At 45.5% G+C, this 50,599-nt stretch carries 48 protein-coding genes and 1 pseudogene; 21 read left to right on the forward strand and 28 right to left on the reverse strand.

The features are described 5' to 3' along the window. The first annotated feature begins 345 nt into the window (after positions 1–345). Together scpB and QUA44_RS23145 are read left to right on the forward strand one after the other, a co-directional pair. Complete coding sequence (scpB, locus tag QUA44_RS23140) at positions 346–861, forward strand: SMC-Scp complex subunit ScpB (protein WP_006635908.1); 516 nt, start codon at positions 346–348, stop codon at positions 859–861. A gap of 42 nt (positions 862–903) precedes the next feature. Then, positions 904–1,251, forward strand: a complete 348-nt coding sequence (locus QUA44_RS23145) for a DUF760 domain-containing protein (RefSeq protein ID WP_333254795.1) — start codon at positions 904–906, stop codon at positions 1,249–1,251. A 306-nt stretch (positions 1,252–1,557) separates the two neighbouring features. Here QUA44_RS23145 and QUA44_RS23150 read toward each other — a convergent pair whose 3' ends face one another. After that, positions 1,558–2,778, reverse strand: a complete 1,221-nt coding sequence (locus QUA44_RS23150; protein WP_333254793.1) for an HhoA/HhoB/HtrA family serine endopeptidase — start codon at positions 2,776–2,778, stop codon at positions 1,558–1,560. Positions 2,779–3,095: 317 nt separating this feature from the next. Here QUA44_RS23150 and QUA44_RS23155 point away from each other — a divergent pair, with 317 nt between their 5' ends. Together QUA44_RS23155 and QUA44_RS23160 are read left to right on the forward strand one after the other, a co-directional pair. Further along, entirely contained in the window at positions 3,096–4,010 is a 915-nt protein-coding gene (locus QUA44_RS23155; protein ID WP_333254791.1) for a M23 family metallopeptidase, read from the forward strand. 69 nt (positions 4,011–4,079) lie between these two features. Next, a complete protein-coding gene (locus QUA44_RS23160; RefSeq protein WP_333254789.1) occupies positions 4,080–4,385 on the forward strand; it encodes a hypothetical protein in 306 nt (101 codons plus the stop codon). A 343-nt stretch (positions 4,386–4,728) separates the two neighbouring features. Here QUA44_RS23160 and QUA44_RS23165 read toward each other — a convergent pair whose 3' ends face one another. The 7 genes from QUA44_RS23165 to purS all read right to left on the reverse strand — a co-directional run bounded on the left by QUA44_RS23165 (position 4,729) and on the right by purS (position 11,450). Then, entirely contained in the window at positions 4,729–5,076 is a 348-nt protein-coding gene (locus tag QUA44_RS23165) for a type II toxin-antitoxin system PemK/MazF family toxin (RefSeq protein ID WP_333254788.1), read from the reverse strand. Continuing rightward, positions 5,073–5,303: a hypothetical protein gene (locus QUA44_RS23170; protein WP_333309948.1), complete on the reverse strand. Its 231-nt coding sequence runs from the start codon at positions 5,301–5,303 to the stop codon at positions 5,073–5,075. The genes QUA44_RS23165 and QUA44_RS23170 overlap by 4 nt, the downstream gene beginning before the upstream one ends. A 31-nt stretch (positions 5,304–5,334) precedes the next feature. After that, a complete protein-coding gene (locus QUA44_RS23175; RefSeq protein ID WP_333254785.1) occupies positions 5,335–5,475 on the reverse strand; it encodes a hypothetical protein in 141 nt (46 codons plus the stop codon). A 91-nt stretch (positions 5,476–5,566) separates the two neighbouring features. Then, positions 5,567–7,903: a beta-propeller domain-containing protein gene (locus tag QUA44_RS23180; protein WP_333254783.1), complete on the reverse strand. Its 2,337-nt coding sequence runs from the start codon at positions 7,901–7,903 to the stop codon at positions 5,567–5,569. Beyond that, entirely contained in the window at positions 7,896–9,941 is a 2,046-nt protein-coding gene (locus tag QUA44_RS23185; RefSeq protein ID WP_333254781.1) for an ATP-binding protein, read from the reverse strand. The genes QUA44_RS23180 and QUA44_RS23185 overlap by 8 nt, the downstream gene beginning before the upstream one ends. Positions 9,942–10,172: 231 nt before the next feature. Then, on the reverse strand, positions 10,173–10,874 hold the full coding sequence (purQ, locus tag QUA44_RS23190; RefSeq protein ID WP_333254779.1) for a phosphoribosylformylglycinamidine synthase subunit PurQ: 702 nt from the start codon (positions 10,872–10,874) through the stop codon (positions 10,173–10,175). Positions 10,875–11,165: 291 nt separating this feature from the next. Next, complete coding sequence (gene purS / locus QUA44_RS23195) at positions 11,166–11,450, reverse strand: phosphoribosylformylglycinamidine synthase subunit PurS (RefSeq protein ID WP_333254777.1); 285 nt, start codon at positions 11,448–11,450, stop codon at positions 11,166–11,168. A 143-nt stretch (positions 11,451–11,593) separates the two neighbouring features. Between purS and QUA44_RS23200 the strand changes: the two genes are divergently transcribed. Then, a complete protein-coding gene (locus QUA44_RS23200) occupies positions 11,594–11,986 on the forward strand; it encodes a Fur family transcriptional regulator (protein WP_172184862.1) in 393 nt (130 codons plus the stop codon). Positions 11,987–12,266: 280 nt separating this feature from the next. Here QUA44_RS23200 and QUA44_RS23205 read toward each other — a convergent pair whose 3' ends face one another. The 3 genes from QUA44_RS23205 to QUA44_RS23215 form a co-directional block, all read right to left on the reverse strand. Then, the gene (locus QUA44_RS23205) at positions 12,267–14,477 is read right to left on the reverse strand and encodes a peptidase domain-containing ABC transporter (protein WP_333254775.1); all 2,211 of its coding nucleotides are present in this window, start codon (positions 14,475–14,477) and stop codon (positions 12,267–12,269) included. Positions 14,478–14,611: 134 nt separating this feature from the next. Continuing rightward, the gene (locus QUA44_RS23210) at positions 14,612–14,785 is read right to left on the reverse strand and encodes a hypothetical protein (protein ID WP_333254774.1); all 174 of its coding nucleotides are present in this window, start codon (positions 14,783–14,785) and stop codon (positions 14,612–14,614) included. Positions 14,786–14,957: 172 nt separating this feature from the next. Continuing rightward, positions 14,958–15,185, reverse strand: a complete 228-nt coding sequence (locus tag QUA44_RS23215; protein ID WP_333254772.1) for a secretion protein HlyD — start codon at positions 15,183–15,185, stop codon at positions 14,958–14,960. A gap of 79 nt (positions 15,186–15,264) precedes the next feature. On the opposite strand from QUA44_RS23215, the gene QUA44_RS23220 reads away from it, so the two are divergent. Both QUA44_RS23220 and QUA44_RS23225 read left to right on the forward strand, forming a co-directional pair. After that, entirely contained in the window at positions 15,265–15,402 is a 138-nt protein-coding gene (locus QUA44_RS23220) for a hypothetical protein (RefSeq protein WP_333254770.1), read from the forward strand. Between the two features lie 152 nt (positions 15,403–15,554). Then, positions 15,555–16,670, forward strand: coding sequence for an HlyD family efflux transporter periplasmic adaptor subunit (locus tag QUA44_RS23225; RefSeq protein ID WP_333254768.1), 1,116 nt, complete (start codon positions 15,555–15,557; stop codon positions 16,668–16,670). 88 nt (positions 16,671–16,758) lie between these two features. Here QUA44_RS23225 and QUA44_RS23230 read toward each other — a convergent pair whose 3' ends face one another. Together QUA44_RS23230 and QUA44_RS23235 are read right to left on the reverse strand one after the other, a co-directional pair. Continuing rightward, positions 16,759–16,914 carry a type II toxin-antitoxin system PemK/MazF family toxin gene (locus QUA44_RS23230; protein WP_333254766.1) on the reverse strand — a complete coding sequence of 52 codons (156 nt, stop codon included), beginning with the start codon at positions 16,912–16,914 and terminating at the stop codon, positions 16,759–16,761. Then, positions 16,911–17,162 (reverse strand): hypothetical protein, encoded by a 252-nt coding sequence (locus QUA44_RS23235; protein ID WP_333254764.1) that lies wholly within the window; start codon positions 17,160–17,162, stop codon positions 16,911–16,913. Before QUA44_RS23235 ends, QUA44_RS23230 begins: the two co-directional genes overlap by 4 nt. A 244-nt stretch (positions 17,163–17,406) precedes the next feature. On the opposite strand from QUA44_RS23235, the gene QUA44_RS23240 reads away from it, so the two are divergent. The 8 genes from QUA44_RS23240 (at position 17,407) to QUA44_RS23275 (ending at position 27,794) form a co-directional block, all read left to right on the forward strand. Beyond that, a complete protein-coding gene (locus QUA44_RS23240) occupies positions 17,407–20,637 on the forward strand; it encodes a CHAT domain-containing protein (protein WP_333254762.1) in 3,231 nt (1,076 codons plus the stop codon). Between the two features lie 136 nt (positions 20,638–20,773). After that, the gene (locus QUA44_RS23245) at positions 20,774–21,091 is read left to right on the forward strand and encodes a hypothetical protein (protein ID WP_333254760.1); all 318 of its coding nucleotides are present in this window, start codon (positions 20,774–20,776) and stop codon (positions 21,089–21,091) included. A 16-nt stretch (positions 21,092–21,107) separates the two neighbouring features. Then, entirely contained in the window at positions 21,108–22,511 is a 1,404-nt protein-coding gene (locus QUA44_RS23250) for a hypothetical protein (protein ID WP_333254758.1), read from the forward strand. Positions 22,512–22,747: 236 nt separating this feature from the next. After that, a complete protein-coding gene (trpS, locus tag QUA44_RS23255) occupies positions 22,748–23,758 on the forward strand; it encodes a tryptophan--tRNA ligase (protein ID WP_333254756.1) in 1,011 nt (336 codons plus the stop codon). A gap of 183 nt (positions 23,759–23,941) precedes the next feature. Then, on the forward strand, positions 23,942–24,832 hold the full coding sequence (locus QUA44_RS23260) for a methylenetetrahydrofolate reductase (protein ID WP_333254754.1): 891 nt from the start codon (positions 23,942–23,944) through the stop codon (positions 24,830–24,832). Positions 24,833–24,873: 41 nt separating this feature from the next. Next, positions 24,874–25,473: a Uma2 family endonuclease gene (locus QUA44_RS23265; protein ID WP_333254752.1), complete on the forward strand. Its 600-nt coding sequence runs from the start codon at positions 24,874–24,876 to the stop codon at positions 25,471–25,473. A 79-nt stretch (positions 25,474–25,552) separates the two neighbouring features. Next, entirely contained in the window at positions 25,553–26,149 is a 597-nt protein-coding gene (locus QUA44_RS23270; RefSeq protein ID WP_333254750.1) for a Uma2 family endonuclease, read from the forward strand. Further along, positions 26,142–27,794, forward strand: coding sequence for a mucoidy inhibitor MuiA family protein (locus QUA44_RS23275; RefSeq protein WP_333254748.1), 1,653 nt, complete (start codon positions 26,142–26,144; stop codon positions 27,792–27,794). The genes QUA44_RS23270 and QUA44_RS23275 overlap by 8 nt, the downstream gene beginning before the upstream one ends. A 252-nt stretch (positions 27,795–28,046) precedes the next feature. Here QUA44_RS23275 and QUA44_RS23280 read toward each other — a convergent pair whose 3' ends face one another. From QUA44_RS23280 to ebsA, 10 genes are all read right to left on the reverse strand, one after another. After that, the gene (locus QUA44_RS23280; RefSeq protein WP_333254746.1) at positions 28,047–29,417 is read right to left on the reverse strand and encodes a diguanylate cyclase domain-containing protein; all 1,371 of its coding nucleotides are present in this window, start codon (positions 29,415–29,417) and stop codon (positions 28,047–28,049) included. Next, positions 29,407–32,016, reverse strand: coding sequence for an ATP-binding protein (locus tag QUA44_RS23285; protein WP_333254744.1), 2,610 nt, complete (start codon positions 32,014–32,016; stop codon positions 29,407–29,409). The genes QUA44_RS23280 and QUA44_RS23285 overlap by 11 nt, the downstream gene beginning before the upstream one ends. A 50-nt stretch (positions 32,017–32,066) precedes the next feature. After that, entirely contained in the window at positions 32,067–33,056 is a 990-nt protein-coding gene (locus QUA44_RS23290; RefSeq protein WP_333254741.1) for an ABC transporter substrate-binding protein, read from the reverse strand. Further along, a complete protein-coding gene (locus QUA44_RS23295; protein WP_333254738.1) occupies positions 33,049–33,468 on the reverse strand; it encodes a histidine kinase dimerization/phospho-acceptor domain-containing protein in 420 nt (139 codons plus the stop codon). Before QUA44_RS23295 ends, QUA44_RS23290 begins: the two co-directional genes overlap by 8 nt. Before the next feature lie 305 nt (positions 33,469–33,773). After that, complete coding sequence (locus tag QUA44_RS23300) at positions 33,774–34,265, reverse strand: YajQ family cyclic di-GMP-binding protein (RefSeq protein ID WP_265238175.1); 492 nt, start codon at positions 34,263–34,265, stop codon at positions 33,774–33,776. Positions 34,266–34,475: 210 nt separating this feature from the next. Next, positions 34,476–34,892: an MAPEG family protein gene (locus QUA44_RS23305; RefSeq protein ID WP_333254798.1), complete on the reverse strand. Its 417-nt coding sequence runs from the start codon at positions 34,890–34,892 to the stop codon at positions 34,476–34,478. 15 nt (positions 34,893–34,907) lie between these two features. Beyond that, the gene (locus tag QUA44_RS23310) at positions 34,908–35,411 is read right to left on the reverse strand and encodes a DNA recombination-mediator protein A (protein ID WP_193974988.1); all 504 of its coding nucleotides are present in this window, start codon (positions 35,409–35,411) and stop codon (positions 34,908–34,910) included. Between the two features lie 278 nt (positions 35,412–35,689). Continuing rightward, complete coding sequence (locus QUA44_RS23315) at positions 35,690–36,787, reverse strand: phosphotransacetylase family protein (RefSeq protein ID WP_333254735.1); 1,098 nt, start codon at positions 36,785–36,787, stop codon at positions 35,690–35,692. Positions 36,788–37,372: 585 nt separating this feature from the next. Continuing rightward, positions 37,373–37,540 carry a hypothetical protein gene (locus tag QUA44_RS23320; RefSeq protein WP_333254733.1) on the reverse strand — a complete coding sequence of 56 codons (168 nt, stop codon included), beginning with the start codon at positions 37,538–37,540 and terminating at the stop codon, positions 37,373–37,375. 613 nt (positions 37,541–38,153) lie between these two features. Further along, a complete protein-coding gene (ebsA, locus tag QUA44_RS23325; protein WP_006634686.1) occupies positions 38,154–38,528 on the reverse strand; it encodes a type IV pilus biogenesis protein EbsA in 375 nt (124 codons plus the stop codon). Positions 38,529–38,774: 246 nt separating this feature from the next. Here ebsA and QUA44_RS23330 point away from each other — a divergent pair, with 246 nt between their 5' ends. From QUA44_RS23330 to QUA44_RS23340, 3 genes are all read left to right on the forward strand, one after another. Further along, positions 38,775–40,298, forward strand: a complete 1,524-nt coding sequence (locus QUA44_RS23330; protein ID WP_333254730.1) for a glycosyltransferase family 2 protein — start codon at positions 38,775–38,777, stop codon at positions 40,296–40,298. Positions 40,299–40,796: 498 nt separating this feature from the next. Next, positions 40,797–42,005 carry a succinate--CoA ligase subunit beta gene (locus tag QUA44_RS23335; RefSeq protein ID WP_333254729.1) on the forward strand — a complete coding sequence of 403 codons (1,209 nt, stop codon included), beginning with the start codon at positions 40,797–40,799 and terminating at the stop codon, positions 42,003–42,005. Positions 42,006–42,088: 83 nt separating this feature from the next. Beyond that, positions 42,089–42,985: a CoA-binding protein gene (locus tag QUA44_RS23340; RefSeq protein ID WP_333254727.1), complete on the forward strand. Its 897-nt coding sequence runs from the start codon at positions 42,089–42,091 to the stop codon at positions 42,983–42,985. 143 nt (positions 42,986–43,128) lie between these two features. On the opposite strand, the gene QUA44_RS23345 is transcribed toward QUA44_RS23340, so the two are convergent. After that, the gene (locus QUA44_RS23345) at positions 43,129–43,830 is read right to left on the reverse strand and encodes an alpha/beta hydrolase (RefSeq protein ID WP_333309951.1); all 702 of its coding nucleotides are present in this window, start codon (positions 43,828–43,830) and stop codon (positions 43,129–43,131) included. A 288-nt stretch (positions 43,831–44,118) separates the two neighbouring features. On the opposite strand from QUA44_RS23345, the gene hpsL reads away from it, so the two are divergent. Continuing rightward, positions 44,119–45,783: a hormogonium polysaccharide biosynthesis protein HpsL gene (gene hpsL / locus QUA44_RS23350; RefSeq protein ID WP_333254723.1), complete on the forward strand. Its 1,665-nt coding sequence runs from the start codon at positions 44,119–44,121 to the stop codon at positions 45,781–45,783. A 141-nt stretch (positions 45,784–45,924) separates the two neighbouring features. Here the strand turns inward: hpsL and QUA44_RS23355 are convergent, their stop codons facing one another. The 4 genes from QUA44_RS23355 to QUA44_RS23370 form a co-directional block, all read right to left on the reverse strand. Then, positions 45,925–47,016, reverse strand: coding sequence for a hypothetical protein (locus QUA44_RS23355; protein WP_333254721.1), 1,092 nt, complete (start codon positions 47,014–47,016; stop codon positions 45,925–45,927). A 339-nt stretch (positions 47,017–47,355) separates the two neighbouring features. Then, positions 47,356–47,802, reverse strand: coding sequence for a hypothetical protein (locus QUA44_RS23360; protein ID WP_333254719.1), 447 nt, complete (start codon positions 47,800–47,802; stop codon positions 47,356–47,358). Continuing rightward, positions 47,799–48,671, reverse strand: a complete 873-nt coding sequence (locus QUA44_RS23365; protein WP_333254717.1) for a ParA family protein — start codon at positions 48,669–48,671, stop codon at positions 47,799–47,801. Before QUA44_RS23365 ends, QUA44_RS23360 begins: the two co-directional genes overlap by 4 nt. 373 nt (positions 48,672–49,044) lie before the next feature. After that, positions 49,045–49,257, reverse strand: coding sequence for a hypothetical protein (locus QUA44_RS23370; protein ID WP_333254714.1), 213 nt, complete (start codon positions 49,255–49,257; stop codon positions 49,045–49,047). A 182-nt stretch (positions 49,258–49,439) separates the two neighbouring features. On the opposite strand from QUA44_RS23370, the pseudogene QUA44_RS23375 reads away from it, so the two are divergent. Both QUA44_RS23375 and QUA44_RS23380 read left to right on the forward strand, forming a co-directional pair. Next, positions 49,440–49,777: pseudogene (locus QUA44_RS23375) on the forward strand (hypothetical protein); the annotation flags it as partial. A 225-nt stretch (positions 49,778–50,002) separates the two neighbouring features. Further along, positions 50,003–50,599, forward strand: a 597-nt coding sequence (locus tag QUA44_RS23380; RefSeq protein WP_333309954.1) for an NACHT domain-containing protein, incomplete at its 3' end; no start/stop codon positions are given.

The raw sequence follows: 50,599 nt of genomic DNA on the forward strand, positions 1-50,599 counted from the left end.
TTAATTACATAAAGACTTCTTGCTAGGTAAGGCTTTCACGCGAAATATTGTGTAATTAATTTTGCACGACTACTTAAATGCTGTTTTCTGAGTTTTTCAGCAAGCCCTATATATTTCTGCGTCTCGGACTGATATAAAAAAAGAAAATTGAAAGTTTTGGTTTTGTTCCTCAACCTAACCTACACTATTAATAATTTGTGTAAGGGGAATGTTTATTACTAACTCTCATTATTCACGACACGGAAGTTACGGAAATACGGATAACTGTTGTTTTCCTGAGTCCTTCTTCTTTCTTGCTTCTTCCTTCTTCTTTCAACGTCCCAATTCCTCGTTACTAATTCCCAAATGACTCGCTTAGCCACAACAATAGAAGCCATACTTTACTTAAAAGGTCAGCCGGTCTCAATAGCAGAAATTGCCGAGATTGCCAAGTGCGATCGAGCCGAAGCCGAAGACGCCATCATCGAACTCATGTCTGACTCGTCCCACCGCGACAGTGCATTAGAAGTCGTCGAAACCCCCACAGGATACAGCCTGCAACTCAGAGAAGAGTTTGCCAGTTTAATGCAAACTTTAATACCTCCAGAATTAGGTGTTGGAGCTTTGCGGACGCTAGCGGCGATCGCCCTCAAAGGCGGCATCGCTCAGCCAGATTTAGTTAACTTGCGAGGTTCAGGAGCTTACCAACAAGTGCAGGAACTTGTAGAAATGGGTTTCGTCCGCAAACGGCGGCCGGCTGAGGGGCGGTCGTATTGGTTACAAGTTACCGAGAAATTTCATCGGTACTTTCAAGTAGACCAACTCCCAAAACAATTGCAAATTGACTTTCAGGCAAATTTGTACCCAAGCAATGACGAGTAGTTTGAAGTAGAATGTAACCAGCCAGAAATTAAGAATCGCCAAATGGTTTTTCACCCTGACTTTGACACATCCAATGCCCAACAAACCGCAGTCAATCCACTGCTGAAGTACCTCCAACACCAATCCCCGGAGGTTCTAGCCCGAGTCGCCAAGTCCGTCAGCCCCGACATCAGAGAAATAATCTCTCATAACGTTCAAGGACTTGTCGGCGTTTTGCCTTCAGAAAATTTTAACGTCGAAATTACCACTGACCGCGAAAACTTAGCAGGTTTGCTAGCTTCAGCGATGATGACAGGCTATTTTTTGAGGCAAATGGAGCAGAGGATGCACCTAGAAGAAAATTTAGCAAGCACCAGCTCGATTCAAACAAACTCGCCCAAAGACAAGTAAAAAGATCAACGGGTTGGGGAAGCCAGAAAGATGAAAGTTGTTCAGAAAAATCCATAATCCTGAATCCTGGAGGCACAGGGAATTAAGAAACCGGGCTGTTAACCGGGTATCCCTCGCCCTACACCGAGGATTTTGGTAAAAAACCCCGGTTGCTGCGTCCAAGACTATAAAGCATCAGATTTATCTTTCATCCTCCACCGTTTGCAAATAAATACCAGTGTCACAAAAGAATGCAACTGTAGGTAAGATCGAAATCCTTATGCAGTAAGTCATTCCCCATTCTTTAATCGAACCTCGAAAATGGTATTACCCACCGGCTGCGCTACCCGATAGGGGAAAAGCACCCGGACGTACTTTAATATTCTGAACTTGACCCAAACGGTTAATTTCCAGTTCGAGTTCTTTGCCCACAACAGTGTTTTCCACCCGTTCTTGCACGTCCCCGGGAGTGTTAACCGCAATTCCGTCAACTTTTTGAATGACATCTCCGGCGCGCAAGTCGGCTTTTTGGGCGGGGGAATTTTCCACGACTCGCGTCACGGCTACGCCTTGATCGAGGGTAATTTTATTATTATCGAGCTGTTTGTTGAGTTCTGCCTTGGTGGCGGCAGTCAAGCTGACCATTTGAATGCCGAGATAGGGATGTTCGGCTCTACCTTTGGCGAATAACTGATCGGAAATTCGTTTGGCGGTTTCGATCGGAATTGCAAATCCCAAGCCCTGAGCGTCGGCGCGGATAGCGGTATTGATGCCAATTACTTCGCCTTGGTCATTGAGCAGGGGGCCGCCTGAATTGCCGGGGTTGATGGCGGCGTCGGTTTGGATGAAGCGGACTCGCTTGTCGGGGATGCCGACTTGAGAACTCGATCGACCCGTAGCGCTGATAATGCCCACAGTCACGGTATTGTCGAGACCTAAAGGATTGCCGATCGCGATCGCCCACTGTCCCGGTACAATATTGTCCGATCGACCCAAAGCCACCTGCGGCAGTTCCTTAGCATTAATCTTAACCACAGCGACATCCGTCAGCGGATCGACTCCCTGCACCTTACCCTCAAACTCGCGGCCGTCTTTGAGCGTCACCTTGACAGTATCCGTCCCGGAGACAACGTGAGCATTAGTAACGATGCGGCCGTCAGAAGTGAGAATAAACCCGGAACCCGTACCTCTCTTGGTTCGTTCTTCCGGCTGCGGCAAATTCTCCCCAAAAAACCGACGAAACAAAGGATTTTTGAATGCTTCGGGGACTTGATTCGCCACCTTGCTCGATGCGTCAATCCGCACTACAGCCGGGCCGACTTTTTCGGCTGCTTCAGCAATAAAATTGGGATTGCTGCGATCGACCGCCCGATTTTCCAGAACTGGAGGAGAGGGATAGGGGGGGATTTGCTGGCGCACTACTGGCAAAACCAATCCGGTTTCCAGATTGTTTGAGCCTTGCAGATAGCGATTCCCCAACCATCCCATACCTCCGCCGATTGACAGCAAAGTCACATAAAGGGTCGTTTGCTTAAAAGATAAACTCATTTAATAACTCCCGCTAGATACCTCATCCCCGCAGACACGTTCGCAATCAAGCATTTTTGTCTTGGCGACGGGAAGGAAGCGGGGCGGGGCGTACCGCTTCCTCAAGAACATAGCTGTTAACAGGCAGGCGCTGATGGGCATCACAGGCAATTTTGCCGGATTTGCCAAGAGCGACTCACTCAAACTAATAATTCTCATCCTAACTTGGCTTAGCCTGGGATTTACAGTCTGGGGGGTGGCTAGAGCTTGTAAATATGAAGCTTCACAGGATTTAAAAATTGTCAACTGTCCCCAATGAATACTTTTTTATATAGATAATGAGGTTTAAACGCTTATTTCCGCTGATTTCTGCACTAATTTGGTCGATCGCACCCGTTGGGAAAACGGCGGCAAATACCGAAATCCCACCTGCAAATCTTCCTTTAGGTACACCTGTAGAAAACCCCGACCCCGCCCGCGATTGCCCCAGTCCGGCTATGTCTCGGTTGCGCCGCCACACTGTGGCCCAGGGCGAAACAATAGAAAGCATCGCGCGGCAGTACAATGTGAGTCCTGCGGCGCTGATCGGGATAAATCCGATGTTGCGGGGCGGTGGAGTATCTGCTGGAAGTGCGATCGTCATTCCTCCGTACAGTGGCATCGAGGTAGAAGTGCCTGCGGGCTGGAATTGGCAAAAACTGGCAGAAGCTTACAAAGTGCCCGCAGATTTGCTCTTTGAGGCGAATGGGTGCAGGCCTTTGGGGAAAACGGTGTTTGTGCCTGCGGTGAACAGGTCGATCGGGCCTTCTATCAATCCCGATGCAACGCCATCGGTGCAAGGATTTCCGCTGCCCGCCCCTGCAGTGGAAGCTTTGCGTTACGGGTGGCAATTGCATCCGGCGCGGCGCGAATTTTTTTTCCACAGCGGCGTAGATTTTTTGGCGTCGGAGGGTACGCAGGTTTTGGCCGCAGGCGAGGGGACAGTCGCCTTTGCCGGGCCGCAGGGGGATTACGGGAATTTAGTGGTGGTGAACCATGAAGCGGGGAAGCAAACGCGCTACGCTCATTTGAAAGATATTGCGGTAAAAGTCGGTCAAAAAGTGCTGTCTGGAGAAGTTTTGGGAACTGTCGGGACCACGGGAAAACGGGACATTCCGCCATCTCATTTGCATTTTGAAGTTCGCTACAATTCGGGTTTGGGTTGGGTTGCTGAAGACCCGCTGCTTTATTTGCAAGCGACTATTAAAAAATAGGATTGTTAGTGTGCTGGGGGGGTGACAAGCCGCCCGAAATCCAGAGGGGGGTAAGGATTGAGCTGTGTTGTGGTAAAAAAAGATAGGCAGCAGAATTATTACACGATTGCCTATTCCAAAAAATATGTTACCAACATTTTACCAGACTCACTTACAAAAACAACTGACGCAAAGCCCGTTTATTTTACTCACAATCTTTTTGAACCTGATAAAATCCGAGAAACAAGTAACGATCGCACTAATCGGGTTTCCATTAATCACTTATTGGTGAACAACTTATTGCCCGATCGCACATTTCTCTCAAATTCGATCGCCCATAAACAAAAAACCCGATCGCACATTTCTCTCAAATTCGATCGCCCTGAAACCGACTGAAAATTTGTCTGCTTTGTGACACAGCCCGCCGGGGGTTGAAACCCCCGTCTCATAGCTAAAGTCGGTTGAAACCGACTGAAAATTCGCATGAAACCGATACACATCAACTAACTCTTCAGTCCTCTTTCAGAGGACTTTCGCTATGAGACAGGGGTTTCAACCCCTGGCGGACTCGGCAACGAACCAACTAGCCCCTGGCGCGGACTAACTAACGGACTAACAAATCAAATTCGATCGCCCATCAACCCAAAAACCCGATCGCCCATCCACAAAAACCGATCGCCCCTTTCCCTAAAAGTCGATCCAAATACTATCTCTGGAAAATAAAAATTGCTCGCTCTTTTTAAGGCAAGTAACCCAAGGTAAATAATATGATATTTTCTAAGTGTACCAGTATCTCTGGATTGACTTCACCAATCTTATTTCGCAATCTTGTTTTATCCAAAACTCGCAGTTGATGGCACAAAGCAACAGAATCTTGAGTCAATCCTCCCTCACCGCCGGGAATCAAAACACAGGAAGGAAGAGATGCACGGCGCAGATTTGTGGTGAGAGGAATACTGATAACAGTAGTTGTGTATCTCGAAATTGTATCGTTTTGAAAAATAATTGTGGGACGCACGCCTGCTTGTTCGGAACCTTGTGTGGGATCGAGGTTGGCAATCCAGATTTCACCTCGTCTGATTGTCATGCCAAATCCTCATGTTTGAGGAGTTCTGAATATTCGCTGATTCCGAGTTCCGCCAGTTGTCGGTCTTCTTCGGCAAATTCGCTGTAGAGTGCAGCTAAGTTAGTTTCGTCGATCGCAGGAATAGTCACTAATCTGGCACGGAATTTCAGGAAGCTAATAAATTCAAATACTTGTTGGAGTTGTTCTCGATCAAACTTTTCTAATTCTTGTTGGATTAACTCTCTCATGACATTCATTTTTGTTGTCAAGTTTTCTGTATTATAGCCCGATCGCCCATAAACCCAAAAACCCGATCGCTCCAATCAACACAAAAACCCGATCGCACATTTCTCTCAAATCCGATCGCCCGATCAACAAAAAACCCGATCGCCCAATAAACCCAAAAACCCGATCGCCCATCCACCAAAAACCCGGCGGTTGAAAACCCGGCGGTTAGAAACCGCCGAGGATTTCAAATTAGATCGCCCGAATCGACCCAAAAATCCAATTATCACCCGCCGCTAACTCCCTCCAATCGCAGGAAATGCACCCGGCCCGATCGATCGCCCGCTACAACTGTCAGTCCATCAGGGGCGATCGCACAGCAAGTAAACGCACCATCGCCGCTGAAACTAGCAACCTCATTGCCACTAAGCAGATCCCAGATTTTCACGGTTTTATCGTCTGAAGCTGAAATTGCGAGTTGGCCGTCAGATGCGATCGCTACTCCCCATACGCAGTCAGTATGACCTGTGAGAATTCTCAGTTCCCTGCCGTTGTTTATGTCCCAGATTTTTAGGGTTCGATCGTTTGAAGCGGAAATCGCTGTATTACTGTCTGGTGCGATCGCTACTCCCAATACCTCGCTAGTATGACCGGTGAGAGTTTTCAGTTCCCTGCCGCTGTTTATGTCCCAGATTTTGAGGGTGTTATCGTCTGAAGCCGAAATCGCTGTCTTGCCGTCGGGTGCGATCGCGACTGCATTTACCGACTCAGTATGACCCGTCATAGTTCTCAATTTCCTTCCATTGTAGATGTCCCAGATTTTGAGGGTGTAATCCCTTGAAGCCGAAATCGCTGTCTTGCTGTCTGGTGCGATTGTGACTGCATTTACCGGCTTAGTATGACCGGTCATAGTTCTCAGTTCCTTGCCACTGTTTGTGTCCCAGATTTTGAGGGTTTTATCCCAGGAACCGGAAATTGCTCGCTTGCCGTCGGGTGCGATCGCGACTGCATATACCAAGTTAGTATGACCGATGAGAGCTTTCAGTTCCCTACCGGTGTCTGTGTCCCAGATTTTGAGGGTTTTATCCCTTGAAGCCGAAATCACTGTCTTGCCGTCGGGTGAGATCGCGACTGCATTTACCTCCCGAATATTACCAGCGATAGTTCTCAATTCCCTGTCGCTGTCAATGTCCCAGATTTTAAGGGTTCGATCGTTTGAAGCGGAAATTGCTCGCTTGCCGTCGGGTGCGATCGCGACTGCTGTTACCGCATAAGTATGACCGGTGAGAGTTCTCAATTCTCTTCCATTGTCGATGTCCCAGATTTTGAGAGTGCGATCCCTTGAAGCGGAAATCACTCGTTTGCCGTCGGGTGCGATCGCAACGGCAAATACTACAACAATATGACCGGTGAGAGTTCTCAATTCCCTGCCACTGTCGATGTCCCAGATTTTCAGGGTTTTATCCCATGAAGCCGAAATTGCTCGTTTCCCATCTGGTGCGATCGCAACTGATAATACCGACCTAAAATGACCGATGATAGTTCTCAATTCTGTGCCACTGTCGATGTCCCAAATTTTCAGGGTTCTATCCCCATCCCAGATTTTCTTATCGCCTGAAGCCGAAATCGCTCGTTTGCCGTCGGGTGCGATCGCGACTGCTGTTACCGCATAAGTATGACCGATGAGAGTTCTGAGTTCAGTGCCACTGTCGATGTCCCAGATTTTCAGGGTTTTATCCTTTGAAGCCGAAATTGCTCGTTTGCCGTCTGGTGCGATCGCTACTCCCCATACCTCGCCAGTATGACCGGTGAGAGTTCTGAGTTCTGTGCCACTATCGATGTCCCAGATTTTCAGGGTTTTATCGTCTGAAGCCGAAATCACTCGTTTGCCGTCTGGTGCGATCGCTACTCCCCATACCTCACCAGTATGACCGATGAGAGTTCTGAGTTCCGTGCCACTGTCGATGTCCCAGATTTTCAGGGTTTTATCCCCTGAAGCCGAAATCACTCGTTTGCCGTCTGGTGCGATCGCGACTGCTTTTACCCCGTCAGTATGACCGGCAAGCGTCTGCAGCGCACCCTCATTTGCCCTTTCCAGATTAGCCTTCAAAGGCCGCAGCCAAGGAGTATTTTTCGACTGCTTTGCTTGTTCTAGCATGGCTTGAATGTCATCAGGAGATGAGATTTTTTCCGTCACTTTTTTGACAGGTTTACGGGGGGAAAATCTAGAAATTAATGGTAAATACTCCCAAAAATACTTAGATTCATCTATAATCATAGTTATTTCATCAGGTAGCAACCTCCCCAACAAATGCCCTGCTAATTGCGTTTTATCCCTCTCCAAAACGTGCGCCGACTTCCGAATTGCCCCTTGAATCAACCGCAAAGTTTCAGTTTGCTCCGGCGATAGCAAAACATCAGAAACTATCGCCAAATCGTAATCCTCAATTAACGCTTGAACCCCCAACGCATCCAACTTCGCCTCAATAAAATCAAAATCCGTCAACAACTGATGCAGCCGTTCCCCTTGAACACTCTGGGCCAAATGCCCCGGCAGAGTTTCCAAAGCATAAAGCCGCTTTTGCGGCGACATTTTCCCCAACCGTTCTTTAAACTTACTCATCGCCGTACAAATCCTTCCACAAATTATCAGAAATCGCCGTTTCGATATCCCGCAGTGACACCCCAGCTTTCTGCACCACATCTTTGCGGTGGAGAAATCTTTGGAAACTCGCGTGATAGATACTGTAATCAGGCGGAGTGTCGCCGCTACGGCGCAGAAACTGTTCCCAATCATCCAGAACTTCCTGCAAATCTAAAGCATCTTCCTCAGCAAAATCCGCCAAAATATCGCAGGAAACCGGCTTGCGAGTTTTGGTCAACAAATAAATCACCTTCAACTTCCGGCGGCGCAATTCTTTATCTCTCACCGCCATTTCCATCCGCGCCCAGTGCTTCTCATAATATCCTTCCAACTCCCTCGGCAAATCTTGCAAATTCACATCGCTGTACTTGCCGCTGTCGATATCATTCAGCACGTAGCGCAGGTACATAAAATTATTCTGGCTTTTTTCCGCCACCGCCGCCACAAACTGTTCTCGCTGCAAATTTTGACGGTTAATCCAACTCTGAATTGACGCGCTGTTGCTAGTGCGTTTGTCAATATAAAGCTTGACATCCGCCAAACTTTCTGCACTGTACTGCATCAAATCAAAAACCTGATGATTTGGCAAAGGCAGCCTTTTCGGCTGCTTCGAGACAATAAAATAAACATTATCCGGCAAAGCATCTGGCAAATAGAGGACATTGCTGCCACGCCCCTGATCGCTCATATCGACTTCATCGAGGGCATCCACAACAAAAACTAACTTTTTTCCGCCCAATTTAGCACTTACTTCCCCCAACAATCGACTGAGAAAATTGCCATCTGTAGTTGCATTTTCTGGCAATTTTGGGTAATCCAGTTTAAAGGCTTGAATTAACTGAGTGCAGGCATTTTCCAGAAATTGCTTTGCCTTTACAGTGCCTTGAGATTGCGAGTTAAAATGGACAACACAGCGGCGCTTCAGCAGCAGCACTAACTTGGCCATAATTGAACTTTTCCCGACTCCCGGATCGGCTTCTAAAACAAAATATCCTTTGGGATTTTTCTGCAAGAATTCGATAATTGCTTCAAAGACAAATTGGCGGCCTGTAAAGTCTTGAGTGCGGTCTTGAATAATCGTTTCGCACTCGTAGGGAAGCGGCAATCGGGGTGCGGAAGTATCAACAAATCGTTCCAGCAAATTCTGAACTTGCCCCAAATCGGATCGGATGCCAATTTCTATGGATTCCAATTTCCCCATCACTTGACAAATCTGCTGCCCAGTTGCCACGGCCTCCAATTTGTCCAGAATTTCCCCATTCTGCAGCCCCAAATCTTTGAGTTCTGCCAAAGCAATTTGGTGGAGATTCAACAGCATCGCCGCAAACTTTTCTCCTCCCTTCGCCGCATCCAGTTTCAGCACTTCGCGGTACGCTTTCGGGAAAGTTGCGTACAGCTTGTCCGCCACAAATTCCACAATTTCCGCATCGAAGGATTTGCCCTCGCTGGCCGCGAATTCGTTGAGGAAAGTTGCCCAATCTGCCGTTGTCAATCCGGTAACTCGATCGAACTCCTCGGCATCCGCAGAAAAAATCTTGGTTAACTGGTCTTCGGAAATGTTTAAACCCCTTGACAAATCGGCTGTATTCGTGTTAATATCCAGCCAGTATTCAGGAGTCTTCTCTGCTAATTGACTGAGTGCTGTTTCTGGATAAGGCAATTTTTTGGTTTCGGCGATCGCAATTAGGCGATCGGACTTCGCAACCTCTCTCAAAATATAGCCGATCGCCTCACCCGCCGCCTTAATCAAATCGTGATTATCGAGAATCCTCGGATTTTTGCTCAACCCTTTCGTCATCCGATTTGCCAGTTCATCAGCGGCCATAGTCTCAGCGAGACTACCAGCAATCGCTGCTAAAATAGAAACTCCCCCAAGTGCGATCGGGCCGCCCATCATACCCGCTGCTGCTTGAGTTGCCGGATTGGCGATCGCGCTTGAAATAAGTTGACCAACAGCCATCACCGCACTGTATCCAATTACCCTAATTTTAGTATTAGCTAAATCAATTAACGGCATAAAATAAACATTCCTCTTTTAAATAGTTGGTAGTAATTATATCTTGCACGCTTGCGTTTAGTCCGTCGGGGGTTTAAACCCCCGCCTCATAGCGAAAGTCGGTTTCAACCGACTGAAAAGTTACTTGATGTCAAAAGGTTTTTAGTCCTCATTGCGAGAACTTGCGCTAGGATACAGGGGTTTTAAACCCTGGCGGTTATTGCAACAAATGCAATAACTCAAATATTGCAACTACAAAACAGCAGCAACACTTGCCATCAACAACCCTTGAAACAATTTCACCCCATCAGTTTCGCCCAACATCGGATCGGATGCCCGTTCTGGATGCGGCATCATTCCTAACACATTGCCCGCCCGATTGCAAATGCCGGCAATATTATTTAACGAACCGTTCGGATTGCCAGCATCGCTAATTTTGCCCGCCTCTGTGCAGTAGCGAAATAGCACTTGATCGTGTTCTTCTAGTTCTGCTAAAGTATCCGCATCAGCATAATAGTTGCCTTCACCGTGGGCGATCGGCAAATCGATGATTTCACCCAAAGTATAAGCCGCAGTCCAAGGAGTATTACCGCGTTCGACTTTCAAAGAAGCGCGATCGCAAATAAAATTCAATCCCGCATTCCGCACCAGCGCCCCCGGCAACAAACCAGCTTCAGTCAACACCTGAAAACCGTTGCAGATGCCGAGTACAAGCTTTCCTTGTTTCGCGTGTTCCGCAGTAGCCCGCATCGCCGGAGAAAAACGGGCGATCGCGCCGCACCGCAAATAATCTCCGTAACTGAAACCGCCGGGAATTACAATGATGTCAATATCCGAAATATCGGTATCTTCGTGCCAAATCATCCGCGTCGGTTGGTGCAGTAACCCTTGAGTTACCCACACCACATCGCGATCGCAATTTGAGCCCGGAAAAACAATAACTCCAAATTTCATAAGCTGAAGGAAGAAGGAAGAAGGAAGTTCGGCAACGGATTATGTAACGGATGTAACGGATGTCAGGAAGAAGGAAGAGGTATCAACTTAAGACTAAAATCTTATGTTTCTCTCCCTTGTATCTAAGTCTCGATCCCCCTAAATCCCCCTTAAGAAGGGGAGTAGGGGTTGACTTTGAGTGTTCCGAGTTCCCGCGTTTTTAACAGAGACTTTGAATGCTCTTGTCCCCCCCTTATTAAGGGGGGTTAGGGGGGATCTCCGGGTTTAAAAACACCCTAGGGACGATCGCATTTATGTCGCCGCTGTCTCCACAGCAACAGGAATTTCAGTCAAATCAAAGCGATAATTTTCAACCACTGGATTCGCCAAAAGTTGGTCGCAAACGCGATCGAGTTGTTCGCGGGCCTGGGACTCACCAGCAGCAGTCAGCGTCAATTCAACGTACTTCCCGATTCGCACACGCTCAACATTGTCGTATCCCATGTGTTGCAAGCCAGACTGTACGGCAGTGCCGGCGGGATCTAAAACAGAAGGGCGGAGGGTAACATAGATTTGGGCAAGATATTTCTGAGTCACGGGAATGTTGCGGTAGGTGATGTGAAAGTTAGCCCCATTGTATTCTACAACCGAGCTGCGCGCCGATCGCCATTTGGTTCGCCCAAGTAAGATAGCCTAGAAACAGGGACAGATTTGACTCCAGCAGATTCGAGAAAAAAATTATGAGAACCAACCACACCCGCAGTCAGGAGCGTATTTTAAACTTGCTCAAAGTCCTGAATCGATCGCTCTCAGCGCAAGATATCTACTTAGAACTGCGTAACAGCGACCAAAGCATGGGCTTAGCAACAGTTTACCGCTCCCTCGACGGTTTAAAGCGAGAGGGGTTCGTTCACGTCAGAACCCTCGCTAGTGGCGAGTCTCTCTACGGTGCCGCCCACCAAGACCAACACCACCTAACTTGTCTGGAATGTGGCGCGTCAATTACGATCGACGAATGCCCTGTCCACCATTTAGAAAGCCAACTGCAACAATCTCATTCTTTCAAGATTTATTATCACACTTTGGAGTTTTTCGGATTGTGCGATCGATGTACTTTGGCTCAAGAATCTTAGAAAAGTTATTAGTCATGAGTGATATCAATTCCGGTTACACTCATCATAAATGTTGACTGTAGAAGGAGGGGTCGAAAAACTGCATGGTTGAGTGTTAACTGTTAACTCGATTTTATGATTCCGATGCAACCGCAAACGATATAGCAATCCTCGGATCATTTGTGAATTTATTACTTTCTCCCCGCGGGTTCGGGGAGAGTTGGGGTGGGGTGCAAAAGTGAGATGCTCCCGGTGTTGTTTGTGTAGCGACAGATTTCAACCTGTTGTTTTATTAACTCGCTCAAGGATGCAAAAACTCTAAATGATCTCCGGGAATCGATCGCAATTTTGCAGCAGATCCTTGCAGTTTCAACCTACCGCGTTCTAACATGATAATCCAATCGGCGCGATCGATCACTCGCGGCCTGTGACTGATGAAAATCGTGGTTTTCCCCTGCCGATACATCAACAATTGTTCTAAAACTTCCGCTTCGCTTGCGGGGTCAAGCCCTGCGGTCGATTCGTCTAAAATCAATACGGGCGGGTTATTGAGAATGGCACGGGCGATCGCCAATCTTTGTCTTTGTCCGCCAGAAATATTCGCTCCAAACTCCCCTAAAACAGTTTGATATTTATCCGGCAATTGGCTGATAAATTCATCCGCCCCCGCAATTTTGCAGACTTTAACAATCTGTTCAAAGCTGATATCTGGACTGCCCAAACGAAAATTTTCGAGAATCGATCTGCTCCAAAAATGTGCTTCTTGAGGAACCAATACTACCTGCTGTCTGAGACTGTCGAGAGACAAATCCTGCAAGTTGTAACCGCCAATTCTAATATTACCAGATTGCAGCGGATACAGACCAGCAATTACTTTAGCTAGCGTACTTTTTCCGCAGCCAGAATAGCCGATCAAAGCAATTGCTTGACCGCCGGGAAACGTAACGGAAAAATTTTCCAGCAAGTCAAGTCGGCCGGGGTAGTGAAAATTAACACTCTTGCAAACAATACCGTCGCGGTTCTGAATTGTTACAAAAGGTTTATTCGTATCGTCTTTAGTTTCGGGTTCAGCATCGATGACTTCCGACAGCCGTTGAGTAGCTGTCTGCACGCGAGTCATCTCATCAGTAAATCCTACTAGCGAGTTCACCCAAGTAGTAACGTTTTGATTCATGCTAATAAACGCTAGCAACTGACCTATACTCAATACCTTGTCAATCACCAAACCGCTACCAAGCCACAGCAGAGTAATGCTGCCAGCAGAGGCAACAAACCCAGAAAATATATTGTTGAGAATGCCAATTTGTGTAGTGCGAAAAGTGAGCTTTGCTAAGCGACCGAAGCGGGTTTGAAATTCTTCCCAAAGTTGCTGACCGCTGCTAGTAGTTTTGATAGTCAGCGCGCCTTTAAACGTTTCTACTAAGACGCCTTGAGTTTCTGCTTCCAGCACAAATAAACTGCGCGTTTTTTGCTGCAAAATGGGCAAAAATACCACTGTAGAGGCAGTCATTAATAGAGCTATAGCTGTAGCTGCTAACGTCAGTTCCTTGCTGTAAAATAACATAAAAACAAAAGAAACTACAGCGATAAAAAATTGACTAGGCAAGCTGATAGCGACTTGAGAAACTAATTTATTGATTTCTTGGATATCTTGTAATCTACTGACAATTTCGCCACTGCGTCTGGTTTCGTAAAAACTCAAAGGTAATCGCAGGAATTTGCGCGCAAATTCCATCACCAATCCCAATTCTAAACGCTGAGAAAACTGAGCAATTAAGTTCGACTGTACCAATCCTAAACTGCTGCTAAAAAGGTTCATAACTATAACTGCGATCGCCACACTCGCCAGGAGTTGTCTGTCGCCCCGCACCAGAATGTCGTCGGTGAGCAGTTGAACGAGAAAAGGCGAAGAAATCGACAGCAAACCCAACACTGCATTCAGCAAAAATGCTTCCATTAAAATCGGGCGATAAATCCCAATCCGGCGCATCCATTTTTGTAAAGAATTGGCGGGGGGTTGACCCTCTGCGGCCGCAAAAAACCGCTCCGCATCCGGTTCTACTAGCAAGCACAGCCAATCTGTCCAAGCTGCTGCTAATTCTGCTTTAGAAACATAGCGCATACCGACAGCGGGATCGCCGATCGCATATTTTTCGCCCTGTTTTCCGTACAAAACAACCCAGTGATAACCACTCCAGTGAATAATTGCCGGTAAAGGTGCTTCGTCAATTTTGTCTAAAATAGCAGCGGCTGCTCGCACGGATCGAGCATTAAAGCCGATCGCCTCAGCACCTTGTTTCAAGCCCAGTAAAGTCGTCCCCTTTTGGCCAGTGCCCGCACATTCTCGCAAGCGACTAATAGTAAAATTCTGTCCGTAAAATTTCGCTATCGAAGCCAAACAAGCCGCCCCGCAATCTTCTTCGCTCTGCTGGATCACAACCTGATATTTCTTAAACCTGTTAACTTGTCCGAATAATGGCATTTTGCCGATCAAAGGGATGTTCTTTAACATTTTGAAAAATGAATAATGGGTAGAGCATAATGAACATTACTCATCACCAACTAGCCAATCAGCAAAAAGCACCCATAAAGTTATGGGTGCTTTTTTGCTCCACAGTTATAGAGCTCAATTGAGAGCAGTAAACTTTAGTAGTAGGCGTAGCGGACTACTCTTTTGAAGGAACCGTCGCAATTCCGGCGGTATACAACCCAACTGCGCCGACGGCGGTGACAGCGATCGTAATAGTGACCGCCATTGACGCTAGCTGATTCTTCAGGGGTGAGTTCAGCAAACAGTGCGTTGTCCTTTGTTTCTTGCATGATGATTTGACTCCATTTAACTTGATAAGATTGAACGAGAAATAGAAATTTTATAAAATTTATATAGTCTCGTGTAATTACTAACTCATAGTTCTTCAAGTGCTGTGCGATTTCCGGAATATTACTGAGAAGTTTTCACAATTTATCCGATCGCACTACCTGACTCATTTATCTAAACCACTAGGGTTTTGTAAGGGCGATCGCGCATTGGATCGTACAGATAAAGCTGGCTCGGCTGCGGTATGAAAAATAGCAGATTGACGCCATTGATGCTACTGTTAGCGCTGTTACTGTTGGTGTTAGCGCCGTTGAGACCGCTGGTAATGCTGCCGCCGCTAACAGTCGCAGATTCTCGATCGGTTAGTTCAGTGAACAGTGAATCTTGTAAATTTTCTGGCATGAGTAACTCCTATAAATACCTATCTACTTACTTACTTACGTGCATATACAATGAAAACCCGGTAACAGCGCCAAAACTGATGCCTGAAACACCGTATTTTGATGCTGATTGCCCGCTTGACTTACCAGTTTTGACGTTTGAGGAAGTTTGCGGGTACGAAGGGCAAAGCTGTACGGATTCTTACCTTGACCCTATGAATTTTGATTTAGACTTCTAAACCTATGCTTGGTATCCGGAAAGCTGAAAATAAATGTGACAAAAGAATTAGGCGATCGATCTCACCCTCTTCCAACTCATACCATTTGAGATTTGAGATTTGAGATTTTAGAACTAATATCAAAACGATTCCCCTCACCCCCAATAGCCGCCATGCCTCGCACTACCGAACCCACACCCGCAGAAACCTTTGATAACGACCAGTTTTTGCCCCCTGTCAGCCGCTGGACAAGTTTGGGGGGAATTTTGATGGTGGCCACCTTTGGCGGGGCGATCGCCCTTGCAAGCGTCACCAAATACAGCGCCACAGTCAAAGCAGAGGCGATCGTCCGTCCCGCCGGAGAAGTGCGCGTCGTGGAAGCGGCCACCGAAGGAACCGTCGAAAGCATTGCTGTCAGCGAAAATCAGACAGTGAAAGCCGGAGATGCGATCGCAGTTGTAGACGGTTCGCGTTTGGGCGATCGAAACAAGCAATTCCAAGACATTATTAATCAGTCTCAAGCAGCAGCACAGCAAATCAACCAGCAACTGCGCGACTTAGAAAATCAAATTTTGGCCAGCGCCAAACTTAAAAGCATCGAAAGTGGAAGTTCCGCCGAACAGGAATTAGTCGAATCCGCTTTAGTCAAAATCGCCGCATCGCTGCCGGATGTTGCCGAGAAACTGGGTAGAAGTCGGCGGGTTTTGCTCGTCAAGCGATCGACCATCCAACAACAATTGACTCAAGCTAAAAAACAGCTAAATCAAGTTGAGTCACAACTCAAAAATAGCGTGATCCGCGCCCCCGCTGATGGTACAATTCTCAAATTGGAAGTACAAAATACCGGTCAAACTGTGCAAGCCGGAAGCGCGATCGCCCAAATCGTCCCCAGCGACGTACCCCTGGTAGTCAAAGCCAAAGTCACATCCCAAGACATCGCTCGCATCCAAATCGGCCAACCCGTACAGATCCGGATTTCGGCTTTGCCTTTCCCCGACTACGGGACATTGAAAGGAACTGTCAGCGAAATCGCCCCAGATGCGATCGCCCCTCAAAATCCCGCCAATAACTCAGGTGGATCTTATTACGAAGTTTCGATTAAGCCCCAACAAACTTATTTAACCAGAATCACATCTTCTAGCGGTAACTTCTTCGGAGGTTCCCAAACAAATGAGCCGCGTCAATATGCGATTCAATCTGGAATGGAAGGAAGGGCTGATATTATTACCGGTCAAGAAACAGTGTTAACATTTGTGTTGCGGAAAGCAAGATTAATGACAGATATGTAATTAGTAATTAGTTATTTTGAGACTGCGGTTGAAACCGTACACTCTTCAACCCGCGCACCATCCGGGTTTTGTTGGTGTAGACGCGGTTTCAACCGCCGAGTCTAATTACGTCTATAATCAATAGATAGATTAACTGGTTAATAGTATCAATGGAAAGCACCAAAACAGGTCGCATTCCAGCTTGTTCTTTTCCATGAACTGGGTTAAGATTGACAAAATAAATTTTCCCTCGCTGAATGCTCATAGTGCTTCTAAACCATCCATTTCTGCCACAATAAACTCTTGATCGATCGCAGCAATCTCAATTTGAATATCTGGATCGTTGGCCATCTCGGCTATCTCTGCTTCCAGGTATTTAGCATTAGCGAGTTTATTAGCTATGTAAGTTTTCTCCCGCACTCGGCAAGCGATCCGTTCCAGCAGCCAAAGTTGTTCTTCTATCGACAGGGAACTAATAGAACGTTCAATTTCTACTAAAGTTTGTGAAATCATTTTAGTTTCCTCTTGTTTTTGGCCCATCGCAAATCATCGAGATTTGTTTGAATGAGACCGGGCCCATTCCGAATAGATTCATTATTGCGATCGCTTACTTATCTTGTCTCTATATTATACGACATAGTTGCGTAGCAGCTTGCGACACAGACTCCAACGACTCCAGACGATTCAGCAAGTCGGGTTTTCCCCTTGTTTTTCCCCGACAAAGAATGTAAAATTCTAAAAACATGGGTTGTAAGCAATGAACGAAGCACGCCGCGAAGCTTATCTCAATCTGATTGATTCTCTCCTCACTTGTCCCAGCGAAGAACAAATCCCCATCCTGCGAGCTCACCTAGAATTAATAGATGATAATTTTGCCCAGTTTTTGCGAGAGTGGGCAATACAAACTCTGGCAACCTTAGATGCAGAACCAGCTTACAATGTTGCGAATATTTTACACGGCTTGGCTAAGAGCTTTTATAACCTGCGACAAGGCAGTCGGACAAATAGTTTAGAGGCAGCGATTGCTTGTCTGGAGAGTGGATTAACTATTGTTAGTAGCGAAGCTTACTCAGAAAAGTGGGCGAGATTTCAAAATAGTCTAGGCGTTGCCTACTTATGCAGAATCAGAGGAGAAAAAGCAGAGAATCTGGAACGGGCGATCGCTGCTTTTCTGGCGTCATTAGAAATTTACACCCGCGAGGCATTTCCTTTTGAATGGGCAAGGAGTCAAAATAATTTGGGGGCTGCCTACTTATGCAGAATCAGAGGGGAAAAAGCTGAGAATCAGGAACGGGCGATCGCTGCTTTTCTGGCATCATTAGAAATTCGCACCCGCGAAGCATTTCCTGAAGATTGCGCAAAGAGTCAAAAAAATTTGGGAGAAGCTTACCTCAAGAGAATCAGGGGAGAAAAAGCAGAGAATTTGGAACGGGCGATCGCTGCTTTTCTGGCATCATTAGAAATTTACACCCGCGAAGCATTTCCTGAAAATTGGGCAAGCAGTCAAAATAGTCTAGGCGCTGCCTACTTATACAGAATTAGAGGGGAAAAAGCTGAGAATCAGGAACGGGCGATCGCTGCTTTTCTAGCATCATTAGAAATTTACACCCGCGAGGCATTTCCCGAAAATTGGGCAAGAAGTCAAAATAATTTGGGTGTAGCTTACAGCAACAGAATCAGGGGAGAAAAAGCTGATAATCTAGAACAGGCGATCGCTGCTTGTCTGGCATCATTAGAAATTTACACCCGCGAAGCATTTCCTGAAGATTGGGCAAGTAGTCAAAATAATTTGGGAGTAGCTTACCGCAACAGAATCAGAGGGGAAAAAGCTGAGAATCAGGAACGGGACATCGCAGCTTGTCTGGCATCATTAGAAATTTACACCCGTGAGGCATTTCCCTTTGAATGGGCAAGGAGTCAAAAAAATTTGGGAGAAGCTTACCGCAACAGAATCAGGGGAGAAAAAGCAGAGAATTTGGAACGGGCGATCGCTGCTTCTCTAGCATCATTAGAAATTTACACCCGCGAAGCATTTCCTGAAGATTGGGCAAGTAGTCAAAATAATTTGGGCATTGCCTACGGCGACAGAATCAGAGGGGGAAAAGCTGAGAATCAGGAACGGGAGATCGCAGCTTGTCTGGCATCATTAGAAATTTACACCCGCGAGGCATTTCCCTTTGAATGGGCAAGGAGTCAACATAATTTGGGTCTTGCCTACTTCTACAGAATCAGAGGGGAAAAAGCAGAGAATCTGGAACGGGCGATCGCTGCTTATCAAGTATCATTAGAAATTAGCACCCGCGAGGCATTTCCTATCGAGTATACTGAAACCTCATTTAATCTCGGATTTGCTTACCAGAATAATTCCCAACTCCCAGAAGCTTACAATACCTTTAACTCTGCCATTGAAACAGTCGAATCAATGCGGAGGGAAATCATTATCGGCGGCGAAGCCGACAAACAGAAATTAGCTGAAAAATGGGATAAACTTTATCAGGAAATGGTAGAAGTTTGCCTCGAAATGGGAAACAATATTGCTGCCCTAGAATACGTCGAACGCAGCAAAACCCGCAACCTAGTAGAATTATTTCACAAATTCCGCAGCAGCCCGGAAAAATTACAGCGGATTAGTTTCGATAACATCCGCAATCTCTTAACTGAAAATGAGGCAATTTTGGAATGGTACATTAGCTACAACAACTTTAAAGTTTTCATTATCGCCCGCGACTCCACCCAACCCAATATCTGGCAATCTTCTTATAAAGACTTGAAAGCATTAGAAGAATTTAAGCAGGAATATATCGACAGCTACACCGAGGAAAGCGACGATTGGACAAACCAGCTAGAAACCCGCCTGGAAAAATTAGCCCAAATCCTCCACATCGACGAAATAATTGCCCGCCTCCCCGAAAACTGCCAAAAATTAATCTTAGTTCCCTTCCGATACTTGCACCTATTCCCCCTACACGCCCTCACCAGCAGCCGACAAAAAGCCGACAAAACCGTAGAAACTGGATGTCTTCTCGAACTTTTCCCAGGCGGCGTGAGATACACACCCAGTTGCCAACTTTTGCAATTATCCCAGCGGGTAAATCTGACGGCGGAAGACACATTACCCAGCAAATTTTTTGCCATCCAAAACCCCACAGAAGATTTAGACTTCACCGACATCGAAGTCGAAGCCATTGCCAAATCCTTCAATCCCGCCGAAATATTGAGCCGGCAAAACGCCAGCAAAACAGTATTGCTGCAACAAATTGCCAGCTTGCAAAATGCCGATATCGCCCACTTTTCCTGTCACGGCTTTTTCGACTTTCTCAATCCCCAAAAATCATCCTTAATCTTAGCTGGTGCAAAAGTAACCCCCCTTAATCCCCCCTTGCTAAGGGGGGAGACAAGAGAGGATTTCCCCTTGCTAAGTGAGGAAACTGGAGGTAAAGAAACTCCCCCCCTTAGCAAGGGGGGGCTGGGGGGGGTTCCCTCCGACGAAAAGCGTTATATCCGTTCCCGCCGGGGCGAAAATTTCGATATCGCAGAATGTTTGACACTGGAAGAAATCTTTGATTTGCAGTTAATCAAGTGCAGTTTAGTAGTTCTTTCCGCCTGCGAAACCGGGTTGACAGATATCAAGAATACCACAGATGAGTATATCGGATTGCCCAGCGGTTTTTTATATGCCGGGGCGACAAGTGTACTCAGCACTTTGTGGGCTGTAAATGACGTATCTACGGCGATTTTAACAATCAAATTTTACGAGCTTTTGCGTGGGGAAAATCGCCCGCCTGTGGCGATTGCTTTGCGGGAATCTCAGTTATGGCTGCGGAGTGTGACTGTTAAAGATTTGCTAGAATGGGTGGAAGCGTCGCAGTTGTTGAGTCGCGAACACAAACAGAAAATTCAAGGCAAATACAGGCGCGGTTACAAACCGGATTATCAACCTTATGAGTCTCCCGTACACTGGGCCGCTTTCTGTGCTGTTGGGCAATAAGCGTTGGTATCAGAAACCGGGTTTCTGCGGAGATTGTTTTTTCCACTTGAGATTTCTCAGAGAAACCCGGTTTCTTTGACCTTAGTTCTAAATCATTTCAACGATAAATTCATTATAATCACAGGAGAAATTTGCAATGACAGACGAACAATTTATTTCCGGTTTCCTAGCAGTCTTTGAAACCAACCCCGAAGTATTTGAACAAGCCGGGGCGGTTGACGATTTAGCAAATCTCAGCAATACGATATCCCAGATGGCGGATAAATCGAATAACGAAGTAGCTGATGCCATTGGCGATTGGTGTGCAAACTATCCTAAAATAACAGATGAAATCAACAATTTTATTAGAAAACCAGAACCGCAACCCACCAAAAAAGAAGCACAAGAACCAAGGCTATTAAACCGCTATCCAGAGTTGCCAGAAAATCTCAAAAAACGCCGCCCCAATTCATAGCCCCTGCGCCAATAATATGACAGACAAAATTTCTGCCCCCAATGTCTATTTATACGCTTTCCAACTGCACAATGACAGTCATGGCCGCAATAATCCTCTGTGGAAACACTGCGATAATATCCTCGCCAACTTCACCAATGAAAAGCTAACACCTAATCTAGTTTTCCCGCCAAATTCTCACAGCTACCGCGATGATTTGCTGCCAAATGTCGCACTAACATTTAACAGCAATCCACCCATAGAAGGTTTTGCCCAACCGCTACAAATTCACGACAGCTATGCTTTATGGTTAAATATAGGTTGCCCGGAAGACGGCACAGCCGATAATGTAGATGTCGATCTAATCCAGAAATTTAACCCAAATCAAGCCTTACTTATCGATGGCGATGACAACTTTTTGGGTCAAACTCTCCTAATTACTGCATGGCTTACGGAACCCCCACCAGAGAAATTAGATTCCCTCAAACCCCTCGCCGATAAATGTCGCGATAGTTTATTCCAAGGCGACTCGCCACCTGTATTTTACCGATCGGGTAAACTGTTCGGTAGTCCGATTTTTGAATACGGTTCAATTAGCGATATTGCGAATTACCGCCACTTACTTGTCTGGCTGCTTTCCGACAAACAAACCGACGAAAATTTTAACAAGTGCCAAGAAGAAATTATCGACCTACTATTTCACCGCAACAAAATTATCAAAGCTTTTCAAGACAGCCGCCAGATTTACCGCGAACTCGATCGCGAATACCGGATTATTGAGAAAAATATGGAGATATTGCAGCAGCAATTTTCTAGAGGAACTGTATTAACTTCTGTCCAATTGCAGGAATTTCAGGAACAGCTAAAGCAACTCTTCAGCAAAGCTGTAACTTATACTAGCCTGCTGCGGAAACTCGAAGATTATGACAATACAATTGCCCTAAATCTTAACAATTATACTGACATTTTGTCTAAAATTTGTGATATACTAGGAATCGATAAGGAAGAACTATCAATATTAAATAACTTCAGTATAAAAACGGCTCCTTATATGCGATCGCAAATAGCCGGAGACTTAGGATATTTCCGCCACGGGACAAACTTAATCGATCAGGCGATCGCCTCAATTCGCGGCATAGTAGAAATAGAACAAGCCAGGAGCGATCGCACCAACCAACTCGCACTCCGCAACAGCGAAGACAAAGAGAAATATCGGGACGATCGCCTAGAAAGCACAGTACAGGCGATCGGCGTAGGTTTAGCAGCCGGTGGTATCGCCGCATCCAGCGGTACAGACAAACTCTTCGAGACAGTCCAAAACCATCAAATCCCAATTTTAATGCAATGGCATCCCTTTGTATTTTCCTTTGCCTTGAGTTTTGCGATCGCCCTTTTTGCAGCCGGCATCACTTGGTGGCGCACTAAACCAAAAAACAATTGACAGTTGACAGTTGACAGGGATGTTTTTCAGAGTGAAATTTAGACCCATTTATAAAAATAACCCGCCTTAAATACCCTGTTTATTCTTTAGTCCGCGCAGGCGGACTTCGTTTGTGTAGACGCGGTTTCAACCGCCGAGTGATATTCCACCAGTTTTTTATAAATTTCAACAAACAGCATCTGAGATCCAAATAACGTGTCAAAATAGAAATGTGAAATCAATTCTATTCTTTCCTCATGGGTAAACAGCGCGTTCTTTCAGGAGTTCAGCCAACAGGCAATCTTCACCTAGGCAATTATCTCGGTGCCATTCGCAACTGGGTAGAAAATCAAAGCCAGTACGAAAACTACTTTTGCGTAGTCGATTTGCACGCCATCACCGCACCGCACAATCCAGCAACCCTAGCCTCCGACACTTACGCCATCGCCGCCCTTTATTTAGCTTGCGGCATCGATTTAGAACATTCTACTATTTTCGTGCAATCCCACGTCTCGGCGCACACAGAACTAGCATGGCTGCTAAACTGCATTACGCCGATCAACTGGCTCGAAGATATGATTCAGTTTAAAGAAAAAGCAGTTAAACAAGGTGAAAATGTCAACGCCGGTTTGCTAAATTATCCCGTGTTAATGGCAGCAGATATTTTGCTTTACGATGCCGATAAAGTGCCAGTGGGAGAAGACCAAAAACAGCATTTGGAACTCACCCGCGATATTGTCATCAGATTAAATCACCAATTCGGCACACCAGAAAAGCCAGTATTGAAACTTCCCGAACCGTTAATTCGGACTGACGGTGCGAGGGTAATGAGTTTGACAGATGGCACGCGCAAAATGTCGAAATCTGACCCTTCCGAACAAAGTCGAATTAATTTATTGGATTCCCCAGATACGATCGCAAAAAAAATCAAGCGCTGCAAAACAGATGCCGTGAGGGGTTTGACTTTTGACGACCCCGATCGCCCCGAAGCTAGAAATTTGCTGACACTTTATCTCCTGCTTTCCGGCAAATCTAAGGAAGAAGTAGCAACGGAGTGTGAAAACATGGGTTGGGGAGATTTTAAACCCTTGCTGACAGAGACGACAATTAATGCCCTCAAACCAATTCAGGATAAATACAAGGAAATAATGGACGATTCGGGATATTTAGAGTCTGTACTACGTCACGGAAGAGAACAAGCAGAAGCTATTGCCAACCAAACTCTGACTAAGGTGAAAACCGCTTTCGGTTATTCTCTACCTAATTAGTCAGCAGTCAGTAGTCAGTAGTCAGTAGTCATTTTAGCCTGAGCGAAGTCGAAGGCTAGTCATTAGTCATTAGTCATTAGTAGTAACTGCCAACTGCCAACTGTAAACTGCCAACTGTCAACTGTCAACTGTCAACTGTCAACCGTCAACTGTCAACCGTCAACTGTCAACTGTCAACTAACTATGAACCGTTTTCGCACAGCCTGCACCACCCCCGGAGAATTTATAATTACCGCCGAAGTTGCTCCGCCAAAAGGGGGCGACATCACCCACACAATTCAAATGGCAGAACTTCTAAAAAACAGAGTTCACGCCATTAATATCACTGACGGCAGCCGCGCAGTGCTGCGAATGTGCCCGCTAGCAGTTTCCGCGATTCTATTGCAGCACGGAATTGAGCCAATTTGTCAAGTTGCTTGTCGCGATCGCAATCAAATAGGCCTGCAAGCCGATCTCATGGGAGCCCACGCTTTAGGCATCCATAATATCTTGGCACTCACCGGCGATCCAGTCAAAGCCGGCGACCATCCAAAAGCCAAAAGTGTATTCGATTTAGAATCAGTGCGGCTGCTGCAAGTCATTCAAAAAATGAACGGCGGCAAAGACTGGAACGACAAAGCTTTAACAGACGGAATTACCGATTTATTTGTCGGTGCCGCTGTCGATCCGCAATCCCCCAGTTGGTCAGGTTTGCAAAGTCGATTCGAGAAAAAAGTAGAAGCAGGAGCACAGTTTTTTCAGAGCCAATTAATTACAGATTTTGAAGTTTTTGATAAGTTTATGCACCACATTGCTGCTGGCTGCAACAAACCAATTTTAGCAGGAATCTTTCTGTTTAAATCAGCTAAAAATGCTGAATTTATTAAAAAATACGTACCGGGAGTTCACATACCGCAAGAGACGATCGACCGTTTGGCAAAATCCCCAGCACCTTTGCAGGAAGGCATAAAAATTGCAGCAGAACAAGTCAAGCTAGCGCGGGATTTGTGTCAAGGAGTTCACATGATGGCAATCAAGCGAGAAGATTTGATTCCTCAAATTTTGGATTTGGCGGGAATCGAGCCGCTGAGCTAAAATTAAGTTGTTGCTAACATATTGAAATAAACAGGACAGTCATGGTTCAAACTATAGACAATCCCACAGTTTCTCCCACAGCCGAGCAGCATTTCACTTGGCGCGGTTTGAATTGGCAGCAGTTTAAAGCAATTCAATCCAGCTTTGAAAATGTGCCAGGAGTGCGGTTATTTTATTGTGATGGAGTTTTAGAAATTGTGGGTACTGGAAGATTACACGAAGAGATTCGGTGTCTGCTTGGCTTGCTAATGGGACAGTATTTTATACAAAGAAGAATTGTATTTTTCCCCAGCGGTGCTTACAGCCAGATTGTTGAAGGTCAAGTCGAGTATCAGGCAGATTTGTCTTATTGTATCGGGAATAAAAAAGATGTTCCCGATCTGTGTATTGAGGTAGTTGTTACTAGCGGTAGTCCGATTAAACTTCAGAAGTATCGGCTGATGGGTGTAGCGGAAGTCTGGTTTTGGGAAGACGGCATGGTAAATCTTTACCATTTGCGAGAACAGGGTTATGAGCAAATTACAAACAGCGAATTGCTGCCTGATTTAGACTTGTCTTTGCTCAAACGCTGCATTTTATTTGCTTCGCCTTTGGATGCACTGGAAGAGTTTTCTAGAGGAATGACCGATCGCCAAACTTGACAAATTTTGGATTTGGCGGGAATCGAGCCGCTGAGCTAAAATTAAGTTGTTGCTAACATTTTAAATCCACAGGACAGTCATGGTTCAAACTATAGACAATCCCACAGTTTCTCCCGCAGCCGAGCAGCATTTCACTTGCCGCGGCTTAACATGGCATCAATTCAAGGCAATTCAAGCTAGTTTTGAGAATGTGCCTGGGGTGCGGTTATTTTATTGTCAAGGAGTGTTAGAAATTGTGGGCATTAGTAAACCTCATGAAGCGTTTCAATCGATAATTGGCGTATTGCTTGCGATCTACTTTGAAGTTAGGGAAATTGAGTTTTTCCCCAGCGGTGCTTACAGCCAGATTGTTGAAGATCAAGTTGAGTATCAGTCAGATTTGTCTTATTGTTTTGGGACAGATAAGGATGTTCCTGACTTGTGTATTGAGGTGGTGATTACTAGCGGCAGTCCGATTAAACTTCAGAAATATCGGCTGATGGGTGTGCAGGAAGTTTGGTTTTGGGAAGACGGAACTCTGCAACTTTACCGCTTGCCAGAACAGGGTTATGAGCGAATTGCTAGCAGCGAATTGCTGCCTGAGTTAGATTTATCTTTGTTGAAGCGCTGCATTTTGTTTGCTTCGCCCTTGGAAGCACTAAAAGAGTTTCGTAAAGGCATTAGTAGCAATGACTAATTTAGATTTACTCGATCGCGATAATATCAAAATAGTAGAGTCGCAAATTTCTGAAGTTACAGTTTATACCGATCGCGCCCTGATCACCCGCCGCGGCACAGTAGCCCTGACGGGAAACGAGCGCGAATTGGCGATCGCCTCTCTCCCCACAACCCTCGACACAGAGTCAGTCAGGGCTACGGGTGCGGGTACAGTTGCCGTGCGATTGCTGGGAGTGCGAACCGAAACAGTGTTTAGCAGCGAACCTACGGGCGATCGCACTGCCGAATTAACCCAACAAATCCAAGAATTAGAAACCCAAAAACGCGCCATTGACGTTCAAATCGCCTCCCGAAAAATTCAACTCAAATTTGTCGAAAATTTGAGCGAAAAAAGTGTCGCTTCCATCGCCAGCAGCATCGCCAAGCAGCAGATTGGTTTGAATGAAACCGGGGAATTGCTAAATTTTTTAGGCAGCAATTATAAAAAGTACGTAAGTGCGATCGCCCAACACGAAAGACAGCAGCAGGAATTAGACAAGCAAATAGAAGCTTTACGGCAGCAGTTGGGGCAAGTAAAAACTCCCCATTCCGAGCAAAGCTTTAACATCATAGTTGCCATAGAACCCAGCGGCAGCGGCAATTTTGAACTAGAAGTTTCCTATGTAGTCATGCGAGCCCGTTGGACTCCCCTTTACGACTTGCGAGTCAACACTACCAACAACCAAATTAATCTCAATTACCTAGCCGAAGTCAATCAAAATACAGGCGAAGATTGGACGGGAGTAGCGCTGACTTTATCTACAGCAAAACCGGGAATGGGAACTTTGCCCCCAAAACTCAAACCCTGGTTTATCGATACTTTACACTCTACAGTCAAATTCCGAAATACCGAGTCAATAGCGCGCTCTAGTCAAACTTTATCAGATTCTTATGGAGATGCAGGCGTATTTGAAGGGGAGATGCGCTTTGGCTCTGCAGGCACTACAATCGACACAGCATCCCAACCCAGAGAAGCTGAAACAGCCACAGCCAAAGTATCCAGAGAAGGAGGCACTGTCTCATTTCAAGTAGGGGGAAATACCAATATTCCCAGCGACGGTACACCGCACAAAGTGATGGTTTTCAGAGAAAATTATCCGTTTAAACCTGAATATATAGCCGTTCCGCGATTAGTCAGTTTTGCCTATTTGCAAGCAGTTGTTGTGAATCCGCTGACAGGCGCAACTCTGCTTCCCGGTAAAGCAAATATCTTTCGCGACAACACTTTTGTGGGTACTGTGCAGTTAGAAAATGTTTCCCCAGGGCAAGAATATAAACTGAATTTAGGAATAGACGAAGGATTAAAAATAGAGCGGGAATTAGTGGAAAGACAAGTAGATAAAAAACTGATCGGCCAGCAGCGGCGCATGAGTTACGCTTATCGCTTAAATGTGACAAACTTGCATCAGGTGCAGGTACACCTGACACTAAAAGAGCAATTGCCAGTCAGCCGCAATGAACAAATTAAAGTGCGATCGACTCTCACTAATCCGAAGATAGTAGCAGGTGAAATGGGACTGCTGGAATGGATAATGTCTCTGCCGCCGCAAGCCAAGCAAGAGTTATATTACCAGTTTGTTGTCGAACATCCTCCCGACTTAACAGTCATTGGTTTAGATATTTAATTAGGATTTACACTCTTAATCTGTAGCCCTAGCTACAGCTTATTTCTCTTTCAGCAAACCCTATTTCCATCCTGTGAGAAAGGCAGGATCTCCACCATCTACGGAAGCGTCAGGGGACGGAAAATATCAAACTTTCATTATCAAAAATTTGAGGATGTGACCATGAAAAGAACAAACCAGGATTAATTACAACTGGCGAAAAATCCTGTCTAACGGTATAATTCCCCCTTCCTCGAAAAACACCCCGATTTTTCAACAATTTGTACTCCAGCGATCGCGCCCCTGTTGTTTGGCATCGTACAAAGCTTTGTCTGCATAGGCTACCAGTGTATCTGGTTGAACTTCCAGCCTTGGTATGAGTGAGGAAATACCCAAACTGACTGTGACGATCTCCTTCACGTCAGACTCTGCATGGGGAATCGCCAGATTGTGAATTTCTTGCTGAATGTTTTGTGCCACCTTAATCCCTCCTTCTAAATCCGTATTAGGGAGGAGTGTCACAAATTCTTCGCCACCGTAACGCGCTGCTAAATCGGTGGGACGACGGACTACTTTTTGTAAGGTTTGCCCTATTCTAATTAAGCAATCATCGCCAGCCAGATGACCGTAGTAGTCGTTGTAGGATTTGAATTTATCAACGTCCAATAAAATTAGAGAAAGTGGCTGATTTTCTCGCGCTAGGCGTTGCCATTCACTTTGAAGGCGATTGTTGAAACAGCGGCGGTTAGCCACCTGAGTCAAACCATCTAGATTGGCCAGTTCTTCTAATTTTTGATTGGCATCTTGCAGAGCCAATTCAATTTGTTTGCGGGCGGTAATATTACGGATAGTAACGGAAAAACCATCTCCTAGCTTGACTGCTACGAAGTGAAACCAGCAATATTTTCCTGATTCATAGTAAAAATCCTGTTCTAAAGATTCCCCCGTCTCGACAATATTAACGAAGCGATCAAATAATTCTAGATCAATATTACTAAAAAACTTTTTGAGTACCAATTTGCCAATCATCTCTTCACGACTGCATTTAAAAGCTCTAGCAATCACGGGGTTGACGACTAAACACTCAAAATCCTCTATCTCCCCTGTTTCGGTATTACGAACAGCCTGCATTGCCGCAATACCATCAAGGGAACTATTCAAAACACTAGCCAGTAAAGCCCTCGATTGATAAAGTACCTCTTCTGTTTCCCGGCGCTTAATATTTTCTTTTTCCAGAAGCTGTTGCTGGCGTTGAATGGTTAACTGATTTTCCAGACGCGCGACGACTTCTTCGATTTGAAATGGTTTGGTAATGTAGTCTATAGCCCCTGAATCAAAGGCGGTTACTTTGTCGAAGACATCATCTAAAGCACTAATAAAAATTACTGGAATGTGGCTAAAATCTGCATCAGCTTTGAGAGTTCTACAGACTTGATAACCATCCATTTCGGGCATCTTAACATCTAAAAGTATTACATCTGGTCGCTTTACATTCACGGTTTTTAGTGCCATCCGCCCGCTGGTGACGCTGCGAACAGTGTAGCCGAGTTTGAGGAGTGCATTGCTTAGTAATTGTAGATTTTCTAGAAGATCGTCTACAATTAGAATATTACCTTTATTTTCGATGCCAGAATTAAGATTCATTGCTTATCAGAGGTTCTACTAAATCAAGAATATGCTCAAATTTAAATTGAATTGCAATTTTGGTCAGGGATTTTATCAAACGAGTTTCTGTTTGGGGAATTTCTCCTACTACTTGTAACACGAGGTTGGTATTTGCCTCAAGTGCCGCTGCGTATAGTTGACTAATCCATTCTTGGGGCATACAGGTTAAATCTTCCGATGTCAATGGGCTTTTTTCTGTATCATCCAAGACTGGAGATATTTTTTTTGCATAGATATATTTGACACCCAAATGCTTAGTTAGTGCATCAAAAATACTTTGTTCAACAAAGGGTTTGCGGAGGAAGTCATCACAACCGGCTGAAAGCACGATCGCCCTTTCTTCTTCCAAAACACTCGCTGTTAACGCGATTATAGCCGTAGCATTGCCTTTGGTGGTAGATTTGATGTATTTTGTCGCTTCGTAGCCATCCATCACTGGCATCCTCATGTCCATCCAGATGAGGTGAGGTTCCCATTCATCCCAAATTGCGATCGCCTCTTGTCCGTTACTAGCTTCTTTCACCTCAAATCCCAAGGGACTGAGCAACTTAATTAGTAATTGTCGATTAATATATTTATCATCGACTGTGAGAATTTTGTAGCTAGGTTGACCGGGAGCAAGTGCTAGCACTCTGGGATATTCTCCTGTAATCTTGCTCTGGGTTTTCTGCCCCAATTTTACCTGAATATAGAATGAGAAAGTTGTACCTTTTCCTAATTCACTTTTTGCCGAAATATCTCCCCCCATCAATTGCACAAATTTTTGGCTGATTGCTAAACCTAAACCCGTTCCTTCCTGCATTTCTTTTCCGGCTTGGGCTTGACTAAAAGCATCAAATAGTTTGGGCAGTTCTGCTGCTGCAATACCTACCCCAGTATCGCGCACCCGAAAATGAATCTGAAAAACATCTGTGGTTTCTTGTTCTGCCTGAAAAACATTCAGAGTAACGTTCCCCTCTGAGGTGAATTTGATTGCATTACTGAGTAAATTAATTAAAACCTGACGCAGTTTTAGTTCATCGGTACAGATATAGCGGGCGACATTTTCGGTGCGCTGAAAACTCATCTTCAATCCAGCATTAGTTGCGCGCAAATGCAGCATATCTTCTAAATCATTTAGCAATATATGTAGGTCAAAGTCTGTAAGATTAAGGGTGGTTTTACCTGCTTCGATTTTTGATAAATCGAGTACATTATTAATTAGCGTTAATAAATAATCACCACTGCGATAGATAATTCCGGCATTCTCGTATTGTTCAGGGGGCATATTTGTGGCGCGTACCATCAATTGCGAAAAGCCGAGAATAGCATTGAGGGGCGATCGCAATTCATGGCTCATATTGGCAATAAATGTACTTTTGGCCTGATTTGCTACTTCGGCTTTTTCTTTGGCAATGACTAACTCTGCTGTTCGTTCCTCTACACGATTTTCTAAGGTTTCAAAAGATGTTTGTAACTGTCCTGCCATATTATTAAAAGCTCGTGCTAGTTGAGCTGTTTCATCTTTTGAGTTAATTTTAACTCGGATATTTAAGTTGCCTGCAGTAAACTCAGCCACAATATTAGCCAGATAAATCAATGGCTTAGTCAGTAGTTGCCCAATGGCAACGGCGATGATTGTTACTACTCCAGCGATTAGTGTAAATAGGAATAGTGCATCACTAATTTGCTTTTCCACAGGCGCTAGAGCCACAGCTAGCGGTTGTGCGAAAAGCACAGACCAAGGTTTATATTGTAAACGAGCGATCGCGATCAAATTTGCCTGATTATCATTTCCCGTAAATGATGCTATCAAAGAGGATTGTTTGGTATCTAATGCTTGCTTGATTTTGGGTAAATTTGTAGCAGTTTCTTTAGTCAAACTCTTCGATAAACGCCCTTCGCTTTGTAGTTTAGTTGCGACATCAGACGACAGAGGGACAATGGATTTAAAAAGCAGTTTAGGTGTTATGCTATGGGCTAGATAAATATAATTTTCATCTAAAAGAATTGCTGATAATTCTGCCCCGGCTCGCTCAGTTTGTCGAGTTACTAATTGCTGAACAACTGTGGCATTGTAGGATACCCGTAAGATCCCTAATATCTTTCCCTTTGCATTGCGAACAGGACTACTAAAAAATAGTTGAATTAGATCGGGAATTTTTGGCGATCGCTTCATACTAGAGACAAAAGGTAGCTGAGTTTGCAGAGGTTTTCTAAAGTAATTTTGACTGGATTCATCTCGACCAATATCCCGTGTATTCGTATCTAAAACATTCCGTCCGTTTATATCTAGCAAAGCGTAAGAGATAATATTGAGCATATCTTTACGACTGAGACGGATTAATGTTTCTGTCGCTAACCGCATTTCAGGACTATCCTTTCGCTGTTCGACCGGTTGGGCGAGGCAAGCAGATAAACCTGGTAAAATCGCTTCTACGCGCACGGCATTGAGATTAGTATCAATAAACGCATCTATTCTGTTAACAGTTTCCTTGGCTGCCGCAGATAGAGCTTGTCGTGCGTTGTCAGTTAGTGCCTTTTCTGTTGTCTGTTTATTCAGATAACTTAACAACAGTAAAGGGATGAGAGCAACCATAAGAAATGATACGATTAACTTGGTACGGATACTGGTTAAAAGTGAGTGATTCATGGGCGCACATTAGAAGGAGATAAGAAAGATGAATTAAACAAAGTTTTGATAGCTGGAATGCGTGTAACGTCGCCAGAGCGAATAAAAAAGTCTGTATATATCTTAGCTTTTTTGTATATAGACTGACTGCTGCTAGGGTCAAAAAAATTCTTATTTTCCTCAAGATTAGTGAGGTTTATGCCCTCTAAAGATAGTGTATTGCTAGGAATATTTAATGCTTTACTAATGATAGCGTTTCCTTCCTCAACATTTGCTTCCCAGTAGGTCACGGCTTGCAGCCATGCTCGAATAAATGCACGAATATCTTCAGGACGATCGCGGATTACTTCACCGCGAAAGGCAACCACATCTAAAATCAAGCCAGGAGTTTGTTTGCTGGTAAATAGGATGTGACCTCCTAATTTTATGGCTTCAGAAAGATAGGGTTCCCAAGTGTGTCCAGCTTGGATTTCATTGCTTTTAAAGCGTTGGGGAAATTCGTAAGCGTCGAATTTAACTAGATTTACATCTTCCTTCGTTAAGTTGGCAGTTTTTAACATCTCAGTGACAAAAACTTCACTAAATGCGCCTAGATTTGCGCTCACGTTTTTCCCTTTCAAGTCAGCTACGGTTTGAATTTTTGATTGTGCAACTACCACATCTGCGCCTGTGGTTTCATCTACAACCATGACAGTTTGGATATCGGGATTTGTGGCACTCAAGCTCATAAAACCTCCCAAGGCAAATCCACCACCATCATACTTCCCGGCACTGAAATCTGCTTGTTGCAATTGGCTGTAATTTATATAAATTATTTCCACGTCTACTCCTTCTGCTTTGAAGAATCCTTTTTTTTGGGCAATGATAACTGGATTATAGCCAACAAAAATGGTAAATCCTACTTTCAAGGGAGGGCGTTTTAATTCGGTTTGTCTTGGATGATGACAAGCAGATAGCAGACAGCAGGTAATGAGAAAAATACTAAGGGATCTGAGTAGTTTAGACATTGCTTATCACGGGTTCTACTAAATCAATAAGCTGCTCACAATTGAATTGACTAGCAATTTTTTTTAGGGAGTTGATCGAAGGAGTTTCTGTTTGGGGAATTTCTCCGGCCAGGGCAACATTTTCTGTTCGCTGGAATAGCAAATTTAATCCCGTATTATTAGCTCGTAAATATAACAGATTTTCTAATTTTTTCAGTAACAGATGTAGGTAAAAACCTGTATAATTTATAGTCGTTCTACCTGCTTCAATTTTCGATAAATCTAGTACATTAATTAGTGTTAGTAAATCATCACCACTACGATAGATGATTCCCGCATTTTGATTTTGGTCAGAGGAGAGGTTGTTAGCGCGTACCATCAATGGTGAAAAGCCGAGAATAGAATTGAGGGGCGATCGCAATTCATGGCCCATATATTTGCTGTGCGTAATATCAGTTCCAAAAAGTAATGCAACTGTAGGAGAGCTTCCAAACCCTTATTTCATAAATATCTTGAGGCTTGGCTGAATCGATTTGTTCAGAACGCTGAGAATATTGATTGTACTCAAGTCTATTGCCAAAGCGATATACAAGTTGATTTGCTGCACATATATAGCCAGGCATCAGCATCAGCTTGCAACAAAGCAGGATTTCCGAATCCCAGGAAGCGCAACGCAATTTAGATCGCACTCAAAGGGCGATCGCACAACTGGGAATCCCATACTTAGCTTTCAAAAATTTACCTGTAATTGTTAAACTGCAAAGCCACCGGATAATCTTCTTGTTTCAAGCGTTGAATCACCAACTGCAAATCATCCTTATCTTTAGCAGAAACCCGCACTGAATCGCCTTGAATCGAACCTTGAATTTTTTTGAACTCATCGCGGATTAACTTAGTAATCTGTTTGGCGATTTCTTGAGTTAGTCCTTTTTTCAGTTTAATTTCTTGACGGACGCGGCTGCCGCTAGCAGGATCAATTTTGCCGTAATCAAAAATTTTCAAAGATAAATTCCGCTTGGCGGCTTTAGTTTGCAAAACAGTGTGAACCGCATCGAGAGTAAATTCGCTGTCCGTATTAACAGTGATTGATTCTTCGCCCAATTCTACGGTAGTTTTGGTATCTTTCAAATCGTAGCGGCTTTGGATTTCCCGCACTGTTTGGTCAACAGCGTTAACTAATTCTTGCCTGTCGAACTCGCTGACAATATCGAATGAATAATTAGCAGCCATAAATTAGTAATTGGTAATGGGTAATTGGTAGTTGGTAATTGGTAATGGATAATTGGGAATTGGGAATTGGGAATTGGGAATTGGGAATTAGGAATTGGGAATTGGGAATTGGGAATTGGGAATTTAAAATATTCTTCTTTCTTCCCTCTTCCCTCTTCCCTCTTTCTTCTTCCTTCTTCCTTCTTCCTTCTTCTTTCTGACAACTGACAATTAGCCATTCACAGCCATCAAACTGAAATAGAATAAAGTAGCTGTGCAGGAAGAACTAATCGCAAACATGAGCGATCGCCCCAGAGGCACATTCAGAATATAGAAAACGGAAAATAACAAGCGGGCGATCGTAAAAGCGATCGCAGCCCAACCCGCCGCCTCCGAATCTACCCCCGTCACAAAAGCCATCAAAGCCGCCGCTGAAAACAGCATAAACGTCTCAAACGAATTTTGGTGCGCCCAAGTTGCCCGCTGAGCGTAAGCAGGCAACCTCTCAAACATAGCGCGGGGGGCTGCTTGGTCATAGCCTAGCTGCAAGCGGGCGAGGGCAACCACCAAAAACGGTGCATAAACCAGCGCCGCCGCCACAGCAATACAATCAAGCAGAATAACCGACACAGGCAATCCCAACAGCATCATCCGCCTCGCAGTTCAATCAAAATAGAACAGAGTAACCACCTTGCGCTGTTCCTCCGCATCTTGGCAAGTTTTCAGCAAAGTGTGGCTTTCGTGAAAAGCAAAACAGATCAGTTGCTGACAGCGAGAAATAATCTCCTGATTGCACATGGCGCTTGCTTCCGGGAGAGACAAGCTATCATTTTTAGGATTTTCCACCAAATGTATCACTTGTTCTAGCTGCTCGCGAGACTCCCGCGGCTGGCGGCTCATACTTTGGGGCAAAATCACCGTCAGCAGGTTAGGATCTGCCTGCATTGCCCCCCGAATCGCGGCGGAATTAGTGCCTGTAGCGCCTGATGTGATGAGCTGATTGCCTCCCAGAACTAAGGCGTAGCTCAGCATCTCAATTAGCTGCTGGTGGGTAATAGGAACGTGACGAGAACCCAAAAGAGCAATCCGCTTGGAGCTGGTTTGCTGGATCGCCGCAAGTTCTTGTAAAAAATCATCAACTCTGGGTAGCTCAATAGATTGACTCAAAGAATTTATTAAATTAAATAAAACTACGTTGTGGATTTTAGCAGACTCACTAGCCATTGCCACCAAAAAGAAGTTAAGAATTGCTGATTTACGGGATCAGACTAGAGGATCTGGAGATTTGAGGAAGCCAGAAGGCAGAATGTCTCAAGACATTCGGCAGCCGGAGCTCAAGGTAGAATTTAAGAAAAATTGAGAATTTAAGAATTTTGGCTTTTTATTTATTTAAACAAAAAATTCTCTCTGCCGAATACCTTCTTCCCTCAGCTCCGGCTCTGTTATTAATGGACTCGATCGCTCAGGCCCAAGGATGCCATCATGCCCTCAAGGTCAAAATGTTCTGCCATTAGCTGAGTAACGCATTCCACCTTGATCGGTTCGTGCAGGCGCACGCTGCCAAAGGTGCTGTCGATAATTTCTACCGTGGTTAGGGTATCCAAATCTACAGACAACACTGGAATTTCCATTTCTTCTGCTCTGCCGATTACCAGGGGAGAAGGAGGCAAGTGGCCTGTCAAAATTAAGCACTGAGTTGAGCTTTCCAGGGCCGCAAGTTGAATGTCGGTGCGATCGCCCCCGGTGACTACCGCCATATTTCTCGCTTTGCGGAAATACTTCATCGCCGAGCTAACATTCATCGCGCCAATTGTCAAGGTTTCCACCATCAAATCCAAACGGTCTGGACGGCAGAGCACTTCGGCTTTCAATTGGTGCACCAATTCTTTGACGCTGACACTCCGCAGCAAAGCGCTTCTCGGCAGCATTCCCAAAACTGGAATACCCGCAGCCTCCAAGAAAGGCCGCACTGTCGCCGTGATCGATTCGAGTTTGTCCGAGGGCACGTCGTTGAGGACAACGCCAGCCAAGCGCGAACCCAAACGCTGTTTAGCCGACAGCAAATCGTCTACATACAGATCGATCGGGCGCACTACCAGCAGCACAGAGGCATCAACCGCTGAGGCGACTTGAGGCAAAGACAAATCAAACAAACTGCCTTCCTCCAAATTAGCGGGGCCTTCTAACAGCACCAAGTCAGTGCTGGGGGCTTGCAAATATTGCGCCAGAGAGAGCCGGTAGTCTGTCTTGTCTTCTCCCTGCAAACGCTTGTGAACCGTCTCCTCGTCCAAATACAGCAGTGTTGACGGCATCTGACTTTCTGAGAGCTTCAGCGTCTCTACCGCGAACCGCACGTCTTCCTCCTCGGCTCCAGCTCCCTCCGAGCTGAAACAGGTTCCCAGAGGTTTGCCGTAGGCGACGGCGAGTCCTTTTGCCCGGAGTGCGAGTGCCATCCCCAGGGCGATGGCCGACTTGCCGCTGTAAGCTTTTGTGGAACCGATCAGTAAATATTTAGTCAATTTGGGTACGCCTTCAATCCTCAATTTACACCTGTCTATTTCAATAAATTTAGTTTTTTCTACAGTATTTCTGAACTGCGACTCAATTTGGCAATACTATTATACTCGATTTTGTCACTTTTGGGCAGATTGTTTTTTTACGAAAAGTTTTTATTCGGCTGTTAGCAACCCTTTTCTTCCCATTCTTTTTACTTGATTTTGGGAAAGCCGTTTTTAAATTGTTTGTTTTAGCCGCAGTTTTTGATAATAATTTCTCGCCCCTGCTTCATTGAAAAATCAATTTTAATTATAAAAATCTTAGCAATTATTAGGAGGAAAATTAGATAGTAATTCCGATGTTTATAAAATAAACATAATCGGCTAGAAGTGGTAATTTTACTAGAAATACCTATTGAGAGGGCTGGGGGAAGTTTTTGTTTGGGATCTAGCAATTATAAATCATTTGTGATTTTTTTCCACCCTCCCCTTCATAAGGGGAGCTTGGGTGGGATAAAAAAATACGACTCATTTATGATTGCTATCAAACAGGTATTTTGTAGGAATAAAGCCCGGTGCTTCCCTGCTCATTTTTGCATATAATTGAAAATCGATAGGTTGTATTATTAGTTATTAATTATTAGTGCGATCGCCCGCGTTCAAACTGAGCGGTGGCACTGCGAGCAATAAGCTGCTTAAAATCCGGCTTTTAGCTTCTAAACACATAAATTGTCGGGTGGCGTGAGCTGGCATTTCCGTAGCCTTTTGGCTGATTGCGATGCTAGCCCGATCGCAGTTCAAGCGCTGTAGATTGATTTTCCTTGGGCGGATCTACAGCGCTTTCCTCTCAGCTACCGAGTCGCAAAATTTGAACGAAATCGGACGGCGCGATTCGCCTAACGGCGATAGCTTCGCTCGCGCGTACTCGCACAGCACCAATTTCCGAAATAGGCTTTTGCGCTTGTTCCACAACAAATACAACAGTTTTCAATTGGATGAAATATAGGTAGGGACTCAAACAAAGCCTGAGTCCCTACGCGAAATCTGTATCAGCCTCAACTGACAATTGCGGTTGATTTACTTTAGGAATGGGGATAAGTGCTGATCCCCAAAGGGATTATTGAGAATGATCCAAGAACTCACTTACTATTTCCACTTCTCAAATAGGGCTGGCGCACCAATCATGTAATATTGCCGTCGTGGCTTTACACTATTGATGCGCCAGTTATAGCGCCTGTCAATCGATTTTAGATTTTAGATTTTAGATTTTAGATTGAAGAAAGCGACCCCACTGATAAATCCGGGGGCTCGGGATTCGGAGCTTTTTTCTCGCTCCACGAATCAATCCGGGGGCCCCGGATTAAATTGCTTGATAGTCAATTGCGGACTTTTGGGAGTGCGGCTGCGGTGAAAGTTATTCATCCATTCGCATCAGCTTGCGGTAAAACGTTTTAGAAAAATCGACGGTACGAGTTCGCTGAAAAGTCAGGAGAACCTCAATTAAGCAACTAACAAACTCAGAGCTTTGCATAGTCACTTCGTAGCTGAGTTCAGCATTGCCGTCAAACAAAACCCGACAGCGGGTTAAATCGATCGGCAGCGACGAGATATTCCAACTAGCGACAAACGGCACGCTCTCCCCGCCGTCAATTTTTCTTGCCCCCTCCAAGCTTTTGAGCTTGTAGAGGCCAATAGCGTGCGGTAAAAACTTACGCCTGGGCTCTTGACAGAAAGGCGCGTAGACTTTCACTTCTTTGTCATCGGCTGGCTTGAGTTGAGGAATAGACATATTTCCACCTCAGACAATTATTACTAACAGATAGTTTAGATCCCCTGAAAAAACTAGCAGATATTCCTGGTCGATCGCAAGCAAAAGTCAACCCAAATACTCTATGCAGTGCCGGTTTACCAGGGCCGTACAAGCACCGAACCCGCTGGTTGTCCTCCCGTCCGCTTTCGACAAAAGCCCAGAAACTGATACAGTAGATGCTTATATCTAAAATCAAAAACTATTGGTGGTTGAATCAAGTAACCTATGCAGGAGAGTTCTTGGCCAGAAAACGACGCTCGCAGCGAGCTTAACTTGGACATCTCTGATTTAGCTCAAGAAGAGCTCAAGAGTTTGACCTCGCACTCGAAGCTCAGCAAAGTATTTGCTATACCAGACATTGGCGACAGGGTGTTTGACGCGGAAACAAAAGCAGAGCTCCCGGTGGCGGTGTCTGTGCCGGGAACTCCCTCTTTTCCTCAAAATCTGTACCGGGGACGCCGCGGAAAAGCCGCCGCAGTGCTGACTGCGATTTGGGCCGGCACGATCGCCCTGCACTTGATTTCTTGGGGTGCGTGGGTAGTGTGGGGGTTGACGGGACTGCTGTGGATGCAAGCATTTCGAGTTTTATTTGCTTCGCCCAAGCCCGCACTGCCGCCTCTTGCCGATGAAAGTCGAGAAGATTGGCCTTACGTGTCGCTGCTAGTGGCGGCGAAAAATGAGGAAGCGGTGATTGCCCGATTCGTAGAATCGATCTGCAATGTAGATTATCCGATCGACCGCTACGAAGTTTGGGCGATCGACGATCACAGCAGCGACGACACGCCGCTAGTATTGGAACAGCTAACCAAAAAGTACCCTCAGCTCAAAGTATTTCGCAGAGGAGCAAATGCCAGCGGCGGCAAGTCGGGAGCCCTGAATCAAGTGTTACCGCTGACTCGCGGGGAATTTGTCGGCATATTTGACGCCGACGCGACGGTAACACCGGATTTGCTGCGCCGGGTGCTGCCAGTGTTCCAAGGAGAAAAGGTAGGGGCTGTGCAAGTCAGAAAAGCCATCGCCAATGCTTCGGTAAATTTGTGGACTCGCGGCCAAGAAGCAGAAATGGCTCTCGACAGTTTTTTCCAGCAGCAGCGGATTGCGATCGGCGGCATTGGAGAATTGCGCGGTAACGGCCAATTCATGCGCCGCACCGCCTTGGAAAGCTGCGGAGGCTGGAACGAGGAGACGATTACCGATGACCTGGATTTGACGGTGAGGCTGCACCTAGACCGATGGGACATTGAATTTCTCGCTTTTCCAGCCGTGTCAGAAGAAGGAGTCACTAACGCTCGCGCCCTGTGGCACCAGCGCAATCGCTGGGCAGAAGGTGGCTATCAGCGTTATCTTGACTACTGGCGGCTAATTTTGCGGAACCGCATGGGAACTGGGAAAACTTGGGATTTATTTGGATTTTGGGTGTCTCAATATTTCTTACCCACAGTAGCGCTACCCGACTTTGTCATGTCAATTGCGCTGCGCCGGATGCCGATCGCCAGTCCCATAACTTTTATGACCCTTACATTGTCGGTGGTGGGAATGTTTGTCGGTTTGCGCCGCACTCGCAAAGAGACCAAATTTGACGTAAGGCGAGTTTTTGTCACCTTGCTGCAAACGCTGCGGGGTACTGTGTATATGTTCCACTGGCTGCTGGTAGGGACTGTGACGGCTCGGATTGCGGTACGGCCTAAGCGGCTCAAATGGGTCAAAACCGTCCACCAAGGCGCTGCTAAGTTGACAGTTGACAGTTGACAGTTGACAGTTGACAGTTGACAGTTGACCGAAGGAAGATGGAAAAGGGAAGAAGTCATTAGTCATTAGGAAGAAGGGAGAAGACATACACGGCAAGCTTGAACGCGAGCCGTATTTGAGGTTTAATTAGGTGATTTACTTAGCATCAATTGATAATTAGCTAGCAGAAATATTTCGGAACAGTATTGTCAAAAGTCCGAAGATTTTAGAAAAAAAAAATCCATCAATTGATGACCAAATAGGTCTCAATCAGAGCCACAATAAAATTGGGCAATTCTCCGAGAAAACACTGCGAAACAGATGAGGTGATAAATCATCGGCGAGCGGTAATAACGAATAAGTAATCGGCAATACAAAAGTCTAAAATTAAAAGATAAAAGGTATAATTTTTAATTTTTAACTTTTAACTTGACAAAAAACCAATTACTATCTATTAATTATGAATTGCCAATTAGGACGAATTGCTTGTTGCCAACTACCCGTCACCCGTAATTGATAATGGATTTGTTAGAGTACCAAGCTAAATCTTTATTTCGCCAGATGGCAATTCCGATTTTGCCGTCGCAGCGGATTGACAATCCCGCCGACCTCAAAGGACTGAAAATTCCTTACCCCGTTGTACTCAAATCGCAAGTGCGGGCTGGGGGACGGGGCAGGGCGGGCGGTATCAAGTTTGTGGAAAATACGATCGATGCAGTAGCAGCCGCTCAAACAATTTTTAATTTGCCGATCGAGGATGAATATCCCCAAGTCCTGCTGGCAGAAGCAAAGTACAACGCTGACCAAGAATTGTACTTAGCGGTACTCCTAGACCCCGTAGCCCGCCGCCCGGTGCTTCTGGGTTCGAGACAAGGAGGTATGGATGTCGAAGGGTCGATCGATCAAATGCAGCAAGTTGCCGTAGATCAAGAATTTTCCCCATTCTATGCGAGGCGTCTTACGCTGAAAATGGGATTGCAGGGAGACTTGATTCAATCGGTGAGTACCATTGTCGAGAAAATGTACCGGCTGTTTGTCGAAAAAGATTTAGATTTAGTAGAAATCAATCCTCTCGGCATCAGTCCAAGGGGAGAGGTAATGGCTTTAGACGGTAAAGTCACCGCCAACGACGATGCGTTGGGACGGCATCCAGATTTGGCAGCACTCTCGGGCAAGAGGCAAAGCAGCGGGTTGGCACGGGAAAGGAGAAGCCCCCATTCCCAGTCCAAGGTTCAGCAGTCTCCGGAATTAGACCCCAAATCTAAATCCCCAATCTCGAATTCCGAATCCCTGCAATTAATAGAACTAGACGGGAATATCGCGATTTTGTGCAACGGAGTGGGGCTGACAATGGCAACTCTGGATGCTGTAACCCACCAAGGAGGAAAACCAGCTAATTTTGTGAATATGGGTTCCCTAGACCGCTACGATGCAGCAAATGCCCTGCGCGATCGCGCGGAGTTGGGTCTGGAGTTAGTCGCTCAGGATAAAAGCGTTAAGGTGATACTTGTAAATATTTTGGGCAGCGCCTCCAAAACAGAGGAAATAATCGCCGCAGTAGCCGGCTATTTGGAACGGAAAGCTCGCGCTAACCGCCACATCCAAGTTGTGCTCCGGCTGGTAGAGATCGATGCTGATGCTGTTAAAAAGCGTTTGGGACAGTTGCCGGTGCAGCTAGCTAGCACTTTGGATGAGGCTGCGGCCGCTTCTGTATCCTCCGCCAAGTAGCGGCAGTCGATCGGCAAAAAACGAGATTTCTGTACAGATGAAGGCCTTCTGCTTTTTACAGATCGAGTGTCAAGTGGGAAAAAATGAATTTAACTCCTGAAAGCAAAGTCCTAGTACAGGGCATTACAGAATCTCCCGCGTCCACCCGCGCCGCCCTGATGATGAAAGCATACGGCACGAATGTAGTCGCCGGTGTCAGTCCCGGTCGGGGGGGGCTGGATTTGGAGGGAATTCCGGTTTTTGATTTGGTAGAACAAGCAGTGGCGGCAGTGGGTCACGTTGACACTGCGGTAATTTTTGTAGACGCTTACTCGGTGCTGGATGCGGCTCTAGAAGCGATCGCGGCAGGAATTCGGCAAATCGCGATCGTTACTGGGGGAGTGCCTCCTCTGGATATGGTGCGCTTAGTCAGAAAAGCAGAGGCCACCGAAACTTTGGTAATCGGGCCCAACAGTCCGGGGATTATTGTGCCCGACAAACTGCTGCTGGGAACTCACCCCAAGGAATTTTACACTCCCGGCCCGGTGGGAGTGATCAGTCGCAGCAGCACTTTGACTTACGAAGTTGCCCTAGAACTAACGGAGGCTGGGTTGGGACAGTCGATGGCGGTTTGTATTGGCTGCGACGCGATTGTCGGTTCTTCTTTTATGCAGTGGCTGCAACTTTTGGACGAAGACGACAGTACCGAAGCGATGGTTTTGGTAGGGGAAGTTGGCGGGTGGAGTGAACAAGCTGCTGCTTCTTACATCGCTTCGGCGATCGACAAACCCGTGGTTGCTTATCTAGCCGGCCGCTACGCTCCCAAGGGCCCGTCTTTGGGCCACGCCGGCATCCTGATCAGTTCTCGGGCGGCTGCCCAGAAAGCCTTTGGAGTTACGGCCCCAAACAAAATGGCTGCCTTTGAAGAGGCGGACATACCTGTGGCGGCTCGACCTTCAGAGATTCCTAAGTTGCTCAAAAAATTGCTCAAGACAAATTGATTGCTTTGGGAGTTTTCACAAAAGTCCTAACCCTCTTGGGGGTTGGGATAGGGGTAGTGCGGGGGCGGGTTGGGTCTCAAAAGTGTCTGCAGAATGCCACAACAGCCGCTTCAACCCGCCTTGAGGACACATGTATGATTTTTTTACCAAAGCCCTCTGATCGGCGTCACAGGCTGCGGTGCGGGCGCTGGCAATGGGGCGGCGCGGCGCGGCGCTGGAGGCGGAGTTGTTGGCTGCACGCTGCGACGAGGTTCGATCGGACTTTCGGTGCGAGTTGTTTCAGTTGTGCGAGTTGTCGATCGCGTCACATCTTCAAGCAGGCTTCGCAGAGTTCCAGCTATACTCTGAACTTTCCCAACAGCGGTGCGAAGGCTGGCAACATCTACGTAAACCTCGTTGAGAGGATACTTTTTCAGGATTTCCAGCAGCGATACCTTACCGTCATCCCCGGATGCCAGGATCACTGCTGCCCGCAGAGCTTTCCCGCTTTCTGTGCGGCGCTGAGTCCGAATTGCTTGACCGATGTCGTCAGTGATTTTTTCTCCTGGGGTGCTGTAAACCACCCTAGCCAGATTAGCAGGCTTTAAACCAATTTCTAAACCCATGAACCCCCGCAGTATTTGCGCGTCCATTTTGGAGACCCGGATAATTTGTTGGAGGGTTGGCGTCGTCGTGCCGTTTTTAGCAAATTCTTCTAAGTCGCTGATATTGATGGCTTGTCTGATCGGGCCAAATGTGAGGACAACTTTTTCGGCCCCTAATGCTCTACTGCTGCTAGATAATATGCTCGCGCTTGCTCCTAAAACTAGGGCAATGCCGATCGATACAAATTTTGTTAATTTCATATTCACCGCTACATTAAAATTATTTTTTCGAGATTTGTACATTTTTGTACATTATAGATGCAGCAGTTATATTCTACAAGGTAGCCCGTGTAATTTGTGCCCGCGTCACACCCACAATCTCGATCGAGACTTTTTCTGATCTTGACTTTAAAAATAAGTAACCGCATCTGCCGAAATATTTTTGCTTCTCTTCATTCGGCCTTCTACCTTCTACCTTCTACCTTCTACATCTCTAGCCTTCTACATCTGAGTGCCTTCAGCCTTCTACATAAGTGCCTTCTAGAAGTTATGTTGAAAACCAAGCGCAAATCCAAGAAATCCAAACACAAGCATAGCGAAAAAACAACAGCGATCGCCAAAAAAGAAGTAGCTGCACAAAAACGCAAAACTTCACAAAAGCGCAATGAATTAGTGCAGGCGATCGCCATAAGCTGCTTAGTCAGCCTTACTGCCAGCATCCTCCTGTTGTTCGTAGCCGGCCCTAAGATTGCTATTGCAGGAGGCGCAGCCTTAGCCATCTTGCTGCTTTCCTACAAATACCCCCGTCAAGCTTTATGGACTTTTCTAATTTACCTGCCTTTTAGCGGTACAATTACTTATGCAATTGGCGGAGGTAATGCTGCATTTCAAGTAGCCAAAGATGCTTTCTACATACCAGCCCTCATCGCCCTAATTCAAAGCTGCAAAAAGAAACAGTTGCCCCTGTTCATTCCCAAACCAATGCTTTCTACCTTCAGCATCCTGTTGATGATGGCAATCCTGACTTTAATTTTTGTGAACGGGGAGATGCAGCTCAACCCTAGGGCGGGCGACAAACCAATTCTGCAAGGAATTCTCGGATTAAAAGTATTGATAGGTTACATACCGCTGATTGCTTGTACCTATTATCTGATCCGCACTAAGAAGGATTTAGTATTTTTTAGTCGAATGCACATCGTTTTGGCGATCGTTTGCTGCCTTCTAGGTTTGATTCAGTACCTGTTGCTGCAAAGTGGAAAGTGTGCGGGTACCCGAGGAATGATCGGAAACGACTTATATAAAGCAACGCTGCAAGCTAGATGTTTTGTCGGCGGTTCTTTAGTGTTCAGTCCAGAAGTCAAGTTGATCCGCTTGCCTGGAACTTTTGTAGCGCCTTGGCAGTGGGCTTGGTTTTTAATTTCTAATGCTTTTTTAACCTTTGCCTCTGCTTTTTGTGACCCTTCATTTTGGTGGCGAGTTATCGGTTTATTGGGCATGGCATTAGTATTTGCTAATGCAGTTATTTCTGGTCAAAGAGCTGCTTTAGTTATGGTTCCAGTGGCCACGGCTATCCTGCTAATTCTCACTGGTCAATTAGTTAATTTCAAACGATTTATTCCCATCGGTGCAGGACTGGCGATTCTGCTGTTTGCCGGTGCAGCAATTAACCCGGGAATTGTCGAGCAGCGGTGGGAGAGTTTTGTTAGTCGCTGGAATGCTGCACCGCCCCAGCAGTTTCTCTTTAATCAGTTCGAGCAGAGCAACAATTTTATCATTGACAAACCTCTCGGTAGAGGTGTGGGACGAGCCACTAATTCAACGCGAATATTTGGTGCCACGCAGCTAATTGAAACTTTCCAACCTAAGTTGATATACGAACTAGGTTATCCGGGAATGATTAGTTTTCAGATCATGCTTTTACACTTAGCTTTTCTAACTTTTAGAGCTTACCGATCAGTCAAGGACAAAAGTTTGCGGAGTTACGGAGCTAGTTTTTGGGTGTTTGTTGCATTTATTACGATCAATACTCAATACTATCCGCTGGATGTAGATCCAGTGTCCGTGTATTATTGGGTTTTAGCTGGGGCGATTTTAAAGTTGCCCAAAATTGATAAACAGGTGCAGGATGAAAAACACCAGGAAGTTGAGTCAAATGAATTGCAACTTCACCAGCCATTAAAGGAGAAAAAAATTATTGCATCTTCCCCAATTTGAGAAGAGTTTTGAGTGTTGAGTTTGGTGGATTCTTTGTTGTTCAGTAACCCGCTTTCGCTCCAAGGCGGTGCAAAGATAGCCCGCCGTTCTGGATTTCTTTGTGCTAAAGCCCACCCCTACAGCATATTTTGGCTCTTAACTTTACTGCGGTTGCCAAACCGGATCGCTAGCATTCAAATCTTTGTCATTTGTTAATTTAGTCAATCCAGAACCGTCCCAATTAATTACATATAAGTTGCTTTTATCGCCTTGGATTTCATTAAAAGCAAAAGCAATTTGCTGGCTGTCAGAAGACCAAGCTAATTCAAAAATTCCAGACAGTTCTAGCCGAGGAGCTAGTTGATGTAGCTGGCGACCCTTAGCATTGATTGTGTATAGTTTTTGATTGTTGAAGTCTCCGGCGAGGAAGGCAATAAGTTGGCCATCCGGCGACCAGGAAAGTGTATCGTAGTTTCCGGGTTTTTGGGTGAGGTTCTGGGCGGTTCCCCGGTTAATGTCGATCGCATAAATATCCTGCTTTTCCCCGCTCAAATCGCCCGCTTTGCCATGATAGTGAGCAATGCGGCTGCTGTCGGGTGACCAAAATAGTTTGACGTTGTAAACCTCATTTTGCGGGTTGTTAGTCAAATTTTTAAGGTTTGTGCCGCCTGCATTAATCGTGTAAATTTGCTGTTTGGGATAGGTGCCGGAGAAAAAAGCGATTTTTGTGCGATCGGGCGACCAAACAAGTTCCATACCGCCGGATGTATACTCGCCGGGACTTTGAGTGAGTTTGGTCAGGCCCGAACCGTCGGAATTCATTTTGTAGATATTTTTATCCTTGATAAATGCTACCTGCTGGCCGTCGGGTGAAATATAAAATTCCGATGAAATTTCAGTTTTAGCCGGTCGTCCTCCTAATTCCCAATTCCGAACTAATTTAGTTCCTTTAATACCCGAAGTGTCGCTCGTATAAAGTGATTGACTGCCGGGAGAATCTGAGGTAAAACCGTCGCAAGAACGGGCAAAAACAAGTTTTTGGCTGTTGGAAAACCAAACTATTTCAAAATTAGTTGCTTTGCAAGACTCCCCAGCAAACTGTTTAGTTAGCCCGGAACCGTCAGCCTTGACTGTATAAATGTCAGTGTCTCCGCTGACGAAAGCCAGCCGATCGCCATTGGGCGACCAAACTAGCGTGTAGCTAACATCTATATTGGGTGCAAGTTGGCGGCGGGCCCCGTTAGTATTGACCATAAATAAATTGTTTCTAACCTCGCTGCCGCGCCTCTGGAGGGCGGCAAACGCTAGAATCCTTGGTTTTTGGGCTGCGGGTGATCCGGGGCTGTGAAGGCTCAAAAACAAGCTGAATAAGAGTGTTAGGGAGATAAGGGCGATCGGCCTAATTCGCAATAATTTATGCAAACGCATTTTGTCAATATCATCTCCTTACTTTTAAATCTTCACAGTCTTCAGTCCTCATATCCCCGACTTCTTAAAGTGCTGGGGGGATATGGCAAATTCTAACTCCAAACTATTACCAATGCCGAATTGGCAGCAATGCCCCATTCCCCATGCCCCATTCCCAATGCCCATTCACAGTGTTTGTCTGTCGATATGTCTCGACAGCCTCAAACTCTGTTTAATTCTACCAATAATTAGCTCGAACATTTTTTTGCGGGACGGATTCTTGCTGCTGGGCGGCATTCCTAACTCGCAACACATCAAGTTCAAGTCAGTTGCACTCATAGTCAACAATTTTTGTCTCACCTCTTCTTCATTACCATTCTTAGCTTGTAAACGCAGTTCTTCATAAACTTCGAGAACATTTCCCGCCGATAAATTAGCAAGTTTATTAACATCAGCACCCCTGGGAAGATCCGAAGTTTTTGACCCTGCAGAAAGCACTCCCCGCTTGACTTGAGTCTCAAGCCGGGTTAATTTTCGAGCAACGTCCCGCAAGATTTCCTTAAGTTCGCCAATTTCCTCAACTAACCCCCCGCTTTCTTGTTCGGAAGCAGCCAAAATTTCTTTTTTACTCATTTCAGATACTCCTCACACTCGCGCCATAGTTTTTCAAATTCTCTAACTAATTCTCGCGGCAGTTCTCCCTCATTAATCGCCCGTTTTAGCCCCACGCTTTCCCGAATCGTCGATTCCAAAAATCTAACTTCTATGTTATTGTCTTTGGATATCTCAGCGCAAAGTCTCTTGACTTCTCTCATGTAAAACTGAACTTCATTTGTTAGCAATCCTCCATAGGTTTTAGCTTTATTCATAAACACTGCTATCTTGGGAAACGGATAAGGTTCAATCCGTTTTTGGAGAGAGTTTAAGACTAAACTCAATCCCCTAGAACCAAAATAATCTGGATTGACGGGAATTAATATTAAGTCGCAGCAAGAGAGTACGCTATAGGTGAGGAGACTGAAGGAAGGCGAACAGTCAAAAAGCATCAAGTCGTATTTGGGGAGATTGGGAGAGTTGGCGATTTTGCCGATGAATTGGCGGATGAAGTCTTTAACACTTTTTCCCTCAAATCCATCTAAATCCAACCAATACAATTCTTCAACTGAAGGGACAAAATGTAATTGTTCGTCAATCTGATAAATCGTGTCGAAACCAACGGGAAATTTAAAGTTTTGTCCGGCTTTTTTAAAGACTTCGAGGGCGTCGTAAATTGTGAGTCTGTGCTTGAGAGATTGTTCGTACCACTTACCAAACTTATCATCTAAATGACCGGTATTTTCGTTAAGCCCGATCGCATCTGTGAGCGACATTTGCGGGTCTAGGTCTAACATCAAGACTTCTAAGTCTGTTCCTTGGGATATAATATTTCCCAGACTCCAAGTGACGGTGGTCTTTCCGACTCCGCCTTTGAAGTTGATTACCGCTATTGATTTTGGACTCATGGCTGGCTTTGTTTGGATTTTGCTCAATTTTTTATTAAAACATATTGTGTGACTTTGTTCAGCGCGCGATCGGCTCCATGTGTCAACTGACCTGAAAGGGAGACTCGGAGCGAGAAATTAATAATAAAATAAACACGAGATGATGTCAAATCAAGGTTTGTAGTTGGGCGGCAGCGCCTTGAACTCAACTACAAACCTAAAAATCCCTTAATTACTCTGATAGTGAAATCAACTTTTAGGGTGCGTCAGACGAAGTTCGAGATATCTTATGGAGGGTGTAGGATGCGGGGGCACCTTACTAATTGTGACACAGGTTTTAGTCCTAGTACACTCGCAAAAGCGGAACGACATTGTTCTTATTTTGACTTCAAAATTACTTTCTTCCTTGCCAGCGCATCCAAAAACAATATAACAGAGTCAATATCAACCATCCCGACACACAGCAAAACCCAGGAAGCGCAACATCAATATTGGGTAAAGACTGGGTGTTGACTTCAGTAAATTGATTAATATATGGTTCAACAAAGTTGTCATGAGCATCTTCCAATGCTTCGCGTTGTTTGATTCTATCTTCTTGGTCGTTCATCCTTAACCAGCCTTCATTTCAACCGTATGAAGGTATGGTCGGTTTGGGGTAGGAGAGCAAAGCAATCCCCCCGGTTGAATCAGCCATAAACTTGATATAATCAACGTTAGAGCGGTTTGGGGTACGTCGTAGAGATTGCAGCCCCCCCCAAAGTTCTTTTGCAATTCCCCTCCCTTGAACCCATGCCGAGCAAAAAGAAAGTCACCTATGGGCCTGCTGTTAAAGAACGTGCCAAACGCTTATTAGAGGCACTGTTGGCTTATGTCGATTTGGAATTAGAAGACGTTGGTGGAATCTCCCTAAGTCATAAATGGCAGGATGAAACTACCACACAGCCGAAATTGGAGATTGAAACTAAACTGAGGGTGCTGGAATTTCTCACCACAAAAGATAAGCATGAAGGGAAATTACTACAACGCAGATTAGACAGGCACTTAATGAGCATTTAAAGGACTTTTTGCAAATTCTCGAAGATAAGCGCTTTAAGACGCAGCGAGAAGAAGAGTGGCACTTTAGTCTGAAGTTGTGGAGTAGGGACAAGAAAGAGAATTTAAGACAATTTGAAATTGAATGGGAACGCCAACGCCCGGAAAAATCTAAGCAACAGGAGGAAACTCTGCGGGAAACGGTTGCTGGAAAAACCCCTAAACCTGAAGAAGAACTCATAAACTGGCAAGAAATCTGCCGCCACAACCTCGCGCAACAAAAGCAACTCACCACTAACCTCTTCACCAACGCCAACGGGATGACACCGCAACTGGATGGCGTTTATGTTCCCTTAGCCATTGTCGCAACACATCTTCAAAAACCCAAACCTCAGCCAAGGAATCAGCAGGAAGAAAAGGAAAAAGAAACAGAAAAACTGATTCCCATTGCTGAAGAACGCTTTTTTGAAGATGTGTTGCGACAAGGGAAAAGCGACATCAGTCAAGGGCGCAAAATTGCGATTATTGGCGAACCGGGTGCGGGGAAAACCACGCGGTTACAGAAGATTGCTGATTGGATTTTAGAGCAAGATTTGGGGTTGCCGGTTTGGATAGATTTAGATGAATTAGGCGAGCAAGATATCTGTCAGTATTTGGAAAAAGTGTGGTTGTCTCGGTGTCAAGGAGAAGTGACGTGCGGTGATTTAGAAGCACAAATTAATCGGGTTTGGTTGTTGCTGGATGGTGTGGATGAAATGACGCACACTCAAGGAATGCAGCAGTTGGGGAAAGACTTATTAAGGTTCTGGGTGCAGGATGCGCGGGTGGTGGTGACTTTAAGGGTGAATGTTTGGGAGGCGGATCAAAATGCTTTTTCGGGGTTTGATGTGTTTCGCAATTTGGAGTTTAATGCGGAA

Source organism: Microcoleus sp. N9_A2 (assembly GCF_036701775.1).
GTDB lineage: Bacteria > Cyanobacteriota > Cyanobacteriia > Cyanobacteriales > Microcoleaceae > Microcoleus.

Bases quoted from the DNA above. Each gene is read 5' to 3' on its own strand.
- scpB (WP_006635908.1), top strand. From the start codon at position 346: ATGACTCGCTTAGCCACAACAATAGAAGCCATACTTTACTTAAAAGGT.
- QUA44_RS23145 (WP_333254795.1), top strand. From the start codon at position 904: ATGGTTTTTCACCCTGACTTTGACACATCCAATGCCCAACAAACCGCA.
- QUA44_RS23150 (WP_333254793.1), bottom strand. From the start codon at position 2,778: ATGAGTTTATCTTTTAAGCAAACGACCCTTTATGTGACTTTGCTGTCA.
- QUA44_RS23155 (WP_333254791.1), top strand. From the start codon at position 3,096: ATGAGGTTTAAACGCTTATTTCCGCTGATTTCTGCACTAATTTGGTCG.
- QUA44_RS23165 (WP_333254788.1), bottom strand. From the start codon at position 5,076: ATGACAATCAGACGAGGTGAAATCTGGATTGCCAACCTCGATCCCACA.
- QUA44_RS23170 (WP_333309948.1), bottom strand. From the start codon at position 5,303: ATGAGAGAGTTAATCCAACAAGAATTAGAAAAGTTTGATCGAGAACAA.
- QUA44_RS23175 (WP_333254785.1), bottom strand. From the start codon at position 5,475: ATGGGCGATCGGGTTTTTGGGTTTATTGGGCGATCGGGTTTTTTGTTG.
- QUA44_RS23180 (WP_333254783.1), bottom strand. From the start codon at position 7,903: ATGAGTAAGTTTAAAGAACGGTTGGGGAAAATGTCGCCGCAAAAGCGG.
- QUA44_RS23185 (WP_333254781.1), bottom strand. From the start codon at position 9,941: ATGCCGTTAATTGATTTAGCTAATACTAAAATTAGGGTAATTGGATAC.
- purQ (WP_333254779.1), bottom strand. From the start codon at position 10,874: ATGAAATTTGGAGTTATTGTTTTTCCGGGCTCAAATTGCGATCGCGAT.
- QUA44_RS23200 (WP_172184862.1), top strand. From the start codon at position 11,594: ATGAGAACCAACCACACCCGCAGTCAGGAGCGTATTTTAAACTTGCTC.
- QUA44_RS23205 (WP_333254775.1), bottom strand. From the start codon at position 14,477: ATGTTAAAGAACATCCCTTTGATCGGCAAAATGCCATTATTCGGACAA.
- QUA44_RS23210 (WP_333254774.1), bottom strand. From the start codon at position 14,785: ATGCAAGAAACAAAGGACAACGCACTGTTTGCTGAACTCACCCCTGAA.
- QUA44_RS23215 (WP_333254772.1), bottom strand. From the start codon at position 15,185: ATGCCAGAAAATTTACAAGATTCACTGTTCACTGAACTAACCGATCGA.
- QUA44_RS23220 (WP_333254770.1), top strand. From the start codon at position 15,265: ATGCCTGAAACACCGTATTTTGATGCTGATTGCCCGCTTGACTTACCA.
- QUA44_RS23225 (WP_333254768.1), top strand. From the start codon at position 15,555: ATGCCTCGCACTACCGAACCCACACCCGCAGAAACCTTTGATAACGAC.
- QUA44_RS23230 (WP_333254766.1), bottom strand. From the start codon at position 16,914: ATGAGCATTCAGCGAGGGAAAATTTATTTTGTCAATCTTAACCCAGTT.
- QUA44_RS23235 (WP_333254764.1), bottom strand. From the start codon at position 17,162: ATGATTTCACAAACTTTAGTAGAAATTGAACGTTCTATTAGTTCCCTG.
- QUA44_RS23240 (WP_333254762.1), top strand. From the start codon at position 17,407: ATGAACGAAGCACGCCGCGAAGCTTATCTCAATCTGATTGATTCTCTC.
- QUA44_RS23245 (WP_333254760.1), top strand. From the start codon at position 20,774: ATGACAGACGAACAATTTATTTCCGGTTTCCTAGCAGTCTTTGAAACC.
- QUA44_RS23250 (WP_333254758.1), top strand. From the start codon at position 21,108: ATGACAGACAAAATTTCTGCCCCCAATGTCTATTTATACGCTTTCCAA.
- trpS (WP_333254756.1), top strand. From the start codon at position 22,748: ATGGGTAAACAGCGCGTTCTTTCAGGAGTTCAGCCAACAGGCAATCTT.
- QUA44_RS23260 (WP_333254754.1), top strand. From the start codon at position 23,942: ATGAACCGTTTTCGCACAGCCTGCACCACCCCCGGAGAATTTATAATT.
- QUA44_RS23265 (WP_333254752.1), top strand. From the start codon at position 24,874: ATGGTTCAAACTATAGACAATCCCACAGTTTCTCCCACAGCCGAGCAG.
- QUA44_RS23270 (WP_333254750.1), top strand. From the start codon at position 25,553: ATGGTTCAAACTATAGACAATCCCACAGTTTCTCCCGCAGCCGAGCAG.
- QUA44_RS23275 (WP_333254748.1), top strand. From the start codon at position 26,142: ATGACTAATTTAGATTTACTCGATCGCGATAATATCAAAATAGTAGAG.
- QUA44_RS23280 (WP_333254746.1), bottom strand. From the start codon at position 29,417: ATGAATCTTAATTCTGGCATCGAAAATAAAGGTAATATTCTAATTGTA.
- QUA44_RS23285 (WP_333254744.1), bottom strand. From the start codon at position 32,016: ATGGTTGCTCTCATCCCTTTACTGTTGTTAAGTTATCTGAATAAACAG.
- QUA44_RS23290 (WP_333254741.1), bottom strand. From the start codon at position 33,056: ATGTCTAAACTACTCAGATCCCTTAGTATTTTTCTCATTACCTGCTGT.
- QUA44_RS23295 (WP_333254738.1), bottom strand. From the start codon at position 33,468: ATGGGCCATGAATTGCGATCGCCCCTCAATTCTATTCTCGGCTTTTCA.
- QUA44_RS23300 (WP_265238175.1), bottom strand. From the start codon at position 34,265: ATGGCTGCTAATTATTCATTCGATATTGTCAGCGAGTTCGACAGGCAA.
- QUA44_RS23305 (WP_333254798.1), bottom strand. From the start codon at position 34,892: ATGCTGTTGGGATTGCCTGTGTCGGTTATTCTGCTTGATTGTATTGCT.
- ebsA (WP_006634686.1), bottom strand. From the start codon at position 38,528: ATGTCTATTCCTCAACTCAAGCCAGCCGATGACAAAGAAGTGAAAGTC.
- QUA44_RS23330 (WP_333254730.1), top strand. From the start codon at position 38,775: ATGCAGGAGAGTTCTTGGCCAGAAAACGACGCTCGCAGCGAGCTTAAC.
- QUA44_RS23335 (WP_333254729.1), top strand. From the start codon at position 40,797: ATGGATTTGTTAGAGTACCAAGCTAAATCTTTATTTCGCCAGATGGCA.
- QUA44_RS23340 (WP_333254727.1), top strand. From the start codon at position 42,089: ATGAATTTAACTCCTGAAAGCAAAGTCCTAGTACAGGGCATTACAGAA.
- QUA44_RS23345 (WP_333309951.1), bottom strand. From the start codon at position 43,830: ATGAAATTAACAAAATTTGTATCGATCGGCATTGCCCTAGTTTTAGGA.
- hpsL (WP_333254723.1), top strand. From the start codon at position 44,119: ATGTTGAAAACCAAGCGCAAATCCAAGAAATCCAAACACAAGCATAGC.
- QUA44_RS23355 (WP_333254721.1), bottom strand. From the start codon at position 47,016: ATGGTCAATACTAACGGGGCCCGCCGCCAACTTGCACCCAATATAGAT.
- QUA44_RS23360 (WP_333254719.1), bottom strand. From the start codon at position 47,802: ATGAGTAAAAAAGAAATTTTGGCTGCTTCCGAACAAGAAAGCGGGGGG.
- QUA44_RS23365 (WP_333254717.1), bottom strand. From the start codon at position 48,671: ATGAGTCCAAAATCAATAGCGGTAATCAACTTCAAAGGCGGAGTCGGA.
- QUA44_RS23370 (WP_333254714.1), bottom strand. From the start codon at position 49,257: ATGAACGACCAAGAAGATAGAATCAAACAACGCGAAGCATTGGAAGAT.